General features: G+C 68.7%; 52 protein-coding genes (1 of these 52 only partly in view). 15 read left to right on the top strand and 37 right to left on the bottom strand.

The genetic code is table 11. The annotated features are described in order from the left end of the window. Positions 1-502, top strand: partial view of a peptide chain release factor 3 gene (locus AC07OD_RS10085; RefSeq protein WP_218296249.1) — the end only. The gene continues 1,127 nt to the left of window position 1, outside the view; 502 of the gene's 1,629 nt are visible here — the last part of the coding sequence; the start codon falls outside the window, past its left edge; the stop codon is at positions 500-502. Positions 503-521: 19 nt separating this feature from the next. On the opposite strand, the gene AC07OD_RS10080 is transcribed toward AC07OD_RS10085, so the two are convergent. Further along, positions 522-830: a hypothetical protein gene (locus AC07OD_RS10080; protein ID WP_492910623.1), complete on the bottom strand. Its 309-nt coding sequence runs from the start codon at positions 828-830 to the stop codon at positions 522-524. 126 nt (positions 831-956) lie between these two features. Here AC07OD_RS10080 and AC07OD_RS10075 point away from each other — a divergent pair, with 126 nt between their 5' ends. After that, entirely contained in the window at positions 957-1,814 is an 858-nt protein-coding gene (locus AC07OD_RS10075) for an HAD family hydrolase (RefSeq protein WP_492244668.1), read from the top strand. 219 nt (positions 1,815-2,033) lie between these two features. On the opposite strand, the gene AC07OD_RS10070 is transcribed toward AC07OD_RS10075, so the two are convergent. The 3 genes from AC07OD_RS10070 to AC07OD_RS10060 form a co-directional block, all read right to left on the bottom strand. Further along, positions 2,034-3,518 carry an NYN domain-containing protein gene (locus AC07OD_RS10070; protein ID WP_494596420.1) on the bottom strand — a complete coding sequence of 495 codons (1,485 nt, stop codon included), beginning with the start codon at positions 3,516-3,518 and terminating at the stop codon, positions 2,034-2,036. Between the two features lie 293 nt (positions 3,519-3,811). Continuing rightward, positions 3,812-4,774: a Bug family tripartite tricarboxylate transporter substrate binding protein gene (locus tag AC07OD_RS10065; protein WP_218296253.1), complete on the bottom strand. Its 963-nt coding sequence runs from the start codon at positions 4,772-4,774 to the stop codon at positions 3,812-3,814. 224 nt (positions 4,775-4,998) lie between these two features. After that, positions 4,999-5,430: an Lrp/AsnC family transcriptional regulator gene (locus tag AC07OD_RS10060; protein ID WP_218296254.1), complete on the bottom strand. Its 432-nt coding sequence runs from the start codon at positions 5,428-5,430 to the stop codon at positions 4,999-5,001. A gap of 121 nt (positions 5,431-5,551) precedes the next feature. Between AC07OD_RS10060 and ctlX the strand changes: the two genes are divergently transcribed. Further along, positions 5,552-6,535, top strand: coding sequence for a citrulline utilization hydrolase CtlX (gene ctlX / locus AC07OD_RS10055; RefSeq protein WP_218296255.1), 984 nt, complete (start codon positions 5,552-5,554; stop codon positions 6,533-6,535). Between the two features lie 34 nt (positions 6,536-6,569). Here ctlX and AC07OD_RS10050 read toward each other — a convergent pair whose 3' ends face one another. From AC07OD_RS10050 to uvrA, 3 genes are all read right to left on the bottom strand, one after another. Then, positions 6,570-6,926: a hypothetical protein gene (locus tag AC07OD_RS10050; protein WP_218296256.1), complete on the bottom strand. Its 357-nt coding sequence runs from the start codon at positions 6,924-6,926 to the stop codon at positions 6,570-6,572. 232 nt (positions 6,927-7,158) lie between these two features. Continuing rightward, a complete protein-coding gene (locus AC07OD_RS10045; RefSeq protein WP_369643462.1) occupies positions 7,159-7,659 on the bottom strand; it encodes a hypothetical protein in 501 nt (166 codons plus the stop codon). A 167-nt stretch (positions 7,660-7,826) separates the two neighbouring features. Beyond that, entirely contained in the window at positions 7,827-13,694 is a 5,868-nt protein-coding gene (gene uvrA, locus AC07OD_RS10040) for an excinuclease ABC subunit UvrA (RefSeq protein ID WP_494596416.1), read from the bottom strand. Between the two features lie 184 nt (positions 13,695-13,878). Here uvrA and AC07OD_RS10035 point away from each other — a divergent pair, with 184 nt between their 5' ends. Beyond that, positions 13,879-14,994 (top strand): ABC transporter substrate-binding protein, encoded by a 1,116-nt coding sequence (locus tag AC07OD_RS10035; RefSeq protein WP_218296259.1) that lies wholly within the window; start codon positions 13,879-13,881, stop codon positions 14,992-14,994. 140 nt (positions 14,995-15,134) lie between these two features. Next, a complete protein-coding gene (locus tag AC07OD_RS10030; protein ID WP_492806832.1) occupies positions 15,135-16,259 on the top strand; it encodes an ABC transporter substrate-binding protein in 1,125 nt (374 codons plus the stop codon). 117 nt (positions 16,260-16,376) lie between these two features. On the opposite strand, the gene AC07OD_RS10025 is transcribed toward AC07OD_RS10030, so the two are convergent. The 7 genes from AC07OD_RS10025 to AC07OD_RS09995 all read right to left on the bottom strand — a co-directional run bounded on the left by AC07OD_RS10025 (position 16,377) and on the right by AC07OD_RS09995 (position 22,043). Next, positions 16,377-16,571 carry a hypothetical protein gene (locus AC07OD_RS10025; protein WP_218296261.1) on the bottom strand — a complete coding sequence of 65 codons (195 nt, stop codon included), beginning with the start codon at positions 16,569-16,571 and terminating at the stop codon, positions 16,377-16,379. A 142-nt stretch (positions 16,572-16,713) separates the two neighbouring features. Beyond that, positions 16,714-18,375, bottom strand: a complete 1,662-nt coding sequence (locus AC07OD_RS10020; protein ID WP_218296262.1) for an MFS transporter — start codon at positions 18,373-18,375, stop codon at positions 16,714-16,716. 173 nt (positions 18,376-18,548) lie between these two features. Next, on the bottom strand, positions 18,549-19,202 hold the full coding sequence (locus AC07OD_RS10015; protein WP_492244673.1) for a 2-hydroxychromene-2-carboxylate isomerase: 654 nt from the start codon (positions 19,200-19,202) through the stop codon (positions 18,549-18,551). After that, on the bottom strand, positions 19,199-19,474 hold the full coding sequence (locus AC07OD_RS10010; protein WP_492244674.1) for a DUF1289 domain-containing protein: 276 nt from the start codon (positions 19,472-19,474) through the stop codon (positions 19,199-19,201). Before AC07OD_RS10010 ends, AC07OD_RS10015 begins: the two co-directional genes overlap by 4 nt. Then, a complete protein-coding gene (locus AC07OD_RS10005) occupies positions 19,471-19,998 on the bottom strand; it encodes a YbaK/EbsC family protein (RefSeq protein ID WP_218296265.1) in 528 nt (175 codons plus the stop codon). The genes AC07OD_RS10010 and AC07OD_RS10005 overlap by 4 nt, the downstream gene beginning before the upstream one ends. 26 nt (positions 19,999-20,024) lie before the next feature. Next, positions 20,025-20,933 (bottom strand): hydroxymethylglutaryl-CoA lyase, encoded by a 909-nt coding sequence (locus AC07OD_RS10000; RefSeq protein WP_218296266.1) that lies wholly within the window; start codon positions 20,931-20,933, stop codon positions 20,025-20,027. Between the two features lie 198 nt (positions 20,934-21,131). Then, positions 21,132-22,043, bottom strand: coding sequence for a LysR family transcriptional regulator (locus tag AC07OD_RS09995; protein ID WP_494596412.1), 912 nt, complete (start codon positions 22,041-22,043; stop codon positions 21,132-21,134). Between the two features lie 88 nt (positions 22,044-22,131). Between AC07OD_RS09995 and AC07OD_RS09990 the strand changes: the two genes are divergently transcribed. The 3 genes from AC07OD_RS09990 to AC07OD_RS09980 all read left to right on the top strand — a co-directional run bounded on the left by AC07OD_RS09990 (position 22,132) and on the right by AC07OD_RS09980 (position 25,098). Beyond that, the gene (locus AC07OD_RS09990; protein ID WP_494596410.1) at positions 22,132-23,112 is read left to right on the top strand and encodes a 3-hydroxyacyl-CoA dehydrogenase family protein; all 981 of its coding nucleotides are present in this window, start codon (positions 22,132-22,134) and stop codon (positions 23,110-23,112) included. Next, the gene (locus AC07OD_RS09985; protein WP_494596409.1) at positions 23,109-23,945 is read left to right on the top strand and encodes a beta-keto acid cleavage family enzyme; all 837 of its coding nucleotides are present in this window, start codon (positions 23,109-23,111) and stop codon (positions 23,943-23,945) included. Before AC07OD_RS09990 ends, AC07OD_RS09985 begins: the two co-directional genes overlap by 4 nt. A gap of 88 nt (positions 23,946-24,033) precedes the next feature. Beyond that, the gene (locus AC07OD_RS09980; protein ID WP_494596407.1) at positions 24,034-25,098 is read left to right on the top strand and encodes a Bug family tripartite tricarboxylate transporter substrate binding protein; all 1,065 of its coding nucleotides are present in this window, start codon (positions 24,034-24,036) and stop codon (positions 25,096-25,098) included. A 19-nt stretch (positions 25,099-25,117) separates the two neighbouring features. Here the strand turns inward: AC07OD_RS09980 and AC07OD_RS09975 are convergent, their stop codons facing one another. The 8 genes from AC07OD_RS09975 to AC07OD_RS09940 form a co-directional block, all read right to left on the bottom strand. Beyond that, a complete protein-coding gene (locus tag AC07OD_RS09975) occupies positions 25,118-25,585 on the bottom strand; it encodes a DUF3592 domain-containing protein (protein WP_218296271.1) in 468 nt (155 codons plus the stop codon). Between the two features lie 41 nt (positions 25,586-25,626). Further along, on the bottom strand, positions 25,627-26,547 hold the full coding sequence (locus AC07OD_RS09970) for a 2-hydroxyacid dehydrogenase (protein WP_494596405.1): 921 nt from the start codon (positions 26,545-26,547) through the stop codon (positions 25,627-25,629). 63 nt (positions 26,548-26,610) lie between these two features. Then, positions 26,611-28,638 (bottom strand): acetyl/propionyl/methylcrotonyl-CoA carboxylase subunit alpha, encoded by a 2,028-nt coding sequence (locus AC07OD_RS09965; protein WP_494596404.1) that lies wholly within the window; start codon positions 28,636-28,638, stop codon positions 26,611-26,613. Between the two features lie 2 nt (positions 28,639-28,640). After that, on the bottom strand, positions 28,641-29,360 hold the full coding sequence (locus tag AC07OD_RS09960; RefSeq protein WP_369643473.1) for a DUF4126 domain-containing protein: 720 nt from the start codon (positions 29,358-29,360) through the stop codon (positions 28,641-28,643). A 171-nt stretch (positions 29,361-29,531) separates the two neighbouring features. Continuing rightward, positions 29,532-30,314: an enoyl-CoA hydratase/isomerase family protein gene (locus AC07OD_RS09955; protein WP_492244681.1), complete on the bottom strand. Its 783-nt coding sequence runs from the start codon at positions 30,312-30,314 to the stop codon at positions 29,532-29,534. After that, complete coding sequence (locus AC07OD_RS09950; protein ID WP_218339893.1) at positions 30,311-30,820, bottom strand: DinB family protein; 510 nt, start codon at positions 30,818-30,820, stop codon at positions 30,311-30,313. Before AC07OD_RS09950 ends, AC07OD_RS09955 begins: the two co-directional genes overlap by 4 nt. A gap of 17 nt (positions 30,821-30,837) precedes the next feature. Then, complete coding sequence (locus tag AC07OD_RS09945) at positions 30,838-32,445, bottom strand: carboxyl transferase domain-containing protein (protein WP_369643475.1); 1,608 nt, start codon at positions 32,443-32,445, stop codon at positions 30,838-30,840. Between the two features lie 22 nt (positions 32,446-32,467). Continuing rightward, positions 32,468-34,204 carry an AMP-binding protein gene (locus AC07OD_RS09940; RefSeq protein ID WP_494596401.1) on the bottom strand — a complete coding sequence of 579 codons (1,737 nt, stop codon included), beginning with the start codon at positions 34,202-34,204 and terminating at the stop codon, positions 32,468-32,470. A gap of 210 nt (positions 34,205-34,414) precedes the next feature. Here AC07OD_RS09940 and AC07OD_RS09935 point away from each other — a divergent pair, with 210 nt between their 5' ends. Together AC07OD_RS09935 and AC07OD_RS09930 are read left to right on the top strand one after the other, a co-directional pair. Beyond that, positions 34,415-35,425 (top strand): AraC family transcriptional regulator, encoded by a 1,011-nt coding sequence (locus tag AC07OD_RS09935; protein ID WP_255591080.1) that lies wholly within the window; start codon positions 34,415-34,417, stop codon positions 35,423-35,425. Between the two features lie 116 nt (positions 35,426-35,541). Further along, complete coding sequence (locus tag AC07OD_RS09930) at positions 35,542-36,222, top strand: glutathione S-transferase family protein (protein ID WP_218339899.1); 681 nt, start codon at positions 35,542-35,544, stop codon at positions 36,220-36,222. A 57-nt stretch (positions 36,223-36,279) separates the two neighbouring features. Here the strand turns inward: AC07OD_RS09930 and AC07OD_RS09925 are convergent, their stop codons facing one another. The 4 genes from AC07OD_RS09925 to AC07OD_RS09910 are packed head-to-tail and all read right to left on the bottom strand — an operon-like array spanning position 36,280 to position 39,596. Beyond that, positions 36,280-37,698 carry a patatin-like phospholipase family protein gene (locus AC07OD_RS09925; protein ID WP_369643478.1) on the bottom strand — a complete coding sequence of 473 codons (1,419 nt, stop codon included), beginning with the start codon at positions 37,696-37,698 and terminating at the stop codon, positions 36,280-36,282. 27 nt (positions 37,699-37,725) lie between these two features. Next, entirely contained in the window at positions 37,726-38,379 is a 654-nt protein-coding gene (locus AC07OD_RS09920) for an HAD family hydrolase (RefSeq protein WP_218296282.1), read from the bottom strand. Between the two features lie 50 nt (positions 38,380-38,429). Beyond that, complete coding sequence (locus tag AC07OD_RS09915; RefSeq protein WP_255591056.1) at positions 38,430-38,882, bottom strand: YchJ family protein; 453 nt, start codon at positions 38,880-38,882, stop codon at positions 38,430-38,432. Between the two features lie 15 nt (positions 38,883-38,897). After that, the gene (locus tag AC07OD_RS09910) at positions 38,898-39,596 is read right to left on the bottom strand and encodes a DUF4197 domain-containing protein (RefSeq protein WP_218296283.1); all 699 of its coding nucleotides are present in this window, start codon (positions 39,594-39,596) and stop codon (positions 38,898-38,900) included. A 132-nt stretch (positions 39,597-39,728) separates the two neighbouring features. Here AC07OD_RS09910 and AC07OD_RS09905 point away from each other — a divergent pair, with 132 nt between their 5' ends. Then, positions 39,729-40,208, top strand: coding sequence for a DUF421 domain-containing protein (locus AC07OD_RS09905; RefSeq protein WP_218296284.1), 480 nt, complete (start codon positions 39,729-39,731; stop codon positions 40,206-40,208). Between the two features lie 74 nt (positions 40,209-40,282). On the opposite strand, the gene AC07OD_RS09900 is transcribed toward AC07OD_RS09905, so the two are convergent. Continuing rightward, positions 40,283-41,350, bottom strand: coding sequence for a hypothetical protein (locus AC07OD_RS09900; protein ID WP_494596397.1), 1,068 nt, complete (start codon positions 41,348-41,350; stop codon positions 40,283-40,285). A gap of 187 nt (positions 41,351-41,537) precedes the next feature. On the opposite strand from AC07OD_RS09900, the gene AC07OD_RS09895 reads away from it, so the two are divergent. Genes AC07OD_RS09895 through AC07OD_RS09885 form a run of 3 tightly spaced genes read left to right on the top strand, consistent with a single transcriptional unit; the run spans position 41,538 to position 44,191 of the window. Beyond that, positions 41,538-42,191 (top strand): LuxR C-terminal-related transcriptional regulator, encoded by a 654-nt coding sequence (locus AC07OD_RS09895; RefSeq protein WP_494596395.1) that lies wholly within the window; start codon positions 41,538-41,540, stop codon positions 42,189-42,191. Between the two features lie 21 nt (positions 42,192-42,212). After that, positions 42,213-42,407, top strand: coding sequence for a hypothetical protein (locus AC07OD_RS09890; RefSeq protein WP_494596393.1), 195 nt, complete (start codon positions 42,213-42,215; stop codon positions 42,405-42,407). Beyond that, positions 42,404-44,191, top strand: a complete 1,788-nt coding sequence (locus tag AC07OD_RS09885; protein ID WP_494596391.1) for a hybrid sensor histidine kinase/response regulator — start codon at positions 42,404-42,406, stop codon at positions 44,189-44,191. The genes AC07OD_RS09890 and AC07OD_RS09885 overlap by 4 nt, the downstream gene beginning before the upstream one ends. Positions 44,192-44,255: 64 nt before the next feature. On the opposite strand, the gene AC07OD_RS09880 is transcribed toward AC07OD_RS09885, so the two are convergent. The 10 genes from AC07OD_RS09880 to AC07OD_RS09835 all read right to left on the bottom strand — a co-directional run bounded on the left by AC07OD_RS09880 (position 44,256) and on the right by AC07OD_RS09835 (position 53,857). Beyond that, positions 44,256-45,386 (bottom strand): acyl-CoA dehydrogenase family protein, encoded by a 1,131-nt coding sequence (locus AC07OD_RS09880; protein WP_492253991.1) that lies wholly within the window; start codon positions 45,384-45,386, stop codon positions 44,256-44,258. A 42-nt stretch (positions 45,387-45,428) separates the two neighbouring features. Then, positions 45,429-46,097, bottom strand: coding sequence for an SDR family oxidoreductase (locus AC07OD_RS09875; protein WP_494596388.1), 669 nt, complete (start codon positions 46,095-46,097; stop codon positions 45,429-45,431). Positions 46,098-46,184: 87 nt separating this feature from the next. Continuing rightward, on the bottom strand, positions 46,185-46,817 hold the full coding sequence (locus tag AC07OD_RS09870) for a pyridoxamine 5'-phosphate oxidase family protein (protein WP_494596386.1): 633 nt from the start codon (positions 46,815-46,817) through the stop codon (positions 46,185-46,187). A 13-nt stretch (positions 46,818-46,830) separates the two neighbouring features. Continuing rightward, complete coding sequence (locus AC07OD_RS09865; protein WP_494596384.1) at positions 46,831-47,886, bottom strand: DUF695 domain-containing protein; 1,056 nt, start codon at positions 47,884-47,886, stop codon at positions 46,831-46,833. Between the two features lie 46 nt (positions 47,887-47,932). Next, complete coding sequence (locus tag AC07OD_RS09860; protein WP_218339913.1) at positions 47,933-49,126, bottom strand: acetyl-CoA C-acyltransferase; 1,194 nt, start codon at positions 49,124-49,126, stop codon at positions 47,933-47,935. Between the two features lie 55 nt (positions 49,127-49,181). Next, positions 49,182-50,987 (bottom strand): bifunctional isocitrate dehydrogenase kinase/phosphatase, encoded by a 1,806-nt coding sequence (aceK, locus tag AC07OD_RS09855; protein ID WP_494596382.1) that lies wholly within the window; start codon positions 50,985-50,987, stop codon positions 49,182-49,184. A 36-nt stretch (positions 50,988-51,023) separates the two neighbouring features. After that, the gene (gene can, locus AC07OD_RS09850; protein ID WP_010466789.1) at positions 51,024-51,683 is read right to left on the bottom strand and encodes a carbonate dehydratase; all 660 of its coding nucleotides are present in this window, start codon (positions 51,681-51,683) and stop codon (positions 51,024-51,026) included. Positions 51,684-51,719: 36 nt separating this feature from the next. Continuing rightward, positions 51,720-52,910, bottom strand: coding sequence for an isovaleryl-CoA dehydrogenase (locus tag AC07OD_RS09845; protein ID WP_218339915.1), 1,191 nt, complete (start codon positions 52,908-52,910; stop codon positions 51,720-51,722). 41 nt (positions 52,911-52,951) lie between these two features. Then, positions 52,952-53,413: a PaaI family thioesterase gene (locus tag AC07OD_RS09840; protein ID WP_218296296.1), complete on the bottom strand. Its 462-nt coding sequence runs from the start codon at positions 53,411-53,413 to the stop codon at positions 52,952-52,954. A 48-nt stretch (positions 53,414-53,461) separates the two neighbouring features. Next, positions 53,462-53,857: a MerR family transcriptional regulator gene (locus tag AC07OD_RS09835; protein ID WP_218296297.1), complete on the bottom strand. Its 396-nt coding sequence runs from the start codon at positions 53,855-53,857 to the stop codon at positions 53,462-53,464. Between the two features lie 125 nt (positions 53,858-53,982). On the opposite strand from AC07OD_RS09835, the gene AC07OD_RS09830 reads away from it, so the two are divergent. After that, positions 53,983-55,062 carry an MBL fold metallo-hydrolase gene (locus AC07OD_RS09830; protein ID WP_492253997.1) on the top strand — a complete coding sequence of 360 codons (1,080 nt, stop codon included), beginning with the start codon at positions 53,983-53,985 and terminating at the stop codon, positions 55,060-55,062. The last annotated feature ends 366 nt before the right edge of the window (positions 55,063-55,428 follow it).

Below are 55,428 nucleotides of genomic sequence, written 5' to 3'. Positions count from 1 at the left end.
CGTGCAGCTCGGGGACACCATCACCGACGGCGCCAACCTGCAGTTCACCGGCCTGCCGTTCTTCGCGCCCGAGATGTTCATGACCGTGGTGCTCAAGAACCCCCTGCGCACCAAGCAGCTGCAGCAGGGCCTGGCCCAGCTGGGCGAGGAAGGCGCGATCCAGGTCTTCAAGCCCGACGCCGGCGGCAACATGCTGCTGGGCGCCGTGGGCCAGCTGCAGTTCGAGGTGGTGCAGCACCGCCTGAAGGCCGAGTACGACGCCGACGTGCGCCTGGAAGGCTGCCAGTACACGGGCGCCCGCTGGATCACGGCCGACAACGCGGCCGACCTGCGCGCCTTCACGGACGCCTACCCGCTGCGCCTGGCGCACGACGCGGCCGATACGCTGGCCTACCTGTGCACCAGCCCCTATGACGTGCGCCTGGCGCAGGAGCGGTTTCCCAAGATCCACTTCCACCCGCTGCGCGAGCATGCGGGCCTGGCCCTGCAGAAGGCGGGCTGAGCGGCTTTGCGGGGCGGCCTCAGGGCCGGTACTCCCACCCATGGGGATTGGTGTCCTTCTGCAAGCACAGCGCCAGCCCCAGCGCCGTGACCGACCCGCTGAAGCACACGAAGGTGGCCTGGTGGGCGCCCCACTCGCGCTGGCAGTGGTGCAGGAAGCTGGCCTTCAGGCGGCCCTGGCGGTGCTCTTCGGCCAGGGCCAGCACGGACGGGTTCCTGGCTTCGGCCTTGAACTCCACAACGAGGTCGCGCCACTCCGGGACCAGGCCATCGAGCTTGCCGGCCGCGCGCTGGCAGACGGCCGCTGAATCGACGGGCGCCCGCGCCATGGCGGGGGCCGCAGCGCAACACCCCGCCCACATGAAGAAGAAGATCAAGGCCCCACGCTGCACGACAACTATCTCCCGGACAATGGCGCTCTCTTGCGCAAGAGCCGCAGCATAACGACATACCGCATGCAAGCCCTGAACCTTTGGCCCCCGGAGGCCCGCCGCGACCTGGTGGGCGTTTTCACCGACATCGACGACACCCTGACCACCGAGGGCGCCATCACGCCCGACGCGCTGCAGGCGCTGGCCGACCTGAAGGCGGCGGGCCTCGTGGTCATCCCCATCACCGGCCGGCCGATCGGCTGGTGCGAGCCCTTCATGACCGCAGGCGCGGGCGCGGCCTGGCCCGTGGATGCGATGGTGGCGGAGAACGGTGCCGTGGCGTTTGCGCGGGGCCCAGGCTCCGGGCAGCCGCTGGCCAAGCGCTACCAGCAGGACGCCGCCACGCGCAGCGCCAACCAGGCGCGCATGCGCGAGATCGCGGCCCTGGTGGCGGCCGAAGTGCCCGGCGTGGACTTGAGCAGCGACAGCGCGGGGCGCGAGACGGACATCGCGTTCGACTACGCCGAGTTCGCCCGGCATACGCCCGACACCGTGCAGCGGGTGCTGGCCGTGCTGCAGCGCGTGGGCATGCAGACCACGGTGAGCAGCATCCACATCCACGGCTGCTTCGGTGATTTCAACAAGTGGCAGGGCGCGAACTGGATCGTGCGCGCGCTGTGGGGCCGGGACCTGGCGCAGGAGCTGGACCGCTGGGTGTTCGTGGGCGATTCGGGCAACGACCAGGCGATGTTCGAACACTTCACCCACAGCGTGGGCGTGGCCAACATCGCGCGCTTTGTGCCGCAGCTGCGGCACCTGCCACGCTATGTGACAAAGGGCGAACGCGGCGCGGGGTTTGCCGAGGTGGCGCGGGCCATCCTGTCGGGCCACGGGCGCGGCCAGGCGCCGAGCGCCCAGCGAGCCACCCCTGGGCTTGAATGAAAACACCGCCTGGCGCTTGATAGGCAAGCGCCAATAGCTATATATTTTATAGCAAATTAACCACCCGACCCCACGCGGGTGCGCGGGCAGGCGGCGCGCCAGGACATGTACCGAAGGCCGCGCCGCAAGGCGCCCGGGCGCCGTGCCGCGTCGGCATGCGCTGCTGCACGGCCCGGCGGCTCCGTGGCAACTCTGGCCGGCTTGGCAGGCGTCGCAGGCCTATTCGGCGGGCTGGGGCGGCTTGCCCGCCCCGCGCGGTTTGCGCGCGCGGGTTGCCGCTGCCTTGGCGGGCGCGGCCGGGGCCCCGGCATCGGCCGGCGCTGCGGCGCCCGCCGCGCCGGCCTTGCGCCCGCCGCTGCTCTTGCGCGGGGTGGATGCCGGGCGGCGGCTGCGGGGCGCGGGTGCCGGCACAGGGGCATCGGGCAGCGCATCGCTCGCGGTCCCTTCCGCCGCCGGCGCCGCCACGGGCGCCTGCACGTGCACGCGCACGGGCTCCTCGTCCGCGAGGTCCTCGCCCTCCTGCGCCGTCTCATGGCCGGATTGCGCCTGGGCCGTCACGGGCGCCGGCAGCTGCTGGCGAAAGTAGCTGCCCACCGGGCGCTCCGGCAGCGCATCGTCGCGCGCGCCGGAAGCCGGCGGCTCGGCACGGGTTTCTGCCGGCAGGTCCTGGCGCGCATCCGGCGGCATCGCCCCGGCGCGCGCAGCGGCATCGCCCCGGCGCCCGCGCGAACGACCGCCACGCCCACCGCCCTCGCTGCCGCCAGCGGATGCCTCCGGCACCGACGCGACCGCATGGAAATCATGGCGGAAGTACCCCGCCCCGCCCTGCCGCTCGGCGGGCGCGTCGGCTCGGCCCACGGGCTCGGCCCCCGTGGCCGCGGAACCGTGGCCACGGAACACATACGCGCCCGATTTCTCGTCGCGCCCGAACTCCAGCAGCCCCCGCGCCTGCGCTTCTTCGAGCAGGTTGCCAAAGGTGCGAAAGCCGTAGTAGCCCTCGCTGAAATCGGGCTTGCGGCGCTTGATGGCTTCCTTGAGCACCGAGGCCCAGATCTTGCCGCTGTCGCCACGCTCGGAGGTCAGGGCCTCGAAGGTCTCCACCGCCAGCTCGACGCCCTGGGCGCGGCGCACCTCCTGGCTTTCCTTGCGATGGCGCTCTTCCTCGGGGGACCGGCGCGGTGCGGGTGCCGCGCCGGGGGGCTGGCGCCGGGCCAGCGCGCGCTGCTTCTCGCGCACGAGGTCGTCGTAGAAGATGAATTCGTCGCAGTTGGCGATCAGCAGGTCGGACGTGGACTGCTTCACGCCCACGCCGATGACCTGCTTGTTGTTCTCGCGCAGCTTGGACACCAGCGGCGAAAAGTCCGAGTCGCCGCTGATGATGACGAAGGTGTTGACGTGCGACTTGGTGTAGCACAGGTCCAGCGCGTCCACCACCAGGCGGATGTCGGCCGAGTTCTTGCCCGACTGGCGCACATGGGGGATCTCGATCAGCTCGAAATTCGCCTCGTGCATGGTCGCCTTGAAGCCCTTGTAGCGCTCCCAGTCGCAATAGGCCTTCTTGACCACGATGGAGCCCTTGAGGAGCAGGCGCTCCAGCACGGGCTTGATGTCGAACTTTTCGTACTGCGCATCGCGCACGCCCAGGGCGACGTTTTCAAAGTCGCAGAACAGGGCCATGCTGATGCTGTCGGAGGGGGATGCCATAAATGCTCGCGGTGTTCCGTTCAATGTTGGGACGGATCATCACACGGAACGCCCCGGGCCCTTCATGAGAACCCGCCGCGCCATGGTGCATGAGCGTGGTCAACGGGCATTGTCCACTGCGAACGGCTCGCCAGCGAACGTCGCAACTGGCGCGCCCCAGGCTCGTGCCCCCGCGCAAGGGCCGCCAAGCCGCTTGCGGCGCTTCACTTCCGTGCGCTGGAGGCGTCCCCCTCCCGCCAGCGCAGCGCAGCGAGAGAGGGGGAAGCGGCGCAGCCGCTCAGGGGGAGCTCACTTCAACTCGGCTTTGCCAGGCCCAGCTTTTCGACCAGCGCCTTCTCGCGCGTGAAGGTGTCCTGCGCGAATTTCTTGTACGCCGCCGTGCTCATGTACATGGGCACCATGTCGTAGCGGGCCAGGGCCGTGCGGTAGCTTTCCTGCTCCATGGCCTGCTTGAACGCGTCGTGCAGGCGCTTGACCACCGCATCGGGCGTGCCCTTGGGCGCGCCGATGCCAAAGGGCGAGTTCTGCACCAGGTTCAGCCCCAGCTCCTTGAGCGTGGGCGCATCGGGGAACTTGGCCAGGCGCTCGGCGCCCCAGGTGTTGAGCACGCGCAGCTTGCCGGCCTCGACCTGCGGCGCAAAGCCGGTGGAGTCGGCCGCCGCCATGATCTGCCCGCCCAGGATGGACTGCATGAGGTCGGCGCTGCCCTTGTAGGGCACGTGCAGCAGCTCGATGCCCAGCTGCTGCGCGATGAGCTCCATGGTCAGGTGCGGGCTGGTCATGGTGCCGGTGGATCCGTAGCTGAGCTTGCCGGGGTTGGCCTTGGCCCAGGCGACGAAGTGCGTCCAGGTCTTGAGCGGCGAGTCGGCGGGCACCACCAGGCCGAACGCATAGCCCGTGACGTTCAGCACGTAGCTGATGTCCTTGACCGGGTCCCAGTTGATCTTGGTGGTGTAGGGCAGGCGGAACACCCCGAGCGGGATCTGCGCCACCGTGTAGCCATCGGCAGCGGCCGATTGCAGCGCCTGCGCGGGCAGCGTGCCGCCGGCGCCCGGCTTGTTCTCCACGATCACGGGCTGGCCCAGGATCTTGCTGGCGTTGTCGGCCAGGGAGCGCATGGTGATGTCGGTGGGGCCGCCCGCCGGGAAGGCGATCACGAGCTTGATGGGCTTGTTGGGAAAGCTCTGGGCCTGAGCCAGGAATGCGGGGGCGGCGAGGCTGGCGGCTCCCCATTGGATGATCTGGCGGCGTTGCATGGAGGGCTCCTGAAAAGGCAAAACGAAGACCCCTTCATTGGACTGCAGCCACGGCGGCCAGGGCATGCGGAAACCCCCTAGCCGCTGTCGCCAACGCGGCACCCCTGGGCCGCGTTTCGCGCCTCGGTGCCACCGCCAGGGGCCGCCGCCGCCGCTCGCCCGCGCCGCGCCGCGCCGGTGGGGCAAGCATGGGCCGGAATGGGCTGCCCCGCCAACCCCGGGGTTCAAGCCTTGTAGGTGGACAGCAGGATGCTGGTCTCGGTGTTGGCGATGCCGGGCGTGAGGCGGATGCGGCCCAGCGCAGCGTCGAACGCCTCCAGGCTCTCGGCGCGCACCTCGGCCACGATGTCCCAGCGGCCGTTGGTGGTGTGCAGCGTGCCCACCATGGGCTCGCCGCGCAGCGCGCGGATCACCTCGGGCGCGGCGTTGCCCTCCACCGCGATGCTCATCCACGCGCGGATGCGCTGCGGTTCGGAATCCGGCCGCAGGCGCACGGTGTAGCCCACGATCACGCCGCCCTCCTCCATCTTGTGCAGCCGGTTCTGCACCGTGCCGCGCGATACGCGCAGCTTCTGCGCGAGGGTGGCCACGGGGGTGCGCGCGTCGGCGCGCAGGATGCTGAGGATTTCCCGGTCGGTGTCGTCCAGCCTGTTCATAGTGGGCCTCGTTGCTATCAGAGTGGCAGATTTTGCAGCATTTTGACCAGTTCTAAGGCTATTGGTTGGCGTGGGCTGCCAGCAAAATTCTCCCACCCCCTTCCTTGCACCATCCACCGCCATGCCCACACCTGCTTCCGCCCAGGCCCCCCGCGCCGTCGTGATGGTGCGCCCGCACCACTTTCACCCCAACCCGGAAACCGCGCACGACAACGCCTTCCAAACCCGGCCGTGGAACGCCACCGCGGCAGAGACGGCGCTCCAAGCCCATGCCGAAGTCACGCAGGCCGCCGCGCGGCTCGAAGCCGCGGGCGTGCGCGTGCACCTGTTCGAGGACCGGGGCGAGCGCCACGCGCCGGACGCCGTGTTTCCCAACAACTGGTTCTCCACCCACGCGGGCGGGCACGTGGCCGTGTACCCGATGTACGCCGCGAGCCGCCGGCGCGAGCGCCGCAGCGACGTGCTGGACCTGCTCAAGGCCGAGTACCGCGTGCAGGACGTGATCGACTACTCGGGTCTCGAGGCCGACGGCATGTTCCTCGAAGGCACGGGCGCCATGGTGCTCGACCACATCTCCCGGGTCGCCTACACCGCGCAGTCGAACCGCGCCGACCCCGTGGCCCTGGAGCGCTTTTGCACCCACTTCAACTACGAGCCCATGGTGTTCGCCACCGCCGACGCGCGGGGCCAGCCCTGCTACCACACCAACGTGATGCTCTGCGTGGGCACCGATTTCGCGCTGGGCGGGTTCCACATGATCACCGACCCGGCGCGGCGCGAGGCCGTGCGCGAGCGCCTGCGCGAAACCGGGCGCGAGGTGATCGAACTGAGCGCGGCGCAGATCGCCGACTTCGCAGGCAACGCGCTGGAACTCACGGGCGCCCAGGGCCGCGTGCTGGCCCTGTCGTCGCGCGCGGCGGCCAGCCTGGCGCCCGCGCAAAAGGCCGTGATCGAGCGCAGCGCCCGCCTGCTGCCGCTGGCCGTGCCCACCATCGAACTGGCCGGGGGCTCGGTGCGCTGCATGCTGGCGGGCATCCATCTGGCGCGGCGCCATGCCCCCGCACCCACGGGAATTCACATCGAAATGGCCACCAGCGCCGGATGAACAAGCGCGGCGCGCTATATATTCAATAGCAAACTCAATCCCGGGAAGGCGGCGGCAACGCCTGCGTGTGCAGCCGCGCATCGCACCCCACGCCCGAGGCGATCCAGCGCCGCGCCAGCGCCGACAGCGCGCGCACGGCCCAGGGGTGGGCCAGGCCGGTCACGCCGCCGGGGTCGGCCACCATGCCGCACCAGTAGCGCTGGTCGGCATCGCTCCAGCGCAGGGCCGTGCACGGCCCCGTGCGGCGCCGCGACACCAGCATGCCCAGCGGGCAGGGCTCCGCCAGGCAGCACAGCCCGCAGCCATTGCAGGGCGCGCCTTCCGGGGGCTTGGGCGGTGCCTGGGTGTGCAGCCACACCACGGCGTGCGGACCAGGGGATTGTGCGGGCATGGAGAAAGCGGATCGAATGGACCGCGCGCAGCGGCCTCGGGCCGCAGCGCTCAGGCCTGCATTGTGGCGCCATGCACGCATGGGCGCGTGGCGCGCCCGCAGGCCGGCCGCAGGGGCATGCACGCAAAAAAGCCCCGCGCGGCCGGGGCCACGGGGGCTGAACCGGTCGAGAGGACCGGGAGAGGGAGACAAGCAAGGGGGAGCGAGCTGCCCCGGAATCAGCAAGGCCGCATCAGCATCCCAGCGGGCGGTTCGGGCGCATGGGGACGATGCCCGAGACACGCAGCGTGGCGCTGGAGCCGTCGGTGGCGGTGAGCGTCTTGCCGGTGAAGCGCACCTGGTTGCTCTCGCGCACCACGGCCGTGTCGGTGGGCTCGCCGCTCGCGTATTCCTTGCCGTCGAAGGTCAGGAACACCTGGTGCAGGCCGGTGGCGTCGGGGCGGTAGCGGATGTCGCCAAAGGCCGTGGCCGACGATCCCACCTTGTTGGCACCGTCGAAGCGGAAGGCGCACAGCTCGGGCACGGAACCGACAGGGTTTTCCTTGTCCACGTCCGTGAGGTTCAGCGTGCCGTTGCCATACACGCCGTTGAGGCCGTCCAGGGTGGCGCTGCTCACGGTGAGCACGCCGGGCTCATTGCTGGGCGTCGGATCGTCGTCATTGCCGCCGCCGCAGGCGACCAGCAGAACGGAGGTGGCTGCAAGGGCAGCGCAGGTCTTGAGCAGTGATTTCATGGTGATGGGTCCGTAGGAGTTGGTGGAGATGTGCGGGGCCGCTGCGCCTGGCGCCAACCCCTGCACTGAATCCTAGAAACCTCACCCCGCGCCGCGCGTGCGCCATGTTCCGCGCCGTGCGTAGGACATGGGCCGACAGTGGCGTGCGCCACCGCCGGGCCCTCCGGTCACCGCGCCAGCACCGCCGCCAGCGCCTTGCCGGTGTGCGTGCCCAGCCGCACCACCTCTTCCGGCACGGTGGCCGCCACGATGCGGCCGCCCTCCCTGCCCCCTTCCGGGCCGAGGTCGATGATCCAGTCGGCCTCGGCGATCACGTCGAGGTCGTGCTCGATCACCACCACGCTGTGGCCGCCGTCGACCAGGCGGTGCAGCACGCGGATGAGCTTGTCCACGTCGGCCATGTGCAGGCCCACCGTGGGCTCGTCCAGCACGTAGAGCGTGTGCGGCACCTTCTGGCCCCGGCGGCCCACCTCGTCGCGCACCTTGGTCAGTTCGGTCACGAGCTTGATGCGCTGCGCCTCGCCGCCCGAGAGCGTGGGCGAGGGCTGGCCCAGCGTGAGGTAGCCCAGGCCCACGTCCTTCAGGAGCTGCAGCGGGTGCGCGATGGAGGGCATGCTGGCGAAGAACTCCACCGCCTCGTCCACCTCCATCTGCAGCACGTCGCCGATGCTCTTGCCGCGCCAGGTCACGGCCAGCGTCTCGGGGTTGAAGCGCGCGCCGTGGCAGGTCTCGCAGGGCACCTTCACGTCGGGCAGGAAACTCATCTCGATGGTGCGCACGCCCGCGCCCTCGCAGCTCGCGCAGCGGCCCTCGCCGGTGTTGAAGGAAAAGCGCCCGGCCGCGTAGCCGCGCGCCTTGGCCTCCAGCGTTTCGGCGAACAGCTTGCGGATGGTGTCCCAGAAGCCGATGTAGGTGGCCGGGCAGCTGCGCGGCGTCTTGCCGATGGGGGTCTGGTCCACTTCGAGCACGCGGTCGATGCTCTCGAAGCCCGACAGGCCCGTGCAGCCCACCAGCGGCGGCGCCTTGCCCGCGTCCATCGCGTCGCGCCCGGCCTTGGTGGCGCGCTGCTGCACCCAGGCCTGTACGTTGGCCAGCAGCACGTCGCGCGCCAGCGTGGACTTGCCCGAGCCGCTCACGCCCGTGACGGCCACCAGGCGGTGCAGCGGCACGGTGGCCGTCACGTCCTGCAGGTTGTGCAGGTGCGCACCATGCACGGTAAGCCAGCGGATCGCGGCGCGCGCCTTGGCATCGGCCAGCGCATCGGCCGTGAGCGCCGCCGCCGCCGCGGCCCGCTTCTTGACCGCGGCGCTCTGCCGGCCTTTGGGCGCGTCGGCGGGTTCGCCCAGCGCGAGGGCCTCGGCGCTCAGCTCGCTCGGCAGCATGCTGCGGCGCAGCTGCAGCGGGTGTTTCATGGCGTGCAGCAGGTAGCGGCCGGTCTGGGATTCGGGCGCGCCGGTGATGTCGTCCACGCTGCCCTGCGCCACCAGCCGCCCGCCGCGCTTGCCCGCGCTCGGGCCGATGTCGATGATGTGGTCCGCGCGGCGGATGGTGTCCTCGTCGTGCTCCACCACCACCAGCGTGTTGCCCTTGTCGCCCAGCTTGTGCAGGGCGTTGAGCAGGATCTGGTTGTCGCGCGCATGCAGGCCGATGGTGGGCTCGTCGAGCACGTAGCACACGCCCTGCAGGTTGCTGCCCAGCTGCGCGGCCAGGCGGATGCGCTGCGCCTCGCCGCCGCTGAGCGTGGGCGCGCCCCGGTCGAGCGTGAGGTAGGACAGGCCCACTTCCTCCAGGAATTCGAGCCGGCTCTGGATCTCGGGCACGAGGTCGCGGGCGATGTCGGCCTCGCGCCGGCTCATGCCGCCTTCGATCTGCAGGGTCTCGATCCAGCGGCGCACGTCCGTCACCGACAGCGCGGCGATGTCGGTGATGCCGATGCCCGCGAACCGCACCGCGCGCGCCGTGGCGTTCAGGCGCGTGCCCTGGCAGCTGGGGCAGGCGGTGTCGGCCAGGTCTTCCACCTCGGGCTCGGCGAAGGTCTGCTCGCGGCCCTTTTCCTTGTCGTCCTGCACCGAGTCGTCGAACACCTTGCGCTGGTCGCGGGTGAGCTTGACGCCCGTGCCCACGCAATCGGGGCACCAGCCGTGCTTGCTGTTGTAGCTGAACAGGCGCGGGTCCAGCTCGGCATAGCTGGTGGCGCACACGGGGCAGGCGCGCTTGGTGGAAAAGGCCTGCAGCTGGCCGATGCCCGCCGTGGGCTGGCCGCTTTCCATGGCGGCGCGCAGGTCGCCGATGCTGCTGAGCACGTGCACCACGCCCTTGCCGTGCGTGAGGGCCTCGGCCAGCGAGGCGCGCAGCAGCGCCTCGTTCCCTGCGGACACCTCGACGCTGGCCACGGGCAGTTCGATGGTGTGCTCCTTGAAGCGGTCGATGCGCGGGAAATGGGTGGTGGGCAGGAAATTGCCGTCCACCCGCAAATGCGTGTAGCCGCGCGGCCGCGCCCAGTCCGCCAGTTCGGTGTACACGCCCTTGCGGTTCATCACCAGCGGCGCGAGCAGCCCGATGTGCTGGCCCCGGAACTGCGTGAGCAGCTGGGCGGCGATGCTCTCGGGCGTCTGCGGCTGCACGGCCGCGCCGTCCTTCACGCAGTGCTGGGTGCCGAGCTTGACGTACAGCAGGCGCAGGAAGTGCCACACCTCGGTGGTGGTGCCCACCGTGGACTTGCGCCCGCCGCGCGACAGGCGCTGCTCGATGGCCACGGTGGGCGGTATGCCGTACACCGCATCCACCTCGGGCCGGCCGGCCGGCTGCACGATGGACCGCGCATAGGCGTTGAGCGATTCGAGGTAGCGCCGCTGCCCCTCGTTGAACAGGATGTCGAACGCGAGCGTGGACTTGCCCGAGCCGCTCACGCCCGTGACCACGTTGAATTGGCCGCGCGGGATGTTCACGCTCAGGTTCTTGAGGTTGTGCTCCTTGGCGTTGACGATTTCAATGGCGTTTTTGGCCGCTGGCGCTTTATCCATGAGCGCAGAGCGCTCCTGTTTTCGTAGCGCCGCGGCTTTTTCGTGCACCGAGTGGCCGCCGATGCCCAGCGTGAGTTCGTAGTCGCGCAGCGCCAGGCCCGTGTGCGAGGTGGCGTGCTGGCGCACGTCCTCGGGCGTGCCCTCGGCCACGACGAGGCCGCCCGCGTCGCCGCCCTCGGGGCCCAGGTCGACGAGCCAGTCGCTCGCGCGGATCACGTCCAGGTTGTGCTCGATGACGATGAGCGAGTGCCCCGCGTCGATGAGCTTGCGCAGCGCGCGCATGAGCTTGGCGATGTCGTCGAAGTGCAGGCCCGTGGTGGGCTCGTCGAACAGGAACAAGGTGCCCTTGCGCGCTATCGTCTGGCGCGACTTGCTTTGCACGCGGGCCGCTTCCGCCAGAAAGCCCGCCAGCTTCAGGCGCTGCGCCTCGCCGCCGCTGAGCGTGGGCACGGGCTGCCCCAGCGCCACGTATTCGAGCCCCACGTCCACGATGGGCTGCAGCGCGCGGATCACGTCGCGGTCGGCGGCGAACAGTGCGGCGGCCTCGGCCACCGTGAGGGCCAGCACGTCGGCCACGTTCAGGGCCCTGCCGCCCCGCTCGATGGTGATCTCCAGGATCTCGGGCCGGTAGCGCTTGCCGTCGCAATCGGGGCAGCGCAGGTACACGTCCGACAAAAACTGCATCTCCACATGCTCGAAGCCCGAGCCGCCGCAGGTCGGGCAGCGCCCGTCGCCGCTGTTGAAGCTGAACTTGCTGGCGGTGTAGCTGCGCTGCCTGGACAGCGGCGCCACGGCGTACAGCTCGCGGATGCTGTCCCAGGCGCCCACGTAGCTCACGGGGTTGGAGCGGGCCGTCTTGCCGATGGGCGACTGGTCCACGAACACCACGTCCGAGAGGTGGTCCGCGCCCAGCATGCGGTCGTGCGCGCCCGGCGAGTCGGTGGCCTTGCCGAAGTGGCGCAGCAGCGCGGGGGCCAGCACGTCCTGGATCAGGCTCGACTTGCCCGATCCGCTCACGCCGGTGACGGTGACCAGGCGCTGCAGCGGGAATTCGACCGACACGTTCTGCAGGTTGTGCTCGCGCGCCCCTTCGAGGATGAGGCGCGGCGTGGACTCGGTCACCATGCGCTTGAAGCCGAAGCCCACGTGCTTGCGCCCGCCCAGGTAGGCGCCGGTGAGCGTGTCGGCATGGCGCAGGTCGGCCGTTGTGCCGTCGAACACGATCTGCCCGCCCAGGCGGCCGGGGCCGGGGCCCATGTCGATCATGCGGTCGGCCGCGAGCATCACGGCCGGGTCGTGCTCGACCACTACCAGGGTGTTGCCCGCGTCGCGCAGGCGCAGCATGGCCTCGGTGATGCGGTGCATGTCGCGCGGGTGCAGGCCGATGCTGGGCTCGTCCAGCACGAACAGCGTGTTGACCAGCGAGGTGCCCAGCGCCGTGGTCAGGTTGATGCGCTGCACCTCGCCGCCGCTGAGCGTGCGGCTCTGCCGGTCCAGCGTGAGGTAGCCGATGCCCACGTCGCACAGGTACTTCAGGCGCGTGGTGATTTCTTCATGCAGGAGTTTCAGCGCCTGCGCATCGCCACCGGCCGCCGCGTCGCCCACGGGCAGCTCCATGCGGTCGAAGAAGCGGCGCAGCCGGTCGATGGGCAGCAGCATCAGGTCGTGCAGGCACAGGCCGGGCAGGGCTTCGAGCTGCTCGCGCGACCACAACACGCCCTCGGGCATGAAGCGGCGGGCAGGATCGACCGCGGCGTCCGCGTCGTCCTTGCTGCCCACGCGCCAGAGCAGGCTCTCGGTCTTGAGGCGCGCGCCCGCGCAGGTGGGGCACGGCGTGTAGCTGCGGTACTTGGACAGCAGCACGCGGATGTGCATCTTGTAGGCCTTGCTCTCCAGGTACTCGAAGAAGCGCTTGATGCCGTACCACTGCTTGCTCCACTGCCCGTCCTTGTAGCCCGGCGTGCCGCCGATGACCCATTTCTTCTGGTCGTCGGTGAGCTTGTACCAGGGGGTGTCGCGCGGGATGCCGGCCGCCTCGGCATGGCGCATGAGGTCGTCCTGCGCTTCCTTCCAGGCGGGGGTCTGGATGGTCTTGATCGCCCCCGCGCGCAGCGTGAGCCTGTCGTTGGGGATCACGAGGCCGTAGTCCACGCCGATCACGCGGCCGAAGCCCCGGCAGCTCTCGCAGGCGCCCACGGCGGAGTTGAACGAGAACATCGAGGGAATGGGGTCGCTGTAGCGCAGGTCGCTGTCGGGGCAGTGCAGGCCGGTCGAGAAGCGCCACAGCTCGGGCTCGCCCTCGTCCACGAGGCGGTACACGTTCAGGCGCCCCGTGCCGCGCTTGAGCGCGACCTCGATGGCCTCGACCACGCGCGCCTTCTCGGCATGGCCCAGGCGGAACCGGTCGGCCACCACATCGAGCACCTTGCGCGGGCCCGTGGGCGTGGCCACCTCGCGCTCGGCCTGCACCTTGGTGAAGCCGCTGGCGGACAGCCACTGCTCGACCTGCTCGGCCGACGTGCCGCCCGGCAGCTCCACGGGGAATGTCAGCACGATGCGGGGGTCGCCGGCCTCGGCGCCGCGGCGCTGCAGCTCGGCGTAGATGGTCTCGGGCGAGTCGTGGCGCACCGGCTGGGCGGTCTGCTTGTCGAACAGCTGTCCGGCGCGCGCGAACAGGAGCTTCAGGTGGTCGTTGAGCTCCGTCATCGTGCCCACGGTGGAGCGGCTGGAGCGCACGGGGTTGGTCTGGTCGATGGCGATGGCGGGCGGCACGCCCTCGACCTTGTCCACCGCCGGCTTGTCCATGCGGTCGAGGAACTGGCGCGCGTAGGCGCTGAAGGTCTCCACGTAGCGGCGCTGGCCCTCGGCGTACAGCGTGTCGAACACCAGGCTGGACTTGCCCGAGCCGCTGGGGCCGGTGACCACGGTGAGCTCCCCCGTGCGGATGTCCAGATCCAGGTTCTTGAGGTTGTGCTGGCGTGCGCCGCGGATACGGATCAGTCCCTGGGTCATGGAGGCAGTCTTTTTCGAGGGTGAGGCGGGACATTCTAGGCACCGCCACGGACCCCGTCCGGCCATGCCGCAATAGCCCCTGATCGCACATCTGCTGACAAGTCCTGTCACACCTTCGGGTTATGCCGATTCGCAAACCGAGGACATTTGTCTAGAGTGGCCGGACAATTCAAAGGAGACGACCATGCACACATGGACACAATGGGGAGCCGCGACCGCCCTGGCCGCCGCGCTGTGCGGCACCGGCCATGCCCAGATCCTGATCGGCCAGACCGCGGGCTTCTCCGGGCAGGTGGCGGCGGGCGTGAAGGAGACCACCGATGGCGCCCTGCTGCACATCGAGGCCGTCAATGCCAAGGGCGGTGTCCACGGCCAGAAGATCGAGCTGACCTCGCTGGACGACAAGTTCGACCCCAAGCTGGCCGCCGCGAACGCGCGCAAGCTGATCGAGGAGAACAACGTGTCCGCGCTGTTCCTCACGCGCGGCACGCCCCACACCGAAGCCATCATCCCCCTGCTGGAGAAGCATGGCGTGGCGCTGGTGGGCCCGTCCACGGGCGCGATGGTGCTGCACCAGCCGGTGCGCAAATACATCTTCAACGTGCGCGCCACCTACCAGCGAGAGGCGGAAAAGGCCATGACCCACCTGGCCTCCATGGGCATTTCGCGCATCGCCGTGGTGTACGCGGACGACAGCTTTGGCGCCGACGGCGTGGCCGGCGCCCAGAAGGGCCTGGCGGCCGCCAAGCTCACGCCCGTGGTGCTGGAAAAGTTCGACCGCGCCAAGCCCGATTTCGCGCCCATCGCCGCCAAGGTGGCCAAGGCCGATACCCAGGCCGTGCTGATGATCGCCTCGGGTTCGGCCGTGGTGGACGCGGGCAACGCGCTGCGCGGCGCGGGCTCGGCCGCGCAGATCGTGACGCTGTCCAACAACGCCTCGGGCGGCTTCATCAAGAGCCTGGGGAACAACGCGCGCGGCGTGATCGTGACGCAGGTGTATCCCAATGAGCGCGCGGTGACCTATGCCATGGTGAAGGAGGCCCAGGAACTCGCGCGGGCCAAGGGCCTCACCGAGATCACGCCCGCCATGCTGGAGGGTTTTGCCGCGGCCAAGGTGCTGGTGGAAGGGCTCAGGCGCGCCGGCCCCAAGCCCAGCCGCGAAAAGATCCATGCGGCGCTCGAGAGCATCCGGAAACTGGACCTGGGCGGCCTGGAGGTCTCCTATGGCCCGGACGACCACACGGGCCTGGACTTCGCGGACTTGTCCATCATCGGCACCGACGGCAAGTTCCGCCGCTGAGGTGTTGCGAAATACCCGCAAACCCAGGAAGAAATTGTTGACAAATCAGTGAAAACACCCCCTGGCCGCTACGCACTTCTACGGATGCCCTGCGGTGCCCAGTCCCTAAACTCGGGCACCTCAATGAAGAGAGGAGCACCATGACAGTCCCTGGCACCCTTGCGAAATGCGCCGCCGCGCTGCTCACCCTGGCGTTCGGCGCGGCCCAGGTCCACGCGCAGATCCTCATCGGCCAGACGGTGGGCATCACCGGCTCCGCCGCCGCCACGGTGGCCGAATCCATGCGGGGTGCCGCCCTCTACCTCGACCACGTCAACAGCAAGGGCGGCGTGGGCGGCCAGAAGGTGGAGGTCGTGTCGATGGACGACAAGTTCGACCCCAAGCTGACGCTGGAGAACACCCGTGCCCTCATCGAGGAAAAAGGCGTGATCGGGCTGTTCATGACGCGCGGCACGCCCCACACCCAGGGGATCATTCCGCTGCTGGAACAGCATGCCGTGCCGCTGGTGGGGCCCTCCACGGGCGCCATCGCGCTGCACCAGCCGGTGAACAAGTACATCTTCAACGTGCGCGCCCCCTACCAGCGCGAAGTGGAAAAGGCCATCACCCACCTCAACACCCTGGGCATCAAGCGCATCGGCGTGGTGCATGTGGACGACACCTTTGGCGCCGACGGCCTGGCGGGCGCGCAGTCCGGGTTCAAGGCCAACCAGCTGGAAGCCCTCTTCGTCGAGAAGTTCGACCGCGCCAAGCCCGACTACAGCACCATCGCCCCGCGCGTGGCACAGAAGGAGCCCCAGGCCATCATCTTCATCGGCACGGGCGCGGCCGTGGTGGACGGCATCAAGGCGCTGCGCGCCGCCGGCGCGACCGGGCAGATCGTGACGCTGTCCAACAATGCCTCGGGCGGCTTCGTCAAGGCGCTGGGCGAGCAGGCCCGGGGCGTGGTGGTCACGCAGGTGTTCCCGTCGGAGCGGTCCTTGAACTACGCGGTGATCAAGGAGGCCATGGACCTGGTGCGCGCCAGGAACCTGGGCGAGCTGACCCCCGCCATGGTGGAAGGCTTCGTGAGCGCCAAGGTGCTCGTGGAAGGATTGAAGCGCGCGGGCGCCAAGCCGGACCGCGCCAGGCTGCAGGCCGGGCTGGAGAGCATCCGGAAATGGGACCTGGGCGGGCTGGAACTGAGCTACAGCGCCACGGACCACAGCGGGCTGGATTTCTCCGACCTGTCCATCATCGGAAGCGACGGCCGCTTCAAGCGCTGAGCGAGGCCCCCGCAAAAGAAAAAAGCCCGAAGCCAGTGGCTTCGGGCTTTTTCATGGAGACCCGCAGGGCCCCGGGGCACGCACCCCGCGTCCCGGGGCCGCCATGGACTCAGCGCATCACTGCGCGCTGGCGGCCGAAGCCGGCGCCGACGCGGGCGCAGCCGCCGCCGGCGCGCTGGCCGCAGGCTCGGGCGCATGCACGGCATCGGCGCCGTGCTTCTCGCCGCCCATGTCGGCCTTGTCGCCCGCCTTGATGATCACGTACATCGACAACGCGGCGAACAGGACGAAACCAACAACAATCTTCCACATATCAATATCTCCTTGGATGGGTTTGTTCAATCAAGGGGCCTGGAGCGCGGCGTTGTAGGTTGTACTGGTGCAGCACAAGCCCCTTGATGGAACACAGGGCCCGACCCTTGCGGGGCGGGCCCTGCACACCGATCAGAAACGGTCAGTCGTTGGCGTAGATGTCAACGTCCTTGGTTTCCTTGACGAACAGGCCGCCGATCACCACGGTGGCGCCCGCGATGATGATGGGGTACCACAGGCCGTTGTACATGTTGCCGGTCTGGGCCACGATGGCGAATGCCGTGGTGGGCAGCAGGCCGCCGAACCAGCCGTTACCGATGTGGTATGGCAGGGACATGGACGTGTAGCGGATGCGGGTCGGGAACATTTCCACCAGCATGGCGGCGATGGGGCCGTACACCATGGTCACCAGCAGCACCAGGTAGGTCAGGATGACCGTGACCATGACCTTGTCGATGCGGGCGGGATCGGCCTTGGTGGGGTAGCCGGCGGCCTTCAGCGCATCGGCCACGGCCTTCTTGAACTCGCCGTCCTTCTTCTTGGCTTCGTCAGCGGGCAGGCCCTTGCTGGAGTACGAGGTGATGACCGTCTCGCCGATCTTGATCGAGGCGGGCGTGCCGGCGGCGGACGTGGCGTTCTCATAGCTCACCGAAGCGCCAGCCAGAACCTGCTTGGCGATGTCGCACGAGCTGGTGAACTTGGAGGTGCCGGTGGGGTTGAACTGGAACGAGCATTCCTTGGGGTCTGCCGTCACGATCACCTGGTTCTTGGCCTGTGCTTCGGCCAGGGCGGGGTTGGCCGCCTTGGTCAGCGCGCCGAACACGGGGAAGTACGTCAGCGCGGCCAGCAGGCAGCCCGCCAGGATGATGGGCTTGCGGCCGATCTTGTCCGACAGCGCGCCGAACACGATGAAGAACGGCGTGCCGATCAAGAGCGACACGGCCACGAAGATGTTGGCGGTGGCGCCATCGACCTTCAGCGCCTGCGTCAGGAAGAACAGCGCATAGAACTGGCCCGAGTACCACACCACGGCCTGGCCGGCGGTCAGGCCCACCAGCGCCAGGATCACGATCTTCAGGTTCTTCCACTGGCCGAAAGACTCGGTCAGCGGCGCCTTGGAGGTCTTGCCTTCGGCCTTCATCTTCTGGAAGGCGGGGGATTCGTTCATCGACAGGCGGATCCAGACCGAGATGGCCAGGAGCAGGATCGACACGATGAACGGGATGCGCCAGCCCCAGTCGGCGAAGGCTTCCTCGCCCATGGCCGTGCGGGTGCCCAGGATCACCATCAGCGACAGGAACAGGCCCAGCGTGGCCGTGGTCTGGATCCAGGCCGTGTAGGCGCCGCGCTTGCCGTGCGGGGCATGCTCGGCCACGTAGGTGGCCGCGCCGCCGTACTCACCGCCCAGCGCCAGGCCTTGCAGCAGGCGCAGTGCGATCAGGATGACGGGAGCCGCCACGCCGATCGATGCATACGTGGGCAGGATACCCACGATGAAGGTCGACAGGCCCATGATCAGGATGGTGACCAGGAACGTGTACTTGCGCCCGATCATGTCGCCCAGGCGGCCGAAGAAGATGGCGCCGAAGGGGCGGACGATGAAGCCCGCGGCAAACGCCAGCAGCGCGAAGATGAACGCCGAGCCGGCATCCAGGCCGCTGAAGAACTGCTTGGCGATGATGGCCGCGAGCGAGCCGTACAGATAAAAGTCGTACCACTCGAAAACGGTGCCGAGGGACGACGCGAAGATGACCTTCCTCTCTTCGGGCGACATCGGCCGCGGTGCGGGATGAACGGTTGCCATGGTGTGTGTCTCCTGTTGGTTGTTCAGACCGCGCTGCGGCGGGCTGCACGCATTCTTGGAGATGGCACTGACCACGCTCTGACGCGAAACCAACACGAGCTTTCACCAAACTGACCGCTCTCTGACAACTTAGGGTGAAACCCGCAGCGCCCCTTTCAGCATCCGGAAATCGCTCACACCTTGCCGGGTAAACCCGATGGGAGCTGGCTGACAGCATCCCAGCCCGGACCGTCGAACCACGCGTCGCCGTCGAGGTACGCGCGCAGCATCGGCAGGCCGTCGAGGCCCCAGAACAGCTTGCCGTCCACCTCGAACGCCGGCACGCCAAAAACGCCCGCCGCCTGCGCGGCTTCGGTGTTGGCGCGCAGCAGGGCCTTGGGGCCATCGCTGGCCGCATCCTCGCCGGGCCGCAGCTGGTCCGCGAGTTGCGTGGCCAGATCGGCCAGGCGCGCCGGGTCGAGCGCATCGTGCCCGCCCTGCCACACATGGCGCAGCACCGTGCCGGCCACGAAGCGGTTGATGTGGCCGTCGTCGCTGCAGGCCAGCGCCGTGCGCAGCAGGGGCAGCGGGTTGAACGGATGGCGCGCGGGCATCTGCAGCGGCGTGCCCTGCGCGTGGCCCAGCCAGGTCACATGGCGGTAGGTCCAGTCGCGCTTGGGGGCGATGCCCGCCGGCCCGGGGTTGGCATGCTGCTGCAGCAGCGCACCCAGCAGCACGGGCTGGTAGGCCACGCTGTAGCTCAGCCCCTGCAGCGCCTCGGGCAGGCGCTCGAACGCCAGCCAGGCGTAGGGGGACACGAAGTCCAGGTAAAAGGTGATGCGCTTCACGGCGATGTCTCCTGTGCCTTCTGCGGGGCGGCCGGGATGCCAGCGCGGCCCAGCAGCTGCGCCCAGATGCCCCGGCGCAAACTGGCGTCGGCACGCGACCAGATGCGGATCTCGTCGAGCGTGCGAAAGCAGCCTTCGCAATGGCTGCGGTCGGGCGACATGCGGCACACCGAGATGCACGGCGAGGGCACGGGCTCCATGCTCTGGGCATCAAAATGGCCGCTAGCGCCCAACTGGTGGGCGCGATCAGCTAGCAAATCAATAGCATTCATGCGGCGGGCTGCACGCTGGTGTCCACGGGCGCCTGCACCACGTCGACCACGGGCGCCCCGGTCAGGCGCTGCAGGTCGCCCGGATGCAGCGCAAACACGCTGTGCGGGTGCCCGGCCGCGGCCCACACCACGTCAAAGCGCAGCAGGTCCTGGTCGATCAGCGTGACGGGCGGCGTGGCATGCGCCACGGGCGAGACGCCGCCGATGGAAAAGCCGGTGCGCGACTTCACGAACTCGGCATCGGCCCGGCCGATCTTGCCGCCCACATGGGCCTCGACCTTTTTCTCGTCCACGCGCCGGTCGCCCGACGTGACCACGAGCACGGCCACGTCGTCGCTCTTGCGCCGGAAGATGATGCTCTTGGCCACCTGCCCCACGAGGATGCCGAGCGCATCGGCCGCCTGCTGCGCAGTGCGCGCGGCGTCGTCGAGCATCTGGGGCATGTGGGGATGGCCCTGCGATTGCAGCGCCGCGGCCACGCGCTGCACGCCGTCCGGCAAATTCTTCAGTTCAGCTCCGCACACGGTAGTTTTCTCCTGCGCCGATGGCGCTATCCCGCGCGTTTGGTCAGCAGTGCATTCGCTGCGCGGGAATTGGGTTTACGATTCAGGAACCCACTGATGTAGGCCCCCGCATCGATGAGCTTATCAAGATCGATGCCCGTCTCGATGCCCATGCCGTGCAGCATGTAGACCACGTCTTCCGTCGCCACGTTGCCCGTGGCGCCCTTGGCGTATGGGCAGCCGCCCAGGCCCGCCACGGAGGACTGGTAGTTCCACACCCCCAGCTCCAGCGCGGCCAGCGTGTTGGACAACGCCTGACCGTAGGTGTCGTGGAAGTGGCCCGACACGTCGTCGATGCCGAAATGCTTCAGCGTCGCTTCCAGCGCGCGCTGCACCTTGCGCGGCGTGCCCACGCCGATGGTGTCGGCCACGTCCACGCGCTGCACGCCGATGCCCTGGAGCAGGCCGGCAAGATACTCCACGCGCCCGGGGGCGATCTCGCCCTCGTACGGGCAGCCCACGGTGCAGCTCATCGCACCGCGCACGCCGATGCCGGCCGCCAGCGCCGCCTCGACCACGGGCGCGAAGCGCTCGATGCTCTCGGCGATGGAGCAGTTGATGTTCTTCTGGCTGAAGGCCTCGCTGGCCGAGCCGAAGACCACGATCTCGTCGGGCCGGTCCGCCACCGCGGCTTCATAGCCCTTGAGGTTGGGCGTGAGCACCGAGTAGCGCACGCCGGCCACGCGGTTCACGCCCTGCATCACCTCGTGGTTGTCGGCCATCTGCGGCACCCACTTGGGGCTCACGTAGCTCGTGACTTCGATCTCTTTGAGGCCCGCGTCCTGCAGGCGGTGCACCAGGGCGATCTTGACGTCGGCGGGCACGGGCGATTTTTCGTTCTGAAGCCCGTCGCGCGGACCGACATCGATGAGTTTGACGCGGGAAGGAATGCTCATGGGCGGCTACCTGAAAGAAAGGGAAACGGGAAACAGGCCGGGCCCTGGCGGCGGCAGCGCCCGGGCGGCGCCGCTGCAGCCCGGACACCTCGGCCGGGAACAGGCCGTCTATTGTCCGGGCTTCGCGGGGACGGCACCACCCCATATCCTGCCAGACCCTTCCCCGCTCCTGCCATTGCGGCGCCGGCGTCCGGGGCCTCAGCGTGCAGCCCCCTCCTCCATCTCCTGGCGCAGCAGCGCCACCATCTGCACCGCCGCCAGCGACAGGCGCCGCCCGCGCAACGTGACCAGGCCGATGGGCCGCCGCAGCGAGGGCAGCTTGAGCGGGCGGGCCACCACCTCGGGCCGGCGCACCACCTGCGCGGCCAGCTCGGGCAGCGCGCTCACGCCCAGCTGCGCGGCCACCATGGCCGCGATGGTGGCCAGGTGCTCCACCTCGTAGCGCGGCGCAAAGCGGATGCGGTGCGTGAGCAGCGCCTCGTCGGCGTACTGCCGCACGCTGGTGCCCGCCGGCATGGAGATGTGCGGCAGGTCTGCCACATCGGCCCAGGCCAGCGCACCGCGGCCGCGCGCCAGCGGGTGGGCGCGGGCCAGCAGCAGCACGAAGCGGTCGGACGACAGCGGGGTGTAGTCGAGGTCGGCATACGCGGGGTTGGCGGCAGTGAGCGCGAAGTCCACGCGCCCTGCGCGCACCATGTCGAACGCCGGGCCCGCCAGGCTGTCGAACAGCTCCAGGTGCACGCCCGGGTGCCCCGCCGCAAAGCGCGCGAACGCGCGCGGCACCACGCCCGCCGCCAGCGACGGCAGCGCCGCCAGCGCCAGCCGCCCCACCTGCACCTGCGCCACGGCCTGCACGCGGCGCACCGTCTCATCCATCTGGTGGCGCAGAAAGCGGGCCTGCTCGGCAAACACCTCGCCCGCCTGCGTGAGATGCACCGTGCGCGTGGTGCGGTCGAACAGGCGCGCGCCCAGCATCTCTTCGAGCCGCGCGAGCGTGCCCGACACCGCCGACTGCGACAGGTGCATCTGCAGCGCGGTGCGCCGAAAGCTCAGCGTGTCGGCCAGCGCCAGGAACACATCGACCTCGCGGGCCGACCAATTGATCTTCATGGCCGATCAGTCTATCGAAAAATACGTCTGGACCGCGCAATGCCGCCTGCCTAGACTGCACCGCAAGACAACACAAGGAGACAGCAGCATGGACATCAGTTCGCCGCGCAATGCACGCACGGTGGTCGTGGGCGGGGGCACCATGGGCGCCGACGTGGCCGTGGTCCTGGCCCGCGGCGGTGCCCGGGTCACGGTGGTGGACCCGCACACCGCACGGCGCGATCTGCTGCTGCCGCACATTGCCGCCGAGCTCAACGCCGCCGGCCTGGCCGCGAGCGCGGGCCCGGTGGAGGTGTGCGCCAGCCTGCAGGACGTGGCCTGGGACGGCGTGGTGCTGGTGGTCGAATGCATCACCGAGCAGCTGGCCGCCAAGCAGCAGCTGTTTGCCGAGCTGGAAGCCATCGCCCCGGCCAGCGCGGTACTGGCCAGCAACAGCTCGGGTTTTCCGATCAGCGCCATCGCACAGGGCCTGCCCACCGCGCGGCGCATGCTGGGCCTGCACTTCTTCATGCCGGCGCACCTGGTGCCGCTGGTGGAGGTGGTGCTGGGCGAGCGCAGCGACCCCACGCTGGGCCAGTGGCTGCACGGCTTCATGCGCCGCTGCGGCAGCGTGCCGGTGCTGGTGAAGAAGGACAAGCCGGGTTTTCTGGCCAACCGCATGCAGCATGCGCTGTCGCGCGAGGCGTTTGCGCTCATCGACGAAGGCATCGCGTCTCCGGAAGACGTGGACGCCGCCGTGCGCTTTGGCTTTGGCTTTCGCTTCCTGGCGGCGGGGCCGGTGCTGCAGCGCGACCACGCGGGCATCGAGGTGCACTGCGCGGCCGCGGCCACCATGTATCCCACGCTTTCCAACACCGACGTGCCCGCCCAGGCGCTGCGCGACCGCGTGGCCAAGGGCGAGCTGGGCATGAAGACCGGCAAGGGCTTCTTCGACTGGCCCGAGGACCGCAAACGCGCCGAGCGCACCCGCTACGACACGCTGCTGCGCCAGGGCCTGGCCCTGCTGGCCAGCGAGCTGCCTGCCATCGAGCCCGCCAGCACACACACCACGCCGGGAGCCACGCCATGAGCGCCACCAGCCAATGGCCCGACCCGCTGATCGTCACCGTGGCGCCCAACGGCGCGTACAAGCTGCCCAGCGACCACCCCGCCGTGCCGACCACGCCGGCCACGCTGGCCGCCACCGCCAAGGCCTGCCTGGAGGCGGGTGCGGCCATGATCCACATGCACATCCGCGACGCCCAGGGCCGCCACAGCCTGGACGTGGAAGGCTACCGCGAAGCCCGGCGCGTGGTGCAGCACGCGGTGGGCGATGCGATGGTGGTGCAGGTCACGAGCGAAGCCGCGGGCGTGTACCGCGCCCCGGCGCAGATCGTGATGGTCGAGGCGCTGCAGCCCGAGGCCGTGTCCATCGGCCTGCGCGAGATCGACCAGCCCGAGATCGGAGAGGCGGGGCTGCAGCGCTTCTTCACCGGCCTGGTACAGCGCCGCTGCATGGTGCAGGTCATCCTGTACGACGTGGCCGAACTGCGCCGCTGGCAGGCGCTGCGCGCCAGCGGCGTGGTGCCGGATGCGCCGTGGTTTTTGCTGTTCGTGCTGGGCCGCTACAGCGCGGGCCAGACATCGAGCCCGCGCGACCTGCTGCCCTTCCTGGCCGCCCACGAAGGGCCCGAGCCCTGGGCCGTGTGCGCGTTCGGCGCGGCCGAGAACACCTGCATCACCGCCGCCGCGGTCTTCGGCGGGCATGCCCGCGTGGGCTTTGAGAACAACCTGCTCCGCAAGGACGGCAGCACTGCACCCGACAACGCGGCGCTGGTGCGCCAGGCGGTCGAGGCCGCGGCTGCGCTGGGGCGGCCGCTGGCCACGGCGCAGGACATCCGCCAGCGGTTCGGGGCGGGCTGAGCCTCGGCCCGCCTCTGCCCATTCTCATTACGCCATCAAACCCATCAGCCCGCGCCAGACGGGCCTTCATCCATCCGCAGGAGACACCATGCAACAACACCCCACCGCCCACGCCCACTCCCCCGTACCGCAGGCCCGCCAGGCCACGCGACGCACGGCCATCCGCCTGGCGCTTGCCGTGCCCGCCACCTGGGCCCTGGCCCTGGCCCTGGGCATGGCAGGCCACGCCGTGGCCCAGACGGCCCCGGCCGCCTTCCCCACCAAGACCATTCGCTTCGTGGTGCCCTACCCGCCCGGAGGCCCCACCGACCTGATGGCGCGCATGCTGCAGCCCGAGCTGCAAAGCCGCCTGGGCGTGACCGTGGTGGTGGACAACAAGGGCGGCGCGGGCGGCAACTCCGGCAGCGCCGAGGTGGCCAAGCAGGCGCCCGCCGACGGCCACACCCTGCTGCTGGCCGCCAGCGGCCCGATGGCGGTGAACCCGTCGCTGTACGCCAGCATGCCGTTCAACCCACTGACCGACCTGGTGCCCGTGGTGCAGCTGTCGGCCTTTCCGCTGGTGCTGGAAGTGCACCCCTCGCTGGGCGTGAAGACCTTGCCGGAACTCATCGCCATGGCCAAGGCGGGCAAGCCGGTGCTGAGCTTTGCATCGGCCGGCAACGGCACGCCGCAGCACCTGGCGGGTGAGCTGTTCAACACCACCGCCCACGTGAAGATGGGCCACATTCCGTACCGCGGCGCGGGCCCCGCGCTCAACGACTTGCTGGGCGGCCAGGTGAACGTGATGTTCGACATCGTGGGCAGCTCGCTGCCGCACCTCCAGTCGGGCAAGCTCATCCCGCTGGCGGTCACGTCGGCCGAGCGCGCCAAGGTGCTGCCCAACGTTCCCACCATGGCCGAAGCGGGCGTGCCGGGCTACCAGATCACCGGCTGGCACGGCATCGCCGTGCGCGCGGGTACGCCGCAGGCCGCCGTGGACAAGCTCAACGCCACGGTGAATGCGATCTTCAAGGAACCCGCCTTCCGCGCCAAGTGGGAGGCCATCGGCACGCCGGTGGTGGCGGGCACGGCGGCAGACTTCGGCGCGCTGATCAAGGCCGACGCGCAGCGCCTGGGCAAGCTGGTGCGCGATGCGGGCGTGACGATGGATTGACGGGCTGCCAGCCAGGGGCTCAGGGCGGTGGGGCCGCGGCCCTCGGGCGCAGGCGCAGCAACAGCCAGCCCGCCGCCATGCCCACGGCACCGAACAGCAGCATCACGACGCCGATGAAGCTCCTGATCGTGGTGGAGCTGCTGATTTCGGCCTGCGCGGGGTCCTTGGCGGGATAGCGCACCGTGACCGCCTCGCCGACCTTGTGCACGGCCTGAAGCTGGCGCGCCACCGAGTCCGTGAAACGCAGGGTTCGCCCGTCGCCCGCCACGAATTCCACGATGCTTTTCCGGGCGAGCGCCTTGCGGTGGGAGGGGCCGACAAAGGTCTCCTCATGCGCCACCACGCGGCCCTGGGCGGTGAGCGTGCCGCCCAGCAGGCTCATGCCCGAGGCCAGCAGCCACGCCGCGCCCAGCGCGGTCAGGGCACCGGGCACCAGCAGGAACCAGCCCAGGAAGCCAAGCAAGCCGCGAAAGGTTGACGTGTTCATGCCCCCATTTTCAACGCTGGAGACACCGCCGGCCAGCGGCCTCAGTACCCACGCCCGGGGTTCACCACGCCCGCGACCGCCTCGCCCCGCTGCAGCGCGGCCATCTTGCGCGCGATCTGGGCAATGCTCTCCTCGCGCAGCGTGCGCGCCGAGGTGTGGGGGGTGACGGTGATGCGCGGGTGGCTCCAGAACGCGTGGTCCGCGGGCAGCGGCTCGGTGCGGAACACATCGAGCGTGGCGCCGGCCACGTGGCCGCTGCCGATGGCCGCCAGCAGGTCTTCGTCCACGAGGTGCGCGCCGCGCGCCACGTTGATGACGTAGGCGCCCGGCAGCAGGCGGCCCAGCGTTTCCTTGTTGATGACATTGGCCGTGTCGGGCGTGAGCGGCAGCAGGTTGACCAGCACGCGGCTGGCCGCCAGGAAGTCGTGGAACTGCTCCGCGCCACTGAAGGCGCGCACCCCTTCGATGGCCTTGGGGCTGCGGCTCCAGCCGTTGACCGGGAACTCGAACTGCGCCAGCGCCTTGGCCACGCGCTCGCCCAGCACGCCCAGGCCCATCACGCCAATGGGGTAGTCGCCACGCAGGCGCGGCTTGCGGTAGCCCCAGCGCCCTGCCGTCATGTCGGCCTCGTAGCCGTCGAACTCGCGAAAGTGGCGGATGACCGCATGGCACACGTACTCGGCCATCTGCACGGCCATGCCCGCATCGTCGAGCCGCACCACCAGCGCACCGGGCGGCAGGCGCAGCTTGAGCAGCGCATCCACGCCCGCCCCGATATTGAACAGCGCCTTGAGGCCTGGCTGCTCGTCCATGAACTGCTGGGGCGGCGCCCAGACCACGGCGTAGTCGGCCAGCGGCGCACCGGGCTGCCACACGGAAATATCAGCGCCGGGCAATGCGGCGGAAAGCCCCTGGAGCCAGGGGTCGGCCTTGGTGTCGGTACAGCAGAAGGTGATTTTCATGGCGCCCAAGCGTAACGGCATTGCCCCCCGCGCGCTGTCGCATGCGGGGTGCCCTGCCGCCGCCTACGCCTTTTCGGCCACCACCAGCTTGAGCAGCTCCGCGCCTTCGGTCACCTGGTCGCCCGGGGCGTACAGCAGCTCCTGCACCACGCCGTCTGCGGGCGCGGCAATGGTGTGCTCCATCTTCATGGCTTCCATTACCGCCAGCGGCTGGCCCTTGGTGACGGCATCGCCCGCCTTGACGGCAAAAGACACCACCTTGCCGGGCATGGGGGCCGTGAGGCGCCCGCCTTCGGCCGCTGCCTCGCCCGCATGGGCCAGCAGGTCGATGGCGGTGATCTGCGTCGCGCCGCGCGGGGTGAACACATGGTCCACCTCGCCCTGGGCGTACACCGCAGCGCGGGTGCGCTGGCCTGCGAACTGCAGTTCGATGGCGCCGCCTTGTTCCGCGAATTCCAGCGGCCCTGCCACGGCCGCATCGCCCTCGTCAACCGCCAGGTGCAGCGCGCCGTCACGTTCGTAGGTAAGCCAGGCCTTGGCGTGCTCGCCGCCAAACTCGAACTCGAAGCGGCGGCGCGTGAGCGCGTGCGAATGAAAACCGTCGCGGCGGCTGAAGGGGTCCACGCCTTCGGTGGCGCGTTCATGCAGCACCGTCTGCGCCACGGCGGCTGCGGCGGCCAGGGGCAGGCCCACCGGCTCCTGGTGGAACAGCACCGCCTGCTCGCGCGGGATCAGCGCGGTGTCGAGCTGCGCGTTCGCAAATGCACCGGTGCGCGCCACGCGGCGCAGGAACTGCACGTTGGTCGCCAGGCCCACGATGTGCGTTTGCTCCAGGGCCTCGTCCAGCCGCGCCAGTGCCTGCTCGCGCGTGTCGCCGTGCACGATGAGCTTGGCCACCATGGAGTCGTAGAACGGGCTGATCGCATCGCCCTGGCGCACGCCGGAGTCCACGCGCACCGCGCCCCGCTCGAAGGTCACGCAGTCGGGCAGCGCATACACGTTGAGCGCGCCGGTGGCGGGCAGGAAGTTGTTGTCGGGGTTCTCGGCGCAGATGCGCGCTTCGATCGCATGGCCGGTGATGCGCAGCGCGTCCTGTGTCAAAGGCAGCGGCTCGCCAGACGCCACGCGCAGTTGCCACTCCACCAGATCGAGCCCCGTGATGGCCTCCGTCACCGGGTGCTCCACCTGCAGGCGGGTGTTCATTTCCATGAAGTAGAACTTCATCTGGTCGGGCCGCTCGTAGCCACCGGGCTGCTCCACGATGAACTCCACCGTGCCCGCGCCCACGTAGTTCACCGCCTTGGCGGCGGCCACGGCGGCTTCGCCCATCTGTGCGCGCAGTTCCGGCGTCATGCCGGGGGCGGGGGCCTCTTCCAGCACCTTCTGGTGGCGGCGCTGCACGGAGCAGTCGCGCTCGAACAGATAGACGCAGTTGCCGTGCATGTCGCCAAACACCTGGATCTCGATGTGGCGGGGGCGCTGCACGTATTTTTCGACCAGCACCGCGTCGTCGCCAAAGCTGTTGATGGCCTCGCGCTTGCACGATTCGAGCGCGGCGGCGAAGTCCCCGCTCTTGTCCACCGCGCGCATGCCCTTGCCGCCGCCGCCCGCGCTGGCCTTGATGAGCACGGGGTAGCCGATGCGGTCGGCCTCGCGCTGCAGCAGCGCCGGGTCCTGGTCACTGCCGTGGTAGCCGGGCACCAGGGGCACGCCGGCCTTTTCCATGAGCTGCTTGGACTCGGCCTTGAGGCCCATGTCCTTGATGGCCGAGGGTGGCGGGCCGATGAAGACCAGGCCTGCGGCCGCGCAGGCGTGGGCGAAGTCCTCGTTCTCGGACAGGAAGCCGTAGCCGGGGTGGATGGCCTGTGCGCCCGTGGCCTGGGCGGCCTCGATGATGCGCTCCCAGCGCAGGTAGCTGTCCTTGGGCGCGCTGCCGCCGATGTGCACGGCCTCGTCGCACACGGCCACGTGCTTGGCCTTGGCGTCGGCATCGGAGTACACCGCAACGGTCTTCACGCCCAGGCGCTTGGCCGTAGCGGCGACCCGGCAGGCGATCTCGCCACGATTGGCAATCAGAATCTTTTTGAACATTTTTAAGCCACCTTGGCAGAACCAGAAAAGAAAGAAGACAAGCGCCGCACCACGGCGCGCAGAAACTTGAACAGCACCACCAGGAGCAACACCGACACGGCCACCATCAGCACCAGTGCGATGCCGAAGGCCACCGGGTGCTGCGTGGCCAGCCACACCACGGCCACCACCAGGCCGTCTTCGAAAAACGACAGCAGCCAGTTGGAAAACGGCTCGGGCGAGGTGTTGGCCGCTGCGCGCGTGGTCATCTTGGTGGCCATGGACGTGGCGGCCAGCGACCCGCCCAGCAAACCGGCCACCACGCCCATGGTGGCGTTGTCGGCACCGAACACGCCCGCGGCCAGCAGGGCGCCGCCGGGCACGCGGATGACGGTGTGCACGGCGTCCCAGGCGCTGTCGATCCACGGGACCTTGTCCGCAAAAAATTCGACCAGCATCAGGCCGCCCGCCACCAGCAGCACCAGCGGGTTCTGCAGCACGTGCAGACCGGGGGGCAAGGGCATCCAGCCCATGGCACCCATGCCGCCGACGAGGAACACGACCGCGTACAGCCGAAAGCCGCTGGCCCAGCCCAGCGCGGCGGCCAGCGCCAGCAGGCTGGGCATGTCGAGCCGCGCGGTGGCCGTGGCCGCTGCGTCACCCACGGCGCGCGCCGTGCCGCCATCCACATGCAGCCCCAGCGTGTGGAGCCACTGCACGATGTTAAGCCAGAGGGTGTCCATGTCAGTAGGTCTCCCCGACACTGTGAAAGATCGCTGGCCGCGACAACTGGCGCGCCCCAGGCCAGGGACGCCGAGCAAGGGCCGCCCCGCAGCGAGGGCGTCGTCCACCTGCCCGGTGCGCGCAGCGCAACGAGAGCGGGGGGAAGGCGCGCAGCGCCTCAGGGGGGTGTCTCATATCAGCCAGTTCGGCTTGCGCTTGTTCAGGAAGGACTGCACGCCCTCCTTGCCCTCGTCGCTGGCGCGGATGTCGGCAATGCCCTGCACGGTGGCGGCGATCAGGCCCGCGTTGATTTCCCGCTCGGCCACATCCATCACCAGCTTCTTGCATACGCGCACGGCGTTGGGACTGGCGCTGGTCAGGGCTTTCAGCAGTTCGTCCACCTTGGCGTCGAGTTGGTCGGCCGCCACCACCTCGTGCACGAAGCCGATGCGCAGCGCCTCGGCCGCGCCGAAGCGCTCGGCCGTCAGGAAATAGCGGTGCGCGGCGCGCGCCCCCATGGCACGGATCACATAGGGGCTGATGGTGGCGGGGATGAGGCCCAGCTTCACCTCGCTGAGACAAAAGCCCGCCGTGTCCACCGCCACCGCCATGTCGCACGCGGCCACCAGGCCCATGCCGCCCGCGTACACATCGCCCTGCACGCGGGCGATGGTGGGCTTCTCGCATGCGTAGATCACGCGCAGCATCTCGGCCAGCTTGCCGGCGTCGGTGATGTTTTCGTCGCGCGTGTAGTCGGCCATGCGGCGCATCCAGTTCAGGTTGGCGCCCGCGCAGAACGCGGGCCCTTCTGCGGCCAGCACCACGGCGCGCACATCGGCACGCCCGCCCACCTCCATGAAGGCGGCGGTGATCTCGGCGATGACTTCGTCGCTGAAGGCATTGCGGATCTCGGGCTGCGTGAGCGTGATGCGCGCCACGGCGCCGGTGTGGGTGATGGACAGGTTCTGGCTCATGGCTTGGGCGGGTTTTGCAGGAAGTAGACAAGGTCCAGCTCGGGGCTGGACTGGCCCAGGGCGGTCAATGCGGCGGTGATCTGGCCCCGGTGGTGCGTGCCGTGGTTGAACACATGCGCCAGCGTGGCCGCGAACGGCAGCGATGCCGCCGTGCCGCGCATGGTGGTGTAGTCCAGCGTACCGTCCCAGCGGCCTGGGGCGAACGAAGCGATCAGCGGTGCCCAGCGGGCCGCGCCCTCGCGCAGGCGGGCATCCAGCCGCGCGCGGTCGCTTTCCAGTTCGGCGTCCAGCGCCATCTTGGGCGAGGTGCCTTCGGCGAACCGCACGAACCACAGATGGTGTTCGCCCACCAGCAGGTGGTTGAGCGTGCCGTGGATGCTCTTGAAGAACAGGCCCACATCGCGCCGGTAGGCCTCTTCAGGCAGCGCCCGCACGGCATCGAGCAGGCGCGCCGTGGCCCACACGTTGTAGCGTGCGAGCTGGGTGAAGTGGGCGACGGCGTCCATGGCGGCTCCCGGCACGGTCACATGCGGAACAGGCCGAACCTGGTGTCTTCGATGGGCGCATTGCGCGTGGCCGCCAGGCCCAGCGCCAGCACGCGGCGGGTGTCGGCCGGGTCGATCACGCCGTCGTCCCACAGGCGGGCAGTGGCGTAGTAGGGGTGGCCCTGGTCTTCGTACTGGCGGCGGATGGGTGCCTTGAAGGCTTCTTCTTCCTCCATGCTCCACTGGCCGCCCTTGCCCTCGATGCCATCGCGCTTGACGGTGGCGAGCACGCCGGCCGCCTGCTCGCCGCCCATCACGCTGATGCGCGCGTTGGGCCACATCCACAGGAAGCGGGGCGAGTACGCGCGGCCGCACATGCCGTAGTTGCCGGCGCCAAAGCTGCCGCCGATGATGATGGTGAACTTGGGCACGCTGGCCGTGGCCACGGCCGTGACCATCTTGGCGCCGTTGCGCGCGATGCCTTCGTTCTCGTACTTGCGCCCGACCATGAAGCCGGTGATGTTCTGCAGGAACACCAGCGGGATCTTGCGCTGGCAGCACAGCTCGATGAAATGCGCGCCCTTCAGGGCCGACTCGGAAAACAGGATGCCGTTGTTGGCGATGATGCCGACCATCATGCCTTCGATGCGCGCGAAGCCCGTGACCAGCGTGGTGCCATAGCGCGCCTTGAACTCGTCGAACTCGCTGCCATCGACGATGCGGGCAATGATCTCGCGCACGTCGAAGGGCTTGCGTGTGTCGACGGGGATCACGCCGTAGAGCTCTTCAGCTACAAATTTAGGAGCTACTGGCGCTTGATCGGCGGGCGCTGGAGCCTTGTTTTTGTTCAGATTTCGCACCGCATTGCGCGCCAGTTGCAGCGCATGCAGGTCGTTTTGCGCCAGGTGGTCGGCCACGCCCGACAGGCGCGTGTGCACGTCGCCACCGCCCAGGTCCTCGGCCGTGACGACCTCGCCCGTGGCGGCTTTGACCAGCGGCGGGCCGCCCAGGAAGATGGTGCCCTGGTTCTTGACGATGATGGACTCGTCGCTCATGGCCGGCACATAGGCGCCGCCCGCCGTGCACGATCCCATGACCACCGCGATCTGCGAGATGCCCATGGCGCTCATGTTGGCCTGGTTGAAGAAGATGCGGCCGAAGTGGTCGCGGTCCGGAAAGACCTCGTCCTGGTTGGGCAGGTTGGCGCCGCCGGAGTCCACCAGGTAGATGCAGGTGAGGTGGTTCTGCTGCGCCACTTCCTGCGCGCGCAGGTGCTTCTTGACGGTGAGCGGGTAGTAGGTGCCACCCTTCACCGTGGCGTCGTTGCACACGATCATGCAGTCCACGCCGCTCACGCGGCCGATGCCGGCAATCAGCCCCGAACTGGGCGCATCGTTGTTGTACATGTTGAGCGCGGCCAGCGGGGCCAGTTCCAAAAACGGCGTGCCCGGGTCCAGCAGCATCTGCACGCGCTCGCGCGGCAGCAGCTTGCCGCGCGCGGTGTGCTTGGCGCGGGCGGCCTCGCCGCCGCCCTGGGCGACCTTGTCGAGCTGGGCGCGCAGGTCGTCCACCAGCGTGCGCATGGCGGCGGCATTGGCCAGGAAGTCCGCCGAGCGGGCGTTGAGTTGGGTGTCGAGAATGGTCATGCTGTGTTGCTTCTTGTGTGTTTCACGCGGTCTTGGCTTCGACCAGACCGAGCTGATCCTTCATCTCATCGCGGATCTTGAACTTCTGGATCTTGCCCGTCACCGTCATCGGGAAGCTGGTGACGAAGCGGATGTAGCGCGGCACCTTGTAGTGCGCGATCTGGCCCTTGCAGAAGGCGCGGATGTCGTCTTCGGTGGGCTTCGTGCCCGGCTTGGCGATGATCCAGGCGCAAAGCTCCTCGCCATACTTGGCATCGGGCACACCCACCACCTGCACGTCCTGCACCTGCGGGTGGCGGTACAGGAACTCTTCGATCTCGCGCGGGTAGATGTTCTCGCCGCCACGGATCACCATGTCCTTGATGCGGCCGACGATGTTCACATAGCCCTCGGCGTCCATGGTGGCGAGGTCGCCCGTGTGCATCCAGCCGCCTTCGTCGATGGCTTCGCGGGTCTTGGCCTCATCGCCCCAGTAGCCGTGCATCACCGAATAGCCCTTGGTGCAGAACTCGCCGCGCTGGCCGATGGGCACCACGGCGCCGGTGTCGGGGTCCACGATCTTGACCTCCAGGTGCGGCTGCACCTGGCCCACGGTGGAGACGCGCTTGTCGAGCGGCGTGTCGGTGCTGCTCTGGCAGCTGACCGGGCTGGTCTCGGTCATGCCGTAGGCGATGGTGATCTCGCGCAGGTTCATCTGCTCCACCACGCGCTTCATCACCTCGGTGGGGCAGGGAGAGCCCGCCATGATGCCGGTGCGCAGGGTGGACAGGTCGAACTCGGCGAACCGCGGGTGGTCCAGCTCGGCGATGAACATCGTGGGGACGCCGTGCAGGCCGGTGCAGCGCTCGTCCTGCACCGTCTGCAGCACGGTGAGCGGGTCGAACCCGTCGTTGGGGTACACGATGGTGGCGCCGTGTGTCAGGCACGCCAGGTTGCCCAGCACCATGCCGAAGCAGTGGTACAGCGGCACGGGGATGCACAGGCGGTCCTCGGGCGTGAGCTTCATGCATTCGCCGATGAAGAAGCCGTTGTTCAGGATGTTGCGGTGCGTGAGCGTGGCGCCCTTCGGGAAGCCCGTGGTGCCGCTGGTGAACTGGATGTTGATGGGGTCGGTGGCCTTGAGCGTGGCGGCCACCTGGGCCAGGCGCGGGTCGGCCGCATCGCCGCGCGCGATCAGGTCCGAAAAGCGCAGCAGCCCGGGCTCGTCGGCGCCCTGGCCCGCCTCGTCGATCCACACCACCGTGTGCAGGTGGGGCAGCTTCACCGCGCCCAGCTGGCCCGGCTGCTGGTGCTGCCACTGGGGCGCCAGCTCGCGCAGCATGCCCAGGTAGTCGCTGGTCTTGAAGCGCGCCATGGTCACCAGCAGCTTGCAGCCCACCTTGTTCAGGGCGTATTCGACTTCGGACGTGCGGTAGGCCGGGTTGATGTTGACCAGCACCAGGCCCGCCTGCGCGGTGGCCAGCTGCATCAGCACCCATTCGGCGTTGTTGTGCGACCAGATGCCCACGCGGTCGCCGGGCACCAGGCCCTGGCCGAACAGCGCGCTGGCCAGGCGCTGCGCCTGGACCTGCAGTTCGGCGTAGGTGTAGCGGCGCCCCTGGTGCACGCTGACCAGCGCCTCGCGCCCCGGCTGGCGGGCCACCATGCCGGCAAAGAAGTCGCCGATGGTCTGCTCGATCAGCGGGACGCCGCTGGCGCCACGGGCGTGGCTGCCGGTGAGAGGGGCCGCGGCGGCAAAGGCGGCAGGGGTCGTCGTCATGTTGTGTCTCCTTGCATGGCTCTTCCTCCCGCGTGCGGCGGCGGGGGCGGCGATCCGTAAGCATAGAAGCCCTGGTCCGGCCCTGGTTGCCACAAAGGTTGCAAATCGTGCCACGCATCGGGCACACTGCCTTGTGTGAAACCCGTTGCCCCCACCCCCGAGCCAGCCTGGCAGGCCCTGGCCCCCGCCAGCGCACCCGCCGTGACGCCCATGGCCTTCGTGCGGGCGATCGCGCTGGCCTACGAACGCCGGGGCATGGGCCCCGAACGCGCCCTGGCGCAGGCACAGATCGCGCCGGAGCTGCTGCACGATACCCATGCCCGCATCACCGCCTGGCAGATGGAGCAGATCTCCGATGCCGCCATGCAGGAGCTGGACGACGAGGCCCTGGGCTGGTTCAGCCGGCGCCTGCCCTGGGGCAGCTACGGCATGCTGGCGCGCGCGTCCATCAGCTCGCCCAACCTGCAGGTGGCGCTGGCACGCTGGTGCCGCCACCACGGGCTGCTCGCGGACGATATCGCGCTGCACCTCACGGTCCAGGGCGGCACCGCCACCCTGGGCATCGCCGAAGCACGCGACCTGGGCGCGTTGCGCGAGTTCTGCCTGGTCTCGGTGCTGCGCAATGCACACGGGCTGGCCTGCTGGCTGGTGGATTCGCGCATACCGCTGATCGCCGCCGAGTTCGCGTTCGCCGCGCCGCCGCATGCGGACGCGTACGCGGTGCTCTTCCGCGGCCCGGTGGCCTTTGGCGCCCCGCGGACGGCCATCCACTTCGATGCGCGCTACCTCAGCCTGCCCCTGCGGCGCGACGAGCAGGCCCTGCGCCAGATGCTGCAGCACGCCCTGCCCCTGACGGTGCTGCAGTACCGGCGCGACCGGCTGCTGGTGCAGCGCGTGCGCCAGCTGCTGGGCGCCCCCGTGGCCGGGCAACTGGCGCATGCGCTGCCCCAGCACAGCGCCGAATCGCTCGCGGGCCTGCTGCATGTGTCGCCGCGCACGTTGCACCGCCAGCTCAAGGAAGAAGGCGCCACGCTGCAGGGCCTGAAGGACGAGGTGCGCCAAAGCCGCGCCGTGGACCTGCTGCACCGCACGGACCGCCCCATCAAGCAGGTGGCCGAGGCGGCGGGCTTCGTCAACGAGAAGAGCTTCATCCGCGCGTTCCGCGGCTGGACGGGGGACTCGCCGGCGGAGTTCCGGCGCAAGGCGCGCAACGCCGCATGAAGCGTTGCGGCGCTGCGTGACGAGCGTCGCCAGGACGGCACCGGCCAGCGCACTTTCGCCACCCGCCACTACACTGGCGGGCCCGGTCACCACACCGCCATGCCCCCACCGCACCCATGATCCATCTGTACCACTGCGTCAGCGCCCGCTCCTTCCGCCCGTTGTGGATGCTGGAAGAGCTGCGGCTGCCGTACGTGCTGCACATGCTGCCGTTTCCGCCGCGCGCGCACGCCCGCTGGTTCCTGGAAGAGAACCCGCTGGGCACCGTGCCACTGCTGGTGCAGGGCAAGGCGCCACACCAGGTGCGCATGACCGAATCGGCCGCCATCTGCCAGTACCTGGCCGCCGCGCACCCGGACGCCGGGCTGGACGTGCGCCCCCCCGACCCGGCCTTTGGCGCCTACCTGAACTGGCTGCACCTGGGCGAGGCCACGCTCACCTTTCCGCAGACACTGGTGCTGCGCTACGGGCGATTCGAGCCCGCGGACCGCAAGCAGCCCCAGGTGGTGGAGGATTACAGCCGCTGGTTCCTGGCGCGCCTGCGCGCGGTGGAGGCCGCCGTGGCACGCAGCGACTACCTGTGCGCGGGCCGCTTCACGGCGGCCGATGTGTCGGTGGGCTATGCGCTGCTGCTGGCCCAGCACCTGGACCTGGAGCCGCAGTTCGGCGAGGCCACGCGCGCCTACTGGCAGCGGCTGCAGCAGCGCCCCGGCTACCAGAGGGCCCTGGCCGCGCAGATCGAAGCGGCCGAGGACCAGGACGTGCCCACCACCCCCGCGCCCGACACGCGGCCCTGAGCCAGGGACGAAAGGCCTGCCCGCGCGGGCTGGCGGCCTACCGGCCCCGCGCCTCTGTCACTGCGACGGCTGCGGCGGCCTGGGTGCGCCGTGCAGCAATGACTGCACCAGCGCGCGGAACTCGGGCGAATGCCGCAGCACGCTGCCGCCGGCCTCGATGAGGTCGGTGACCTCTTCGTGGGAGATGGAGAACGCCGTGGGCACCTGCAACAGGCGCCGCCGCGCCACGTCGTCCGGCGCGTCGCGCAGGTTCACGGGAATCACATGGATCTCGGCATCGGGCGCGAAGGCATCGCCGCTGCCCGTGGAGCCCGCGGCCAGGGCCTGGCGCCACTGCTGGGTGATGTCGCGCAGGAACTCCTGCGTCTCGCGCGTGGCGCGTGCGCCGGTGCCGAACAGCAGCGCATCCACCACCTGGGCCATGTTGGGCACCTGGTCGCTCATGTCGATGTTGACCGACGGATCGCGCTCCGCGTTCACGGTGATCAGCACCAGCTTGCGGATGGTGGCGGGCGGGATGCCCACCTCGCTGAACGTCTGGCGCAGGCCGCCGCCCGCCAGGGCCCGGTCCAGCAGGCGCTGCACGCCCAGGTTGTCGGCCAGGCCGCCGTCCACCAGGTGGATGTAGGGCTTGCGCTGCGCGTCGGTGTAGCTCAGTTCGTGCGCGCGGTACAGCCGGGCGCGGTAGTCGCCGGCGGCCGCGGCGCGCGCGCTGGCCGTGGAGCCGGTGCGGCGTTCAGGGCACTGGTCGGCGTAGTTCTTGAGCGTCATCGGGCTGAGCAGCAGCGGCACGGCCGACGAGGACGCCACCGCGAAGGACAGCGGCACCTTGCGCAGGTCCGAGCAGATCAGCGTGAACTGCTCCCAGGTGAACTCGAAGCCCGTGCCCAGCGACATGTCGGTGGCGGTGATGAACAGTTGCGGGTGGCGCGGGCGCCGCTCCACATCGCCGAAGGTCAGCCCGCCGTACAGGTCGTCCAGCCGCCGCGCGAGCAGGTGGGTGCGGCCCAGCCAGGGCGAGGTCAGGTCCACCAGGTTGCCGGGCCGCAGGGCCTGGGTGATGAGGCTGTTCTGGAAGTTCTGCCGCAGGAAGTCGTGCTCGAACCGGGGCAGCCCCTCGATGCCATGCGCCGCGAAGTAGGCGGCAACAATGCTGCCGCCCGACACGCCGCTCACCACGTCCGTGGCGTCCAGCAGGGTGGTGTCCCGCCCATTCCAGCGAAAGCGGGTCTGCTGCATCTCGGTCAGCACGCCGAAGCCGAAGGCGGCCGCGCGCGCGCCGCCGCCCGAAAGCGTCACGGCCACCAGGATGGTGGGGTCGCGCTCGGACTTGCGCACGGGGATGTCCCGGTCTTCGGGCGGCAGCGGCTCGTTGATCCAGGGGCGCACCGACGAGCAGCCCATGAGAACGCCGAGGGCCGCGAGCGCGGCGCAGTTGCGTAGCCACCGTGGCAGCTGGCTGCTGTGCTTGGGCATGGCGTGTCCTGGTGCGAACAGCAGCGGTCAGCAGCCCAGCAAGGCCGGCAGCTCGGCCATGCTGCGAAACACCTCAGACGCCCCCGCCGCGCGCAGGGCCTCGCCATCGTCCAGTGGCGCATAGGCAAACACCGTGGCGCCCGCCGCCACCCCCGCAGTGACGCCCGTCACCGTGTCTTCGACCACCGCGCAGCGCAGGGGCTGCGCCTGCAGCGCGGCGGCCGCCGCCAGGTACACGTCCGGCGCGGGCTTGGTGCGCGGCATTTCGTGGCCGCTGAAGATGCGGCCCTCGAAGAAGGGCGTGAGGCCCACCTTGGCCAGCTGCATCTCCACCTTGTGCCGGTCGGCCCCCGAGGCGCAGGCGATGCGCCCGCCGTGGTGCGCGTGCACGCGCTCGATGGTGCCGTGGATGTGCTCGATGGCCGTGAGGCGCTGGTCCAGCTCGGCATTGCGCCGCGCATAGAAATCGGCCATCCATGCATCGGTGAGCGGCCGGCCGGTGTGGGTCTCGATGCGGGCGGCCTCGCTGCGCACGGTCTTGCCGATGAAGATGCGCATGCACTCCTCGGCGCTCAGGGCCCAGCCGGCCTCCGCGAGCATGTCGCGCAGCACGCCGTTGGTGATGGGTTCGCTGTCCACCAGGACCCCGTCGCAGTCGAACAGTATTGCTTCAAATTTCATAGCTTATGGCGCTTATGGATAAATGGCTTGAGGTCATTTTCATGCAAATTTCAACCGTGGACATCGCCATCCACATAGAACCAGCGCCCGCCTTCGCGCACGAAGCGGCTGGTCTCGTGCAGGCGCACGGCACGGCCGCCCACGCGGTAGCGCGCCACGAACTCGACTTCCGCACGGCCTTCGCCCGTGGCGCGGTGGCCGCGCACCGCAAGCCCGAGCCACCGCGCGCCCGCATCGAAATCCATCGACGCGGGGCGCGTGGTGGGGTGCCAGGTGGCCTGCAGGTACTCGGCCCGCTCGCCCACGAACGCGGTGTACCGGGACCGCATGAGGCTTTCGGCGTCGGGCGCGGGCGCCGCTTCCAGATGGTCCACATAGCGGCCGCAGCAGTCGGCATAACGCAGCACGGCGGCCGTGCCGCCGGCGCGCCGGCCCGCGGGCGCCACGGTGCGTCCGCACGGGCAGGGTGCGCTGTCGGCCAGGGCCATGGGCGGGGTGCGCATCGCGGTGAACGGCGATCAGCGCAGCGCGCCGAACACCTTGCGGGCGATGGCACTGCCCGCGCCGGCCGGGTCCTGGCGGATGCGGCGCTCTTCCTCGCCGATCATGGTGTACAGGCCATCGAGCGTCTTGCCGGTGACGTACCGCGCCAGGTTGGCCTCTTCGGGCTTGAGCAGTCCGAAGCCCGCGGCCTTGCCAGCGAAGGCGTTGTACTTCTGGGTGAGGCCCACCTTCTCCGTCGCCTGGTCCACCACCGGCAGGAAGCGCTCCCCCAGCGGCACGCGCGTCTTCTCGGCGAAGAAGGCCGTCACCGAGGTGCTTCCTCCCGCCAGGATGTTCTTGGCGTCCGTCACCGTCATGTTCTGCACCGCGCCCACGAGCAGGTCCTTGCCCATGGGCACGGCGGCCTCGGCGGCGCGGTTGATGGAGGTGACCAGCTCATCGACGCGCTTGCCCTGGCCCAGCGATTTCATGACCTTGGCCGCGTCGTCCAGGTAGCCGGGAAGCCCGATGCGCACCTTGGGATTACCCAGGAAACCGTCGGGCCGCCCCAGCAGCGACACCGCGGCCTGGGCGCCCTGGCCCAGCGCGGCCTTGAGGCCGCCCGTGGCATCGGCATTGGAGAGATCGCCCAGCGACAGGGCCCAGGCCTGCTGCCAGCTGGCGCACAGCAGCGCCCCCAGGGCACTGGCTTGGTGGAATTGGCGGCGTTGCATGGAGGTGTTTTCTTTCTGTGAAGGGACCGGGACCGCACGGGGCGTGGGCCGGCCTGGCAGGTGGCATGTCCGGGATTTTCGCTCAGCGCCGTAGACTGGCACGCGACACAACCCTCCAACAAGGAGCCTGCAATGTGGGAAATGAATGTACCGTGGTGGGAGTTCGTGCTGCGCGGCGTGGTGGTCTATGTCTTTTTGCTGGTGTTCCTGCGCCTGACAGGCAAGCGGCAGACAGGGCAGTACGCGCCGTTCGACCTCGTGCTGCTGCTGATCCTGTCCAACGCGGTGCAGAACTCGATGAACGCGGGCGACAACTCGCTGGTGGGCGGGCTCGTCTCGGCCACCACGCTCATCGGCTGCCACGTGGTGCTGGCGCAGCTGACGTTCCGCTTCGCGTGGATGGAGCGGCTGATCGACGGCACGCCGCGGGTGCTGGTGGAGCAGGGACAGGTGAACGCCGACCTCCTGCGCAAGGAGCTGCTTTCACCGGACGACCTCGAGGCCGCGCTGCGCGCCAGCGGATGCCTGCACCTGCACGAGGTGGAGCGCGCGACCATCGAGACCAATGGGCAGATCACGGTGGTGCTGCGGCGCCGGGGCAGTGGCGGCTGAAATTCCGCCCGCCCCCCCGTCCAGCCGCCCGGCGGTGCCCACGGGCCGCCACGGCCCGCAGGGAGCACGGGGGTTCAGTTCTGGGTGTAGCAGGCCTTGTTCTGGATGGAGATGTCGGCCGAGGCCTCCACGGCGGCGGCCGAGCCGAACAGGCTCGGGTTCTGGTCGCCCAGCGGGCACAGATAGGGGCCCTTGCGCGCCCACACGGTGCGCGAGGTCAACCCCGTGACCTGGGCCCAGCTGCCCCAGAAGGCGGCGAGCGTGGGTGTCGCGCCCGTGCGGTCAAACGTGAAATTGCCCCCATCGCCCCCTTGCCCGCCAATGACCGCGCCCGCGGCGGTGCAGTTCGCGTCGGAGTAGGTCGCCACGCCCAGGCTGACCGTGGCCCGGGTCTCGCCTTGCCGCGCGATGCGCCACAGCGACCGGCCCCATTGGCCCGGGCCGATGGGCGTGCAACGCTCCTGCTTCCAGTCCCCCTGCGGCAGTGCCACGGCCGTGGCGCAGGCCACCTCCACCGAGCCGACATGGGCCGAACCCACCGTGCCGCTGCCGTTGCGCACCGCGCAGTTCTGGCCTGCGGGCGGGGTCTTCACCGTGACGACATAGGGGCTGCCCGTGGCCACCGCCGTGGAAAACGCGAAGCCACCGTTGCTGGCCAGGGACAGGTCATCGCCGCCGTTGTTCTGCAGCACCACTGCGCCGCCCGCCAGGCCCGATACCGAGCCCCCCACCGTGAAGGTGGCCGCCGCCAGGTTCTCGCAGCGCACCTGCACATCGCCCACGTTCGCGGTGGCGGTGCCCGTGCCTTGCGCCACGGCGCAGCGCTGGCCGCCGGGCTGCGTCGTGACGGTGACGGCATAGGCCACGCCGCGGTCCAGCCGGGCCGCGAACACAAAACCGCCGTTGGCGCTCAGGGCCAGGTCATCGCCGCCATTGTTCTGCAGGGTCAGCGCCTTGCCGGCGCCCAGGCCGACCACGGAGCCCCCCACGGTGAAGGCCCCGGCCGTGGGCGGGGGCGTGGTGCCGCCGTCGCCATCGCCGCCCCCGCAGCCCGCCAGCAACACCGCGGCCAGCCCAAGAGGGGCCCAGCGGACTGCGGGCCGTGCGTGGTGCCGGGTGAACTTTGCGCTTGTGGGGGTCATGAACGGAAACCTCCTGGGTGGTGAAGGAATGAATGGATGAAAGAGGGGCGGATTCTGTGCGGCACGCCGCCCGCCGCAAAACCCTACCGAGGTAGGGTTTGCGCGCCGCCCCTTCCGGTCCACACTTGGCAGAATTTGCTTTGCTGCGGCATCCCGGCGCCCGGCGCCGCAGCGCCCCCCGGCCCCCATGTCACCCTATGCACTCATCCTGGACGACCACCCGCTGGTAGCACGCGGCGTGGCCGAATTCCTGCGCTTGCGCCTGCCCTACCTGGAGGTGGCCGTGGCCGGGTGCGCCGATGACTTTCTGCCGCTGGTGGCCACGCGGGGTGCCCCCGCCATCGCGCTCGTCGACTTCTGGCTGGCCGAAGGTGCCGCGCTGGGCCTGATCGCGCTGGTGCGCGAACACTGCCCCGGCACCGCGCTGGCGGTCGTCAGCGGCGACGACGACCCGGCCATGATGGAGCGCGTGCGCCAGGCGGGTGCGCACGGCTTCATCCACAAGCAGGCTCCGCCAGAGATCTTCGCCCAGGCGGTGGAGGCCCTGCTGGGCGGCCTGGCCTGGTTTGTGCCCGCCCCCCCCGGCAACCAGCCCCCGCGCAGCCGCGACCTGCCGGTCACGCCCGCCGAACTGGGCCTGTCGGTGCGCCAGGGCGAAATCCTGGCGCTGGTGCTGCAGGGGCTGCCCAACAAGCGCATCGCGCTGCAGTACGACCTGTCGGAGAGCACGGTCAAGGAGCACATGAGCGCCATCCTCCTGCGCCTGGGCGCACGCACCCGCGTGGAGGCCATCACGGGACTGCGCGGGCGCCGGCTGGTCCTGCCCGGTCCACCCGCCTGAACACCGGCCCGCCCGCGCCCCATGCCACTCCAGTTCTTGCCGCGCCGCTGGTTTCCCCACCCCCATCCCCGCGCCGGCACCGGACCGGGCGAGCGCGGCCAGGTGCGCATCCCGGCCTGGACCGCGGTCCACGCCCGCGCGGCCCTGGGCATGTGGCGGCAGGCGCGCCGGCTGCGGCGCCGCCGGGAGGCGGCGGCCACCTTCGCACGCACATGACGCCCAACACCAAGGCCCCGGGCCATGCGCACGGCGCGCCCAGCGCACAAGGCTGGCTGCTGCTGCTCGAAGCCTCTTTTGCGCGCCTGCGGCTGGGCATGTCGGTCATGCCCGCCATGGGGCTGCTGTTTGGCCTGCTGCTGGGCTGGCAGGGTGGGCAGGCCATGCCGCTGCTGGCGTGGGGAGGCGCATACCTGCCCGTGTTGCTGTTCGTGGGGTGGGGCCACCGGCAGTACCGGCGCGAACGCGCCTTGCGGCCGCCCGAAGCCCTGCTGCCCCCCTGGACCCGCCGCGTGTGTTACCTGGCCTTGGCGCACGGGGTAGGCGTTTCACTCTCGATAGCGTTGTCGCTGGGCCACGCCAGCTACGAATTCATGCTGTTGCTGCATATCACGCTGGCGGGCATTCTGGCCGCCAACGCAGCGCAGATGACCGCCACGCTCGCTGTCTACCGCATGTATTTCGTGGGTGCGGTGGGTGGGCTGGCGATGATCCCCTGGGCGTTTCCGGCGCAGTGGCCGTTTGTACTGCCCATGACGCTGGTGATGGCCGCCGTGATCTACCGCAGCGCCATGAACTCGCACCGGTTCTTCGTGCGCCAGGTGGTGCTGGAAGAGCGCAGCCGCGACCTGGCCGAGCGCTACCGCGAGGCCAGCGACGCGGCCGAAGCCGCGCTGGCCGAGAAGAACCGGTTTCTGAGCACCGCCGCCCACGACCTGCGCCAGCCCGTGCACGCCATGGCGTTGCTGGCCGAAGCCATTGCGCTGCAGGGCCAGGGCCACCCGCACATCGGCCCCTTGCTGGGCCAGTGGCGGCTGAGCATGCACTCGCTCAGCCAGATGTTCGACGCCCTGCTCGACCTGTCGCGCATCGAATCAGGCACGGTGGAGCTGCGGCCCGCGCCCGTGCCGCTGGCCCACCTGTTCGACGACCTGCGCCACCAGTTCGTCACCGAAGCCACCGCGCGCGGGCTGGCCCTGCGCTTGCGCCCGCCCCCCGCGCACGCCACGGTGCTGGCCGACCCCGCGCTGGTGCGGCAGTCGCTGGCCAACCTGGTGCACAACGCCTTGCGCTACACACTGCGGGGCGGGGTGCTGGTGGGCGCACGGCAGCGCGGTGGCCACTGGCGGCTGGAGGTGTGGGACACCGGCGAAGGCGTGGCACCACAGGAGCAGGCCGCCATCTACCAGGCCTTCTACCGCCCGCAGAGCGCGGGGCACCTCCACCGCGAAGGCCACGGCCTGGGGCTGGCCGTGGTGGCGCGCTGCGTGGCGCTGATGGGTGCACGCCAGGGCATGGCCTCGCGTCCGGGGCGGGGGTCGTGTTTCTGGATCGAGCTGCCGGCCACGGCCGCGCCTGCGCTGGCGCCCGACGCACGTGGCACCGCCGCGCCACGCACCTGGCCCCGCCTGCAGGGCCGGTGCCTGGTGCTGGACGACGATCCCCACGTGCTGCGGGCCTGGTCGGCCCTGCTGGGCGGCTGGGGCATAGCGTTGCGCACCGCCCGCACCCCCGGCGAGGCCCACGCCCACCTGGACAACGGCTTTACACCGCAGGCCATCCTGTGCGACCAGCACCTGTCGTCGGGCGATAGCGGCTTTGACGTGCTGCGCGTCCTGCTGGAGCGCTGCCCCGCCGCGCGCGGAGCCATGGTGAGCGGCGAGTTTGACTCACCCGCCCTGCACGAGGCCGATGCCGAGGGCTACCTGGTGCTGCGCAAGCCCGTGGATGTGGACGCGCTCCATGCGGTGCTGGCCCAGTGGCTGCCGCAGCAAGAAATTTGAACAAAACAGGCCCTGGCGCTTTCCCCTCCTGCGCCAACAGCTATTCAATTCATAGCAATCAGCATCAAGCCAGCGCGCGCTGAATGATGATCTTCTGCACGTCGCTCGTGCCTTCGTAGATCTGGCACACGCGCACGTCGCGGTAGATGCGCTCCACCGGGAAGTCGTTCACCACGCCGTAGCCGCCCAGGGTCTGGATGGCGGCGCTGCACACGCGTTCGGCCATCTCGCTGGCGAACAGCTTGGCCATGGCGGCTTCCTTCAGGCAGGGCCGGCCCGCATCGCGCAGCGCGGCGGCGTGCCAGATGAGCTGGCGCGCGGCTTCGATCTGCGTGGCGCAGTCGGCCAGGCGAAAGCCCACGGCCTGGTGGTTGAAGATGGCGGTGCCGAAGCTCTCGCGCTCTTTCGAATACGCCAGCGCCACGTCGAAGGCACTGCGTGCCATGCCCACGCTTTGCGCGGCGATGCCGATGCGGCCGCCCTCGAGCGCGCCCAGGGCGATCTTGTAGCCCTCGCCTTCCGCGCCGATCAGGTTTTCGGCCGGAATGCGGCAGTGGTCGAAGTTGATCTGCGCGGTGTCGCTGCTGTGCTGGCCCAGCTTGTCTTCGAGCCGCGCGACCACGTAGCCCGGGTTGCTGGTGGGCACGAGGAAGGCGCTCATGCCCTTCTTGCCCGCGCCCTTGTCGGTCACGGCGATGACGATGGCCACGTGGCCGTTCTTGCCGCTGGTGATGAACTGCTTGACGCCGTTGATCACGTATTCATCGCCCTGCTTCACCGCCGTGGTGCGCAGTGCGGACGCGTCGGACCCCACATGCGGCTCGGTCAGGCAGAACGCGCCCAGCATCTCGCCACGGGCCAGCGGCGTGAGCCAGTCGCGCTTTTGCTGGGCGTTGCCATAGCGCATGAGGATGGCGTTGACCGGGCAGTTGGTCACGCTGATGGCGGTGCTGGTGCCGCCGTCGCCGGCCGCGATCTCTTCAAGCACCAGCGCGAGGGTGACGTAGTCGAGGTGGGCGCCGCCAAATTCTTCGGGCACGCAGATGCCATACGCGCCCAGTGCAGCCAGGCCCTGGTGCGCCTCCTTGGGGAAGTGGTGTTCCTTGTCCCAGCGCGCGGCGTGGGGCCACAGCTGTTCCTGCGCGAAGTCGCGCACCGCGTCGCGGATCATTTCCTGGTCTTGGGTCAGCAGCATCGGGGTTGTCTCCAGAAGTCGTTGTGGGTTCGGTCGAAAGGGTTACCAGTGGGTGGCGCGACGGCCGTCGTGGTGCAGCAGGCGGCCCTTGTCGGCGGCGGTGACGCCCGCCACGGTGGCGCGCAGGCCGCGCACGCTGTCCCGCACCGTCAGCGCGGCGCCTTCGCCGCCCATGTCGGTCTGCACCCAGCCGGGGTCGATGGTGATGAGCGTGGCGCCTGGGTAGTCATGCTGGGCCGCGGCCACCGCCATGTTCAGCGCCGCCTTGCTGGTGCGATACAGCCAGGAGCCGCTGCCCGGCACGCTGCCAATCTGCGACATGGACGAGGACAGGAACGCGAACACGCCCTGCGCGTCGGCCACCAGGGGCGCGACCTGCGGCAGCGCCTGCATGGCGCCCAGCACGTTGGTGTGCATGACGGCGTCGAAGTCCTGCTGCGTGGGCGGCGTGAGCGCGTTGGGACGGCGGATGACGCCCGCCACGTACCAGGCGGTCTCGATCTTTTCGCCGTCCAGTTGCCAGGCCAGCGCGCTCACACTGGCGGGGTTGGCCACGTCCACGGTGAGCACCTCGGCGCCCAGGGCCTGCACCCGCTCGCGGCCCGCGTCGTCGCGCACGGTGGCGATCACGCGGCGGCCCGCCTCGGCGTACTGGCGCACCAGCTCCAAACCGATGCCGCGCGATGCGCCGATGACAAGTATGGATTTCATGGTTGAAATTTGGATTGAATTGGGCCCTGGCGCCTATGTATCAAGCGCCAATAGCTATCAAAATAGTAGCAGTCACTCTCAACACCCTCAGGCGTCGCCGAGCTGCTGCTCCTGCGCCAGTTGGGCGCGGTAGCGTTGCAGCATCGCCACTTGCGACTCAGGCTCGGTGGCGAGGCCCATCTGGTCGTGGATCATCTGGCCCATCGTGGGCAGCGCGGCGCGGTCCACCTGCGCATCGGGGGACCACAGCCGCGAGCGCATGAAGGCCTTGGAGCAGTGCAGATACGCCTCGGCCACGCGCACTTCGATCACCATCTTTGGGCGCTGGCGCCCGGCCGTGAAGAAGTCGGTGTACAGCGCCTCGTCGCGCAGGCGCGCCGTGCCGTTCACCCGCAGGGTTTCGTCCACGCCCGGAATCATGAACAGCAGGCCGATGCGCGGGTCATCGAGCAGGTTGGTCAGGGTGTCGAGCCGGTTGTTGCCCCCCGCGTCGGGCAGCAGCAGGGTGTGCGCATCGGGCGACTTCACGAAACCGGGCGCACCGCCGCGCGGCGAGGCATCGAGCAATGCGCCATGGAGTCCACCACTGGCTACCACGCAGAACGGCGACAGGGCAATGAAGCGCTGGCAGTGCGCATCCAGCTGCGGTTGCTGCTTGTGCAGGGCCCGCTCGCTTGGGGCGGCATACAGGGCGCGCAGCTGCTCGGTGGTTTCGATCATGGTCGCGTCCAGGTCAATGCGCGGCAAATTCGAAGTAGCCGGACCACGCCGGGTCATAGGTGGTGGACAGCACCAGCGACTCGGCCTCGTCCCGCAGCAGCAGGGGTGCCAGCGCCTGCCTGGCCAGTTGCTCGTCGCCCACGTAGTAGACGGCCTTGCGGCGCCCGGCACGGGTCAGGGTGTAGGCCAGGATGCCCAGCTGGGGCAGCTCCAGCAGCGTGGCGGCCTGGTCCTGCAGCGCCTGCACGGCGGCCAGCTCATCGCGGTCCCCCACGGCCAGGTCCAGCACCAGAGCGTGCGACAGGTCGGCGCGCATGGCCACGGGGCTGGCGCTGCGGTTGACCATGACAATGGCGGTGTCCTCGCGCACCCCGGGGCCTTCGTCGCCGTCGCCATCTCCGGGCTCGCCGCCGAACGCCAGCGTCATGCCCGACCAGTCGTGTTCACCCGCCGGGAAGTCTCCCGTGCGGCCCAGCGTCTCGACCCAGTAGCGATCAAACACCGGAGGCAACTGGCTGAGCGGGACCCACTGCGCCTGCGGGTCGCCAGCCTGCCCGACAAAATCCACCGCCCCCACCTTGACGGCGAAGTCGTACTCGCCGAGCACATGGTCGAGCATGATGAACGCCATGTTGCGCGCATGGTCCTGGTAGTCGCTCGGGATCTCGCGGCCAAAGCGGATCTCCAGCGCGGCCTGCCCGCCATCCTGGTCCAGGGCGATGAACACCTCGGACGTGGCCAGCTGGAAACCGTCCATGCCGATGGGAAAGTCCGGCTGCGTGGTGCGCTCGCGGAACGCGCGCACGCGGTAGTTCTGCAGCGCGGGCGCGGCCGCCACCGCCTGCATCAGCAGTGGAAATTTTTCGGTGCTGCCGTGGGCGGTGACGATGAGGTCCACCACCGCATCGCCGTCGCCGCCGGACATCTCCAGCGCCAGGCCGCCCAGGTGGCGCTCGATGAGCGCGTTGGCGGACTCGACCCGCTCGCGCAGCGGCTGGGCCTGGAGCGATGCCTGGGCATCGGAAAACGCGCGCCAGAAGGCGGTGATCTCGGGAGAGGGTGCGGTCATCACTGTCCTTGTGAAAAGAGCCAAATCATCCCATCTCCCTCCCGCATCAAACGAGTTCCAGCGCCACCGCCGTGGCTTCGCCGCCGCCGATGCACAGCGTGGCCAGGCCCTTGGTCAGGCCGCGCGCCTGGAGGGCATACATCAGCGTGACCATGATGCGGGCGCCGCTGGCACCGATGGGGTGGCCCAGGGCGCAGGCGCCGCCGTTCACGTTGACCTTGTCGTGCGGCAGGTCCAGCTCTTTCATCAGCGCCATGGGCACCACGGCGAAGGCCTCGTTGATCTCCCACAGCTGCACGTCGCCCACTTCCCAGCCGGCCTTGGCCAGCGCCTTCTGCGTGGCGCCCAGGGGGGCGGTGGCGAACCACTCGGGCTCTTGCGCGTGGGTGGCGTGGCTCACGATGCGCGCCAGCGGCTTGGCCCCGAGCTTCTTCGCGGTGGATTCGCGCATCATCACCAGCGCGGCGGCGCCGTCGTTGATGCTGGAGCTGGATGCGGCGGTGATGGTGCCGTCCTTCTTGAAGGCGGGCTTCAAGGTGGCGATCTTCTCCAGCTTGACCTTGCCCGGGCCTTCGTCCACCGACACCACGGTCTCGCCCGCGCGGGTCTTGACGGTGACGGGCACGATCTCGGCCGCGAACGCGCCGGACTCGGTGGCGGCCTTGGCGCGCTGCACGCTGGCCGTGGCGAACGCGTCCTGCTGCTCGCGCGTGAACTGGTACTTGGCCGCGCAGTCTTCGCCAAAGGTGCCCATGCTGCGGCCTGCTTCATAGGCGTCTTCCAGGCCGTCGAGCATCATGTGGTCGAAGATGCGGTCATGTCCCAGGCGGTAGCCGCCACGCCCCTTCTGCAGCAGGTAGGGGGCGTTGGTCATGCTCTCCATGCCGCCGGCCACCATCACGTCGTGCGTGCCGGCCAGCAGCATGTCGTGCGCCATCATCGCGGCCTTCATGCCCGAGCCGCACATCTTGCTGAGCGTGACCGCGCCAGCGCCCTTGGGCAGGCCGCCCTTGAAGGCCGCCTGGCGCGCGGGCGCCTGGCCCTGGCCGGCCATCAGGCAGTTGCCGAACAGCACCTCGCCCACGGCGTCGGGCGACACACCGGCGCGCTCGATGGCGGCCTGGATCGCGGCGCCGCCCAGGTCGTGCGCGGCCAGGCTGGAAAAGTCGCCCTGCAGCGAGCCCATGGGGGTGCGCGCGGCGCCGACGATGACGATGGGGTCTTGGGTGGATGCGGACATGGTGCAAATCTCCTGGGAAGGGTTCAGACGAAAGTCGGGGGTTGAATGAAATGGACTAACGGGCCGGCGCGCCCTGCGCGAAGCGCCGGTCCGTGTCGTAGGGAAAAACGTCGAACATGTGGCCCGCCTGGATGCGCTCCTTGTGCGACTGCCAGAACGCGGCGTCGAGCAGGTCGGCGTGGTGCGACATGAACACCTCGCGCACGGCGTCGTTGCCGAGCAGGAAAGGGCCGAAGGTTTCGGGGAACACATCGCGCGGGCCCACGCTGTACCAGACCTCGCCGCTCATCTCTTCCTCTTCGTTGCGCGGCGTGGGCACGCGGCGGAAGTTGCAGTCGGTGAGGTATTCGATCTCGTCGTAGTCGTAGAACACGACCTTGCCATTGCGCGTGACGCCGAAGTTCTTCCAGAGCATGTCGCCGGGGAAGATGTTGGCGGCCACGAGGTCCTTGATGGCGTTGCCGTATTCGATGACGCTGTGCTCCATCTGCTGGCGCGCACGCGGGTCGGTGAGGCCGGTGTCAAAGGCCTCTTGCAGGTAGATGTTGAGCGGGATCATGCGCCGCTCGATGTACAGGTGCTTGATGATGACTTCGGTCTGGCCGTCGCCATCGCGGTCGCTGATCTCCAGCTGGCTGGGGGCGAACTTCTCGATCTCGGCAATCAGTGCATCGTCAAACCGGTCGCGTGGGAAGGCCACCTCGCTGTACTCCAGCGTGTCGGCCATGCGGCCCACGCGGTCGTGCTGCTTGACCAGCAGGTACTTGGCCTTGATCTGCTCGCGCGTGGTTTCCTTCTGGTGCGGGAAATAGTCCTTGATGAGCTTGAAAACGAACGGAAAGCTCGGCAGGTCGAACACCAGCATCACCATGCCCTTGATGCCGGGGGCGATGCGAAACTGATCGCTGGAATGCTTCAGGTGGTACAGGAAGTCGCGGTAGAACAGGGTCTTGCCCTGCTTGGCCAGGCCCAGCGCGTTGTAGATCTCGGCGCGCGGCTTGCGGGGCATGAGGCTGCGCAGGAACTGCACGTAGGCGCTGGGCACCTCCATGTCCACCATGAAGTAGGCGCGGGCGAAGCTGAACAGCATCTGCATATCGTCTTCGCCGAACAGCGCGGCGTCGATGAACAGCCTGCCAGCATCGTCGTGCAGGATGGGCAGCGCAAACGGCACTTCGTTGAAGCCGTTGATGATCTTGCCCACCACATAGGCGCCCTTGTTGCGGAAGAACAGGCTGGTGAGCACCTGGATCTGGAAGTTGGCGCGCAGCCGCACCTTGTCGAGGCGGCCGCGCACGGCGGCCACCACGCAGGCACTGTCTCGCGCCAAGTCCGCAAACTCACGCTGCAACTGGAAGTTCTCGATGATGGTCTGGAACGTCTCGTGCAGGTTGTCGCGGGAGGGGTAGTACGCGCGGTAGGTGGGGCGCGCTGCGGGCTCTTCGTTCTCGATGTATTCGGTGCTGACCGCGGGCCGCACGAAGATGAAGTCGTTGTGGAAATGCGTGCGGTGCAGGATCTTGGTCGTGACCGAGTTGAAGAAGGTCTCGGCCAGTTCGGGCTGGTGGTGGTTGACCAAGAGGCCGATGTAATGCAGCTTGATCTGGTGCCACACGTCCATGGGCTGCGCGCCCGCGCTGAATTCCTTCTCCAGCCGGCGCACGCATTCTTTCACGCGCAGGTCATAGAACTCGATGCGTTCGCGCTGCGCCCGCTGCTGGCCGTGCCAGTCGCCGGTTTCGAAGCGGTGCTTGGCCCGCGCCGACTCGGTGCGGAACAGCCGGTAGTGCCGGTTGAAACCGTCCATCATGGCCTTGGCAATGCCGTAGGCCTGGGGCGCATCGAGCCGTTGCGGGAACATGGCGGGTGCTCAGCCGTTGCAAAGGGGAGGTGTTGACTATTGCCTTTTGACGGCCGCCACACCGGCGATCGCTGCCTTGTACAGCGAGTCCAGGCCTTCGGTGCTGCCCACGGACATGTGCAGGTTGTTGATGAGACCGTCCTTGAGCCCATAGCACCAGCCGTGCAGCGTGACCTTCTGGCCCCGGCCCCAGGCGTCGAGCATCACCGTGGTCTGGGCAATGTTGACGACCTGCTCGATGGCATTGAGTTCGCACAGCACATCGTGGCGCCACTCTGGGGCGGTGGCAGCAATCAGGTCGCGGTGGCGGTCACGCACGTCCTGCACATGGCGGATCCAGTTGTCAGCCAGGCCGACACGCGTGCCCTCTAGTGCAGCCAAAACGCCGCCACAGCCATAGTGCCCCACCACCATGAGGTGCTCGATGTGCAACTGGTCCACCGCGTACTGGATGGTGGAAAGGCAGTTCAGGTCAGTGGGCACCACCACATTGGCCACGTTGCGGTGCACGAACACTTCGCCCGGCTCCAGGCCCGTGATCTGGTTGGCGGGCACCCGGCTGTCCGAGCAGCCGATCCACATGTACTTGGGCTTTTGCTGGGCCAGCAGGCTCGTGAAAAAACCGGGCCGCTCGCGCTCCATCTGGGCCGCCCAGGCGCGGTTGTGAACAAACAGGTCGTCGATCGAGGAGGGCATGTTGTCCTTGAGGAATCAGTAGAAAGGAAATGAAGCTCAGCAGGTTTCAGCAAACAGCTCGCGGCCAATCAACATGCGGCGGATCTCGCTGGTGCCCGCACCGATCTCATACAGCTTGGCGTCGCGCCACAGGCGGCCCAGCGGGTATTCGTTGATGTAGCCATTGCCACCATAGATCTGCACGCCCTCACCGGCCATCCAGGTCGCCTTCTCCGCACACCACAGGATCACGCTGGCGCAGTCCTTGCGCACCTGGCGCACGTGATCTGTACCGAGCATGTCAAGGTTCTTGGCCACAGTGTAGGCAAACGAGCGCCCCGCCTGCAGCACGGTGTACATGTCGGCCACCTTGCCCTGAATGAGCTGGAACTCGCCAATGCTCTGGCCGAACTGCTTGCGGTCGTGAATGTACGGGATCACGTTGTCCATCACGGACTGCATGATGCCCAGCGGGCCGCCGGTCAGCACCGCACGTTCGTAGTCCAGGCCGCTCATCAGCACCTTGGCGCCCTGGTTCAGGCCACCGAGCACATTCGCGGCGGGCACTTCGACATTGTTGAAAACCAGCTCGCCTGTGTGGCTGCCACGCATGCCCAGCTTGTCGAGCTTTTGCGCAATGCTGAATCCCGGCATGCCTTTTTCGATCAGGAAGGCCGTGACGCCCCGCGCGCCCATTTCGGGTTCGGTCTTGGCGTACACCACGAGGGTGTCGGCATCCGGACCATTGGTGATCCACATCTTGTTGCCGTTGAGCAGGTAGTAGCCGCCCTTGTCCTCGGCCTTGAGCTTCATGCTGATCACATCGGAGCCCGCGCCCGGCTCGCTCATGGCCAGCGCACCCACGTGCTCGCCACTGATGAGCTTGGGCAGGTACTTGGCCTTCTGTGCCTCGCTGCCGTTGCGGTTGATCTGGTTCACGCACAGGTTGCTGTGCGCGCCGTAAGACAGGCCCACGGAGGCGCTGGCGCGGGAGATTTCCTCCATGGCCACCATGTGGGCGAGGTAGCCCATGGCGGCGCCGCCATATTGCTCGGGCACCGTGATGCCGAGCACGCCCAGGTCGCCCATCTTGCGCCACAGGTCCATGGGGAACTGGTCGCTGCGGTCGATCTCGGCCGCGCGCGGCGCGATCTCGGCCTGCGCAAAGTCGCGCACGGCATCGCGCAGGGCATCGATATCCTCGCCCAATTGGAAGTTGAGGCCAGGCAGGTTGGCGGGAATGCTCATGGTGAATGTCTCCTCAAAACAGATTGTGGAAGGTGGCTTGTTCAGCCTTGGATGTTGTCGCGCCCGGTGACGGCCATGAGGGTGCACCCCATGGTGGCCACCAGCTTTTCCTGGGAGTTTTCTATGGCGAAGGCACGGCCCTCGCACACGGTGATGGTGCGGCCGGGCTTCAGCACCCGCCCCTCCATGCGAAAACGCTGGCCCTTGGCGGGGGCCAGCAGGTTGATCTTGAATTCGATGGTGAGCACGGCGGCGTCGGGGCCCATCAGGGTGAAACCCGCATAGCCACAGGCCGAATCCAGGGCGGTGGCCACCATGCCGGCATGCAGGAAGCCATGCTGCTGGGTAAGTGCCGGAGCCCATTCGAGCTCGATGTCGACCGCCCCCGCCGCCACGCGGGCCAGGCGCGCGCCCAACGTCTGCATGGCGCCCTGAAGGGCGAAGCTGGCGCGCACGCGCTCCGCGTAGTCAGCGCACCGGGGCTCAAGGGGGGGCGTGCTCAAGGCAATCTCCTGATCAGCATTTACGTTTACGTAAACGTCAATTATGAATCATTTTTGCTTTTCGACCTTCAGCAAGAGTGCCCGCGCCTCGTTTTCATGCTCCTGGACCTCCTCCAGATTGGCCTGCAGGTCAGCCATCTGTTCCTCGAGCTGCTTGCGATGGACGACAAGCACATCCAGAAACTTGCGCAGCTGCACGCCCGTGTCGCGGGGACTGTCGTACAGGTCGATGATCTCCTTGGCCTCCGTCAGCGACAGCCCCAGTCGCTTGGCGCGGAGCGTGAGGCGCAATCGGGTCCTGTCACGGGCACTGTAGACGCGGTTTCGGCCCGCTGGTCCCGTGCGTTCCGGTTGCAGCAGGCCCATGTCTTCATAAAAGCGGATCGCCCGCGTGGTGAGATCAAACTCTTTGGCGAGATCGCTGATGGTGTAGGTGTTGGCCATGGTGGGTACTGCGTGCAGCAAGGTCGGTTTCGCACAGGAGACAGCCCCGCGGCCGCAGCTCCCTACAATGCATCGGATGCATGACGTTTACGTTAACGTCAATGCTAACCCATACCACGACCGCCATGAACCCACTCGAACACCAGATCCACTACCCGCTTGGCGATGCACTCCCTCCGCAGGGGGGCACCATGGAAGTCGCACCTGGCGTCAAGTGGATCCGCATGGGCCTGCCATTCGCGCTGGACCACATCAACCTGTGGTTGCTGCGCGACCGGCAACCCGACGCCGACGGCACCATGGTCAGCGGCTGGACGGTGGTGGACTGCTGCATCGACAGTGCGACCACGCGTGCACAATGGGAGCAGGTTTTTGCGAGCAGCCTGGAAGGGTTGCCGATTTTGCGCGTGATCGTGACCCACATGCATCCGGACCACATCGGGCTGGCGCATTGGCTGTGCGACCGATGGAAAGTACGCCTGTGGATCAGCGCCACCGACTACAACGTGGCGAGAACCGCGGTATACGACCGCAATGGATTCGGTGGCGAGGCCAGCGCCGACTTCTATGCCCTGCATGGCATGCAGGATGTGGAATTTCTCCAGCATGTCCGGGGACGCGTGTCGTACTTCCCAACCCTGGTGCCCGCCCTGCCGCCGACCTTCCGCAGGCTTATGGAAGGTGATGTCATCGAAATCGGTGGCCGCGATTGGCAGTGCATCAGCGGGTACGGGCATGCGCCTGAGCACATTGCCCTGTATTGCGCGGAATTGTCCTCCCTGATCAGTGGCGACATGGTGTTGCCGCGCATTTCCACCAACGTCAGCGTCCACGCGGCAGAACCCGAATCGGACCCTCTGCGGCTTTTTTTGGCCTCCCTGCTCCGGTACCTCGCATTGCCGGCTGACACGCTTGTCCTGCCGTCTCATGGCAAACCCTTCCAGGGATTGCATGAACGCATCCAGCAACTGCAGAACCATCACCGGGATCGGCTGGCAGAAATCCTGGAGGCTGCGAAATCGGGCCCTTTGTCAGCGGCGGATGTGCTGCCCATCATGTTCAAGCGAAAGCTGGATGCCCACCAGATGACCTTTGCGATGGGCGAGGCGCTGGCCCATCTGCACCTGCTGTGGTTTGACAGCCAACTGCATCGGGTTCTCGACGCCGCTGGCGTTCACAGGTTTGCCCCCCCACGCAAGCATTGAACTTGCGCGAACCGCCGGTGAATTGGAGCTCAGGCGCCTTCGTCATGCGTGTGGGTGGCGCAGTGGTGGAAAGGCGCTACCCGCGTATAGGCAGGTGCCGCAGAGTGATGAAGAAGACGTGTGGCGGGTTTTTCGCGAAGCGGGGGCACAAGAGCAGGGTGAGTCCATTCCATCAGACGCTCATAGAGCTCACCAAGGTCCAGACCAGCAGAGAACCCAGCTGAATGGATGCTTGCTTTTCGCCGCCCCTCAAAGCAAAAAACCCCAGTCATTGCTGACTGGGGTTTTCTGGGCTGTAAGAGCCTGACGATGACCTACTTTCACACGGGAACCCGCACTATCATCGGCGCAAAGTCGTTTCACTGT

This window comes from Acidovorax sp. GW821-FHT10E03 (genome assembly GCF_059415205.1).
The sequence above is the reverse complement of the archived record's forward strand: the minus strand, read 5'-3'. Positions and strand labels throughout refer to the sequence as shown.

Bases quoted from the DNA above. Each gene is read 5' to 3' on its own strand.
- AC07OD_RS10030 (WP_492806832.1), top strand. From the start codon at position 15,135: ATGACAGTCCCTGGCACCCTTGCGAAATGCGCCGCCGCGCTGCTCACC.
- AC07OD_RS10020 (WP_218296262.1), bottom strand. From the start codon at position 18,375: ATGGCAACCGTTCATCCCGCACCGCGGCCGATGTCGCCCGAAGAGAGG.
- AC07OD_RS09880 (WP_492253991.1), bottom strand. From the start codon at position 45,386: ATGCTGCTGACCCAAGACCAGGAAATGATCCGCGACGCGGTGCGCGAC.
- AC07OD_RS09930 (WP_218339899.1), top strand. From the start codon at position 35,542: ATGATCCATCTGTACCACTGCGTCAGCGCCCGCTCCTTCCGCCCGTTG.
- AC07OD_RS09980 (WP_494596407.1), top strand. From the start codon at position 24,034: ATGCAACAACACCCCACCGCCCACGCCCACTCCCCCGTACCGCAGGCC.
- AC07OD_RS10035 (WP_218296259.1), top strand. From the start codon at position 13,879: ATGCACACATGGACACAATGGGGAGCCGCGACCGCCCTGGCCGCCGCG.
- AC07OD_RS10050 (WP_218296256.1), bottom strand. From the start codon at position 6,926: ATGCCCGCACAATCCCCTGGTCCGCACGCCGTGGTGTGGCTGCACACC.
- AC07OD_RS10080 (WP_492910623.1), bottom strand. From the start codon at position 830: ATGGCGCGGGCGCCCGTCGATTCAGCGGCCGTCTGCCAGCGCGCGGCC.
- AC07OD_RS09910 (WP_218296283.1), bottom strand. From the start codon at position 39,596: ATGCAACGCCGCCAATTCCACCAAGCCAGTGCCCTGGGGGCGCTGCTG.
- AC07OD_RS10065 (WP_218296253.1), bottom strand. From the start codon at position 4,774: ATGCAACGCCGCCAGATCATCCAATGGGGAGCCGCCAGCCTCGCCGCC.
- AC07OD_RS09830 (WP_492253997.1), top strand. From the start codon at position 53,983: ATGAACCCACTCGAACACCAGATCCACTACCCGCTTGGCGATGCACTC.
- AC07OD_RS10010 (WP_492244674.1), bottom strand. From the start codon at position 19,474: ATGAATGCTATTGATTTGCTAGCTGATCGCGCCCACCAGTTGGGCGCT.
- AC07OD_RS10000 (WP_218296266.1), bottom strand. From the start codon at position 20,933: ATGAGCATTCCTTCCCGCGTCAAACTCATCGATGTCGGTCCGCGCGAC.
- can (WP_010466789.1), bottom strand. From the start codon at position 51,683: ATGCCCTCCTCGATCGACGACCTGTTTGTTCACAACCGCGCCTGGGCG.
- AC07OD_RS10075 (WP_492244668.1), top strand. From the start codon at position 957: ATGCAAGCCCTGAACCTTTGGCCCCCGGAGGCCCGCCGCGACCTGGTG.
- AC07OD_RS09985 (WP_494596409.1), top strand. From the start codon at position 23,109: ATGAGCGCCACCAGCCAATGGCCCGACCCGCTGATCGTCACCGTGGCG.
- AC07OD_RS09870 (WP_494596386.1), bottom strand. From the start codon at position 46,817: ATGATCGAAACCACCGAGCAGCTGCGCGCCCTGTATGCCGCCCCAAGC.
- AC07OD_RS10060 (WP_218296254.1), bottom strand. From the start codon at position 5,430: ATGAACAGGCTGGACGACACCGACCGGGAAATCCTCAGCATCCTGCGC.
- AC07OD_RS09835 (WP_218296297.1), bottom strand. From the start codon at position 53,857: ATGGCCAACACCTACACCATCAGCGATCTCGCCAAAGAGTTTGATCTC.
- AC07OD_RS09970 (WP_494596405.1), bottom strand. From the start codon at position 26,547: ATGAAAATCACCTTCTGCTGTACCGACACCAAGGCCGACCCCTGGCTC.
- uvrA (WP_494596416.1), bottom strand. From the start codon at position 13,694: ATGACCCAGGGACTGATCCGTATCCGCGGCGCACGCCAGCACAACCTC.
- AC07OD_RS09860 (WP_218339913.1), bottom strand. From the start codon at position 49,126: ATGTCCGCATCCACCCAAGACCCCATCGTCATCGTCGGCGCCGCGCGC.
- AC07OD_RS09905 (WP_218296284.1), top strand. From the start codon at position 39,729: ATGTGGGAAATGAATGTACCGTGGTGGGAGTTCGTGCTGCGCGGCGTG.
- AC07OD_RS09945 (WP_369643475.1), bottom strand. From the start codon at position 32,445: ATGACCATTCTCGACACCCAACTCAACGCCCGCTCGGCGGACTTCCTG.
- AC07OD_RS09950 (WP_218339893.1), bottom strand. From the start codon at position 30,820: ATGGACGCCGTCGCCCACTTCACCCAGCTCGCACGCTACAACGTGTGG.
- AC07OD_RS09895 (WP_494596395.1), top strand. From the start codon at position 41,538: ATGTCACCCTATGCACTCATCCTGGACGACCACCCGCTGGTAGCACGC.
- AC07OD_RS09995 (WP_494596412.1), bottom strand. From the start codon at position 22,043: ATGAAGATCAATTGGTCGGCCCGCGAGGTCGATGTGTTCCTGGCGCTG.
- AC07OD_RS09925 (WP_369643478.1), bottom strand. From the start codon at position 37,698: ATGCCCAAGCACAGCAGCCAGCTGCCACGGTGGCTACGCAACTGCGCC.
- AC07OD_RS09935 (WP_255591080.1), top strand. From the start codon at position 34,415: ATGGCCTTCGTGCGGGCGATCGCGCTGGCCTACGAACGCCGGGGCATG.
- AC07OD_RS10025 (WP_218296261.1), bottom strand. From the start codon at position 16,571: ATGTGGAAGATTGTTGTTGGTTTCGTCCTGTTCGCCGCGTTGTCGATG.
- AC07OD_RS09915 (WP_255591056.1), bottom strand. From the start codon at position 38,882: ATGCGCACCCCGCCCATGGCCCTGGCCGACAGCGCACCCTGCCCGTGC.
- AC07OD_RS09900 (WP_494596397.1), bottom strand. From the start codon at position 41,350: ATGACCCCCACAAGCGCAAAGTTCACCCGGCACCACGCACGGCCCGCA.
- AC07OD_RS09845 (WP_218339915.1), bottom strand. From the start codon at position 52,910: ATGAGCATTCCCGCCAACCTGCCTGGCCTCAACTTCCAATTGGGCGAG.
- AC07OD_RS09875 (WP_494596388.1), bottom strand. From the start codon at position 46,097: ATGAAATCCATACTTGTCATCGGCGCATCGCGCGGCATCGGTTTGGAG.
- AC07OD_RS09920 (WP_218296282.1), bottom strand. From the start codon at position 38,379: ATGAAATTTGAAGCAATACTGTTCGACTGCGACGGGGTCCTGGTGGAC.
- AC07OD_RS10045 (WP_369643462.1), bottom strand. From the start codon at position 7,659: ATGAAATCACTGCTCAAGACCTGCGCTGCCCTTGCAGCCACCTCCGTT.
- AC07OD_RS09960 (WP_369643473.1), bottom strand. From the start codon at position 29,360: ATGGACACCCTCTGGCTTAACATCGTGCAGTGGCTCCACACGCTGGGG.
- AC07OD_RS09955 (WP_492244681.1), bottom strand. From the start codon at position 30,314: ATGAGCCAGAACCTGTCCATCACCCACACCGGCGCCGTGGCGCGCATC.
- AC07OD_RS09965 (WP_494596404.1), bottom strand. From the start codon at position 28,638: ATGTTCAAAAAGATTCTGATTGCCAATCGTGGCGAGATCGCCTGCCGG.
- AC07OD_RS09990 (WP_494596410.1), top strand. From the start codon at position 22,132: ATGGACATCAGTTCGCCGCGCAATGCACGCACGGTGGTCGTGGGCGGG.
- AC07OD_RS09975 (WP_218296271.1), bottom strand. From the start codon at position 25,585: ATGAACACGTCAACCTTTCGCGGCTTGCTTGGCTTCCTGGGCTGGTTC.
- AC07OD_RS09940 (WP_494596401.1), bottom strand. From the start codon at position 34,204: ATGACGACGACCCCTGCCGCCTTTGCCGCCGCGGCCCCTCTCACCGGC.
- AC07OD_RS09885 (WP_494596391.1), top strand. From the start codon at position 42,404: ATGACGCCCAACACCAAGGCCCCGGGCCATGCGCACGGCGCGCCCAGC.
- AC07OD_RS10070 (WP_494596420.1), bottom strand. From the start codon at position 3,518: ATGGCATCCCCCTCCGACAGCATCAGCATGGCCCTGTTCTGCGACTTT.
- AC07OD_RS09890 (WP_494596393.1), top strand. From the start codon at position 42,213: ATGCCACTCCAGTTCTTGCCGCGCCGCTGGTTTCCCCACCCCCATCCC.
- ctlX (WP_218296255.1), top strand. From the start codon at position 5,552: ATGCCCACACCTGCTTCCGCCCAGGCCCCCCGCGCCGTCGTGATGGTG.
- aceK (WP_494596382.1), bottom strand. From the start codon at position 50,987: ATGTTCCCGCAACGGCTCGATGCGCCCCAGGCCTACGGCATTGCCAAG.
- AC07OD_RS09865 (WP_494596384.1), bottom strand. From the start codon at position 47,886: ATGACCGCACCCTCTCCCGAGATCACCGCCTTCTGGCGCGCGTTTTCC.